The sequence below is a fragment of the Bartonella sp. AU55XJBT genome (assembly GCF_028618525.1).
The window spans coordinates 1-57,671 of record NZ_JAQITC010000010.1 but is presented as its reverse complement, the minus strand read 5'-3'; the positions used below and the strand labels follow the sequence as shown (position 1 = coordinate 57,671).

At 42.4% G+C, this 57,671-nt stretch carries 52 protein-coding genes and 2 pseudogenes (1 of these 54 running past the window's edge); 52 read left to right on the top strand and 2 right to left on the bottom strand.

Translation table 11 applies throughout. From position 1 onward, the window contains the following. Both PVV70_RS06390 and PVV70_RS06385 read left to right on the top strand, forming a co-directional pair. Positions 1-846: the 3' portion of a sulfite exporter TauE/SafE family protein gene (locus PVV70_RS06390; RefSeq protein ID WP_273758480.1), read on the top strand. The gene continues 81 nt to the left of window position 1, outside the view; 846 of the gene's 927 nt are visible here — the last part of the coding sequence; its start codon lies off the left edge, out of view; it ends in the stop codon at positions 844-846. Between the two features lie 2 nt (positions 847-848). Beyond that, positions 849-1,661, top strand: a complete 813-nt coding sequence (locus PVV70_RS06385) for a TIGR02186 family protein (protein WP_273758438.1) — start codon at positions 849-851, stop codon at positions 1,659-1,661. Between the two features lie 23 nt (positions 1,662-1,684). Here PVV70_RS06385 and PVV70_RS06380 read toward each other — a convergent pair whose 3' ends face one another. Then, entirely contained in the window at positions 1,685-1,966 is a 282-nt protein-coding gene (locus PVV70_RS06380; protein ID WP_273758437.1) for a DUF6460 domain-containing protein, read from the bottom strand. Positions 1,967-3,033: 1,067 nt separating this feature from the next. Between PVV70_RS06380 and PVV70_RS06375 the strand changes: the two genes are divergently transcribed. The 11 genes and pseudogenes from PVV70_RS06375 (at position 3,034) to PVV70_RS06325 (ending at position 20,626) form a co-directional block, all read left to right on the top strand. After that, positions 3,034-4,659 (top strand): ABC transporter substrate-binding protein, encoded by a 1,626-nt coding sequence (locus PVV70_RS06375; RefSeq protein ID WP_273758436.1) that lies wholly within the window; start codon positions 3,034-3,036, stop codon positions 4,657-4,659. Between the two features lie 706 nt (positions 4,660-5,365). Then, a complete protein-coding gene (locus PVV70_RS06370) occupies positions 5,366-6,997 on the top strand; it encodes an ABC transporter substrate-binding protein (protein WP_273758435.1) in 1,632 nt (543 codons plus the stop codon). Positions 6,998-7,913: 916 nt separating this feature from the next. Next, positions 7,914-9,545 (top strand): ABC transporter substrate-binding protein, encoded by a 1,632-nt coding sequence (locus PVV70_RS06365; RefSeq protein ID WP_273758434.1) that lies wholly within the window; start codon positions 7,914-7,916, stop codon positions 9,543-9,545. Between the two features lie 398 nt (positions 9,546-9,943). Then, positions 9,944-11,374 carry an exodeoxyribonuclease VII large subunit gene (gene xseA, locus PVV70_RS06360; RefSeq protein ID WP_273758432.1) on the top strand — a complete coding sequence of 477 codons (1,431 nt, stop codon included), beginning with the start codon at positions 9,944-9,946 and terminating at the stop codon, positions 11,372-11,374. Continuing rightward, positions 11,352-11,978 carry a DNA-3-methyladenine glycosylase I gene (locus PVV70_RS06355; RefSeq protein ID WP_273758431.1) on the top strand — a complete coding sequence of 209 codons (627 nt, stop codon included), beginning with the start codon at positions 11,352-11,354 and terminating at the stop codon, positions 11,976-11,978. Before xseA ends, PVV70_RS06355 begins: the two co-directional genes overlap by 23 nt. A 1,274-nt stretch (positions 11,979-13,252) precedes the next feature. Continuing rightward, entirely contained in the window at positions 13,253-14,878 is a 1,626-nt protein-coding gene (locus PVV70_RS06350; RefSeq protein WP_273758430.1) for an ABC transporter substrate-binding protein, read from the top strand. A 382-nt stretch (positions 14,879-15,260) separates the two neighbouring features. After that, positions 15,261-16,862 carry an ABC transporter substrate-binding protein gene (locus PVV70_RS06345; protein WP_273758429.1) on the top strand — a complete coding sequence of 534 codons (1,602 nt, stop codon included), beginning with the start codon at positions 15,261-15,263 and terminating at the stop codon, positions 16,860-16,862. A gap of 112 nt (positions 16,863-16,974) precedes the next feature. Further along, on the top strand, positions 16,975-18,048 hold the full coding sequence (locus PVV70_RS06340; protein ID WP_273758428.1) for an ABC transporter permease: 1,074 nt from the start codon (positions 16,975-16,977) through the stop codon (positions 18,046-18,048). A 2-nt stretch (positions 18,049-18,050) separates the two neighbouring features. Then, positions 18,051-18,980 carry an ABC transporter permease gene (locus PVV70_RS06335; RefSeq protein WP_273758427.1) on the top strand — a complete coding sequence of 310 codons (930 nt, stop codon included), beginning with the start codon at positions 18,051-18,053 and terminating at the stop codon, positions 18,978-18,980. Positions 18,981-19,059: 79 nt separating this feature from the next. Next, positions 19,060-19,857 (top strand): annotated as a pseudogene (locus PVV70_RS06330) (ABC transporter ATP-binding protein); the annotation flags it as partial. Further along, positions 19,844-20,626 (top strand): ABC transporter ATP-binding protein, encoded by a 783-nt coding sequence (locus PVV70_RS06325; protein ID WP_273758425.1) that lies wholly within the window; start codon positions 19,844-19,846, stop codon positions 20,624-20,626. The pseudogene PVV70_RS06330 and the gene PVV70_RS06325, both read left to right, overlap by 14 nt. A 463-nt stretch (positions 20,627-21,089) precedes the next feature. Here the strand turns inward: PVV70_RS06325 and PVV70_RS09735 are convergent. Continuing rightward, positions 21,090-24,859 (bottom strand): annotated as a pseudogene (locus tag PVV70_RS09735) (autotransporter outer membrane beta-barrel domain-containing protein). A 641-nt stretch (positions 24,860-25,500) separates the two neighbouring features. Here PVV70_RS09735 and PVV70_RS06305 point away from each other — a divergent pair. The 39 genes from PVV70_RS06305 to PVV70_RS06115 all read left to right on the top strand — a co-directional run. Next, positions 25,501-26,280, top strand: a complete 780-nt coding sequence (locus PVV70_RS06305) for a chromosome partitioning protein (RefSeq protein ID WP_273758479.1) — start codon at positions 25,501-25,503, stop codon at positions 26,278-26,280. After that, complete coding sequence (locus tag PVV70_RS06300; RefSeq protein ID WP_273758421.1) at positions 26,277-26,735, top strand: hypothetical protein; 459 nt, start codon at positions 26,277-26,279, stop codon at positions 26,733-26,735. Before PVV70_RS06305 ends, PVV70_RS06300 begins: the two co-directional genes overlap by 4 nt. After that, on the top strand, positions 26,732-28,711 hold the full coding sequence (locus PVV70_RS06295) for a transposase domain-containing protein (protein ID WP_273758420.1): 1,980 nt from the start codon (positions 26,732-26,734) through the stop codon (positions 28,709-28,711). Before PVV70_RS06300 ends, PVV70_RS06295 begins: the two co-directional genes overlap by 4 nt. Before the next feature lie 350 nt (positions 28,712-29,061). Then, a complete protein-coding gene (locus PVV70_RS06290) occupies positions 29,062-30,093 on the top strand; it encodes an AAA family ATPase (RefSeq protein ID WP_273758419.1) in 1,032 nt (343 codons plus the stop codon). Then, the gene (locus tag PVV70_RS06285) at positions 30,090-30,359 is read left to right on the top strand and encodes a hypothetical protein (protein ID WP_273722794.1); all 270 of its coding nucleotides are present in this window, start codon (positions 30,090-30,092) and stop codon (positions 30,357-30,359) included. Before PVV70_RS06290 ends, PVV70_RS06285 begins: the two co-directional genes overlap by 4 nt. Then, on the top strand, positions 30,356-30,607 hold the full coding sequence (locus PVV70_RS06280) for a hypothetical protein (RefSeq protein WP_273758418.1): 252 nt from the start codon (positions 30,356-30,358) through the stop codon (positions 30,605-30,607). The genes PVV70_RS06285 and PVV70_RS06280 overlap by 4 nt, the downstream gene beginning before the upstream one ends. 14 nt (positions 30,608-30,621) lie before the next feature. Continuing rightward, positions 30,622-31,245: a DUF3164 family protein gene (locus PVV70_RS06275; RefSeq protein ID WP_273758478.1), complete on the top strand. Its 624-nt coding sequence runs from the start codon at positions 30,622-30,624 to the stop codon at positions 31,243-31,245. A gap of 8 nt (positions 31,246-31,253) precedes the next feature. Further along, on the top strand, positions 31,254-31,871 hold the full coding sequence (locus PVV70_RS06270) for a regulatory protein GemA (protein ID WP_275064708.1): 618 nt from the start codon (positions 31,254-31,256) through the stop codon (positions 31,869-31,871). Between the two features lie 6 nt (positions 31,872-31,877). Further along, entirely contained in the window at positions 31,878-32,285 is a 408-nt protein-coding gene (locus PVV70_RS06265) for a helix-turn-helix domain-containing protein (protein ID WP_273758416.1), read from the top strand. Positions 32,286-32,372: 87 nt separating this feature from the next. Next, complete coding sequence (locus tag PVV70_RS06260; protein ID WP_273758415.1) at positions 32,373-32,954, top strand: peptidoglycan-binding protein; 582 nt, start codon at positions 32,373-32,375, stop codon at positions 32,952-32,954. After that, positions 32,951-33,238, top strand: a complete 288-nt coding sequence (locus PVV70_RS06255; RefSeq protein WP_273758414.1) for a hypothetical protein — start codon at positions 32,951-32,953, stop codon at positions 33,236-33,238. The genes PVV70_RS06260 and PVV70_RS06255 overlap by 4 nt, the downstream gene beginning before the upstream one ends. Further along, on the top strand, positions 33,231-33,569 hold the full coding sequence (locus tag PVV70_RS06250) for a hypothetical protein (RefSeq protein ID WP_273758413.1): 339 nt from the start codon (positions 33,231-33,233) through the stop codon (positions 33,567-33,569). The genes PVV70_RS06255 and PVV70_RS06250 overlap by 8 nt, the downstream gene beginning before the upstream one ends. A 46-nt stretch (positions 33,570-33,615) precedes the next feature. Further along, the gene (locus PVV70_RS06245; RefSeq protein WP_273758412.1) at positions 33,616-33,777 is read left to right on the top strand and encodes a hypothetical protein; all 162 of its coding nucleotides are present in this window, start codon (positions 33,616-33,618) and stop codon (positions 33,775-33,777) included. Continuing rightward, positions 33,774-34,088 (top strand): DUF2730 family protein, encoded by a 315-nt coding sequence (locus PVV70_RS06240; protein WP_273722809.1) that lies wholly within the window; start codon positions 33,774-33,776, stop codon positions 34,086-34,088. The genes PVV70_RS06245 and PVV70_RS06240 overlap by 4 nt, the downstream gene beginning before the upstream one ends. Continuing rightward, the gene (locus tag PVV70_RS06235; protein WP_273757093.1) at positions 34,085-34,441 is read left to right on the top strand and encodes a hypothetical protein; all 357 of its coding nucleotides are present in this window, start codon (positions 34,085-34,087) and stop codon (positions 34,439-34,441) included. Before PVV70_RS06240 ends, PVV70_RS06235 begins: the two co-directional genes overlap by 4 nt. After that, entirely contained in the window at positions 34,404-34,985 is a 582-nt protein-coding gene (locus PVV70_RS06230) for a phage protein Gp27 family protein (protein ID WP_273758411.1), read from the top strand. Before PVV70_RS06235 ends, PVV70_RS06230 begins: the two co-directional genes overlap by 38 nt. After that, the gene (locus PVV70_RS06225) at positions 34,978-36,600 is read left to right on the top strand and encodes a hypothetical protein (RefSeq protein ID WP_273758410.1); all 1,623 of its coding nucleotides are present in this window, start codon (positions 34,978-34,980) and stop codon (positions 36,598-36,600) included. Before PVV70_RS06230 ends, PVV70_RS06225 begins: the two co-directional genes overlap by 8 nt. A 12-nt stretch (positions 36,601-36,612) precedes the next feature. Further along, complete coding sequence (locus tag PVV70_RS06220) at positions 36,613-38,214, top strand: DUF935 domain-containing protein (RefSeq protein ID WP_273758409.1); 1,602 nt, start codon at positions 36,613-36,615, stop codon at positions 38,212-38,214. Beyond that, positions 38,207-39,412 carry a phage minor head protein gene (locus PVV70_RS06215; protein WP_273758408.1) on the top strand — a complete coding sequence of 402 codons (1,206 nt, stop codon included), beginning with the start codon at positions 38,207-38,209 and terminating at the stop codon, positions 39,410-39,412. Before PVV70_RS06220 ends, PVV70_RS06215 begins: the two co-directional genes overlap by 8 nt. A gap of 434 nt (positions 39,413-39,846) precedes the next feature. After that, complete coding sequence (locus tag PVV70_RS06210) at positions 39,847-40,875, top strand: phage protease (protein ID WP_273758407.1); 1,029 nt, start codon at positions 39,847-39,849, stop codon at positions 40,873-40,875. After that, positions 40,872-41,213 (top strand): hypothetical protein, encoded by a 342-nt coding sequence (locus PVV70_RS06205; RefSeq protein WP_273758406.1) that lies wholly within the window; start codon positions 40,872-40,874, stop codon positions 41,211-41,213. Before PVV70_RS06210 ends, PVV70_RS06205 begins: the two co-directional genes overlap by 4 nt. A 12-nt stretch (positions 41,214-41,225) precedes the next feature. Next, the gene (locus PVV70_RS06200; protein WP_273758405.1) at positions 41,226-42,191 is read left to right on the top strand and encodes a capsid protein; all 966 of its coding nucleotides are present in this window, start codon (positions 41,226-41,228) and stop codon (positions 42,189-42,191) included. Between the two features lie 15 nt (positions 42,192-42,206). Then, entirely contained in the window at positions 42,207-42,629 is a 423-nt protein-coding gene (locus PVV70_RS06195) for a gp436 family protein (protein ID WP_273758404.1), read from the top strand. Position 42,630: 1 nt separating this feature from the next. Next, positions 42,631-43,125: a phage virion morphogenesis protein gene (locus PVV70_RS06190; protein ID WP_273758402.1), complete on the top strand. Its 495-nt coding sequence runs from the start codon at positions 42,631-42,633 to the stop codon at positions 43,123-43,125. After that, the gene (locus tag PVV70_RS06185) at positions 43,122-43,649 is read left to right on the top strand and encodes a hypothetical protein (RefSeq protein WP_273758401.1); all 528 of its coding nucleotides are present in this window, start codon (positions 43,122-43,124) and stop codon (positions 43,647-43,649) included. Before PVV70_RS06190 ends, PVV70_RS06185 begins: the two co-directional genes overlap by 4 nt. Next, the gene (locus PVV70_RS06180) at positions 43,646-44,239 is read left to right on the top strand and encodes a baseplate assembly protein (protein WP_273758400.1); all 594 of its coding nucleotides are present in this window, start codon (positions 43,646-43,648) and stop codon (positions 44,237-44,239) included. The genes PVV70_RS06185 and PVV70_RS06180 overlap by 4 nt, the downstream gene beginning before the upstream one ends. A gap of 18 nt (positions 44,240-44,257) precedes the next feature. Further along, on the top strand, positions 44,258-44,458 hold the full coding sequence (locus PVV70_RS06175; protein ID WP_273758399.1) for a hypothetical protein: 201 nt from the start codon (positions 44,258-44,260) through the stop codon (positions 44,456-44,458). 3 nt (positions 44,459-44,461) lie between these two features. Next, positions 44,462-44,848, top strand: a complete 387-nt coding sequence (locus PVV70_RS06170; RefSeq protein ID WP_273758397.1) for a GPW/gp25 family protein — start codon at positions 44,462-44,464, stop codon at positions 44,846-44,848. Beyond that, the gene (locus PVV70_RS06165) at positions 44,835-45,701 is read left to right on the top strand and encodes a baseplate J/gp47 family protein (protein WP_273758396.1); all 867 of its coding nucleotides are present in this window, start codon (positions 44,835-44,837) and stop codon (positions 45,699-45,701) included. Before PVV70_RS06170 ends, PVV70_RS06165 begins: the two co-directional genes overlap by 14 nt. After that, complete coding sequence (locus PVV70_RS06160; protein ID WP_273758395.1) at positions 45,701-46,807, top strand: phage tail protein; 1,107 nt, start codon at positions 45,701-45,703, stop codon at positions 46,805-46,807. Before PVV70_RS06165 ends, PVV70_RS06160 begins: the two co-directional genes overlap by 1 nt. 1 nt (position 46,808) lies before the next feature. Continuing rightward, positions 46,809-49,952 carry a DUF4815 domain-containing protein gene (locus PVV70_RS06155; protein ID WP_273758394.1) on the top strand — a complete coding sequence of 1,048 codons (3,144 nt, stop codon included), beginning with the start codon at positions 46,809-46,811 and terminating at the stop codon, positions 49,950-49,952. A gap of 14 nt (positions 49,953-49,966) precedes the next feature. Beyond that, positions 49,967-51,328 carry a Bgr_08870 family protein gene (locus PVV70_RS06150; RefSeq protein WP_273758393.1) on the top strand — a complete coding sequence of 454 codons (1,362 nt, stop codon included), beginning with the start codon at positions 49,967-49,969 and terminating at the stop codon, positions 51,326-51,328. Between the two features lie 202 nt (positions 51,329-51,530). Further along, positions 51,531-52,820, top strand: a complete 1,290-nt coding sequence (locus PVV70_RS06145) for a phage tail sheath C-terminal domain-containing protein (RefSeq protein WP_273758477.1) — start codon at positions 51,531-51,533, stop codon at positions 52,818-52,820. Then, positions 52,817-53,335 (top strand): phage major tail tube protein, encoded by a 519-nt coding sequence (locus tag PVV70_RS06140; RefSeq protein WP_273758392.1) that lies wholly within the window; start codon positions 52,817-52,819, stop codon positions 53,333-53,335. Before PVV70_RS06145 ends, PVV70_RS06140 begins: the two co-directional genes overlap by 4 nt. Before the next feature lie 9 nt (positions 53,336-53,344). After that, positions 53,345-53,758 carry a hypothetical protein gene (locus tag PVV70_RS06135; RefSeq protein ID WP_273758391.1) on the top strand — a complete coding sequence of 138 codons (414 nt, stop codon included), beginning with the start codon at positions 53,345-53,347 and terminating at the stop codon, positions 53,756-53,758. A 131-nt stretch (positions 53,759-53,889) separates the two neighbouring features. Continuing rightward, entirely contained in the window at positions 53,890-56,232 is a 2,343-nt protein-coding gene (locus PVV70_RS06130) for a phage tail tape measure protein (RefSeq protein ID WP_273758390.1), read from the top strand. A gap of 13 nt (positions 56,233-56,245) precedes the next feature. Continuing rightward, complete coding sequence (locus PVV70_RS06125) at positions 56,246-56,698, top strand: phage tail protein (protein WP_273758389.1); 453 nt, start codon at positions 56,246-56,248, stop codon at positions 56,696-56,698. Positions 56,699-56,703: 5 nt separating this feature from the next. Beyond that, positions 56,704-56,958, top strand: a complete 255-nt coding sequence (locus PVV70_RS06120) for a tail protein X (RefSeq protein ID WP_273758388.1) — start codon at positions 56,704-56,706, stop codon at positions 56,956-56,958. Then, positions 56,958-57,671 (top strand): phage late control D family protein (locus PVV70_RS06115; RefSeq protein WP_273758476.1); only part of this gene is annotated, 714 nt, incomplete at its 3' end. The genes PVV70_RS06120 and PVV70_RS06115, both read left to right, overlap by 1 nt.

Below are 57,671 nucleotides of genomic sequence, written 5' to 3'. Positions count from 1 at the left end.
TCAGGACTTTTTGGCATTGGTGGTGGTTTCCTCATTACGCCTTTATTGATTTTTTATAATATTCCTCCTGCTATTGCTGTTGGAACAGGGGCCAACCAGATGATTGCATCATCTGTAACGGGGGCTATTACACATTTTAGACGACGGACTCTTGATATCAAGCTTGGCATTATTTTGGCCATGGGAGGAGGGGGTGGTTCATTAATTGGGATTCAGATTTTTTCTGTTTTGAAAAAGTTAGGTCAATTAGATCTTATGATTTCGCTTCTTTATGTGATTCTTCTTGGAAGTATAGGAAGCTTGATGATTGTTGAAAGCTGGTATGATATGAGGCGCAAGCGTAGGTTAGGAAAAGCCAATGTTCGTCTTGCAAGTCGACATCGACATAACTGGATTCATCGCTTACCGTTAAAAATGCGTTTCCGAGCTTCTATGATCTATGTCAGCATTATTCCAGTGTTAGGGATTGGTCTTATTGTTGGGTTGTTGTCTTCTATTATGGGAATTGGTGGGGGATTTTTTATGATCCCTGCATTGATTTACCTTCTGCGTGTTCCAACCAATGTTGTGATAGGGACTTCACTTTTTCAGATTACATTTGTGTCTTCTTTCACGACAGTTTTGCAAAGTATGACTCATCAGTCCGTTGATATTGTCTTGGCTTTTTTGTTAATGCTTGGAGGAAGTATTGGTGCACAATATGGAACACGGGCTGGACGGAAGTTAAAGGCTGAACAATTGCGTATGGCCCTTGCGTGTTTGGTGTTGATTGTGTGTATGCGTCTTGCTTTTCAATTATTTATACGCCCTGATAATCTTTTCTCTCTGGATATTCTTATGAGATAAAAATGGGTAGATTATTTTCTTTATGCATCATTGCAAGTTGCTTTTGTTTTGTTTCTTTTTCTACATGGTCACATGTGGGGACAACAGAAAAAACATTTATTGATCAAATTGATCACGAAACTGTCCAAATTATCGTCACAACGAATACGATTACGGTGGATACAAATTTTGCGGGTCGTGATCTTTATATTGCTGGTGTTTTGGAAAATATTGATCCATTATATTCTCAACAGAACCGTTATGATGTTGTTGTAAGCTTGGAAGGACAAACTCGGCCAATGATCATGCGGGAAAAAAAACGCAATGCCGGTGTATGGGTTAATACGGATTCCCTTATTTTTAAAAATGTTCCTCTTTTTTACTCTATGGTCACAACGCGTGAAATTGATGATATTACCAGCATCGAAGATTATAAACGTTTGGGGGTAGGGGTACTCTATTTACCATTACAGACAGATGAAAAGGATCAGAAAAAAGTACAAATTTTTCGTGATGAACTTATAAAACTGCAAAAAGCTAAAAGTCTTTATTATGAAGAAGTAGGCGGTGTTCGTTTTGGTTCTGATAAACTTTTCACAGCACATTTTCGTTTACCTGCCAATATTCCTGTTGGGCATTATAAGGCTCGTGCTTATCTTTTTCGTGATGGGCAGTTTATTGATAGTGCAACAACGACTCTTGAAATTGTTAAAGCACATATCGCTTATACAATTTTCTATGCGGCGCACAAGTATCGTTTCCTCTATGGTATTTTTGCGGTGATTATTGCTGTGACCACAGGATTTTTATGTCGTTTGATTTTTCGAAAAGATTAGCGAAAAAAAATGTTATAAGGCGTTTATTTTTTATGAAAAATGCGTAAGACAAGAAAAATAGGCACAACAATAATAGCGCCCGTCATGGTTATGTGGAAGAAGTTTTTAAGCGTTATAAATCCTGTTCCCCATAAAGAGTGAAGAAAATCTATTATTTTGTGTATGAGGTTGTGAGGTGTCCATCCAAAAAATTTCATTACAATACCAATGAAGAATGAAAGGATAAGTAATTTTAGACTGATACTGCTGAATATTTCTTTAAGAAATACATAAAAAGAATTTGTCAATTTTTTCTTTCGGCTCATTTAAATATACTTTCGAATCTCTAGTGTTTTTGTTATATTATTATCATAAAGGAAAAATATTTTCTTATTTTTTTATCACCTTTGTACTGGTGTAATATCGGTGCCGGTCGTTAAAATATACGCGTATTTTTATTATTTCTTGCGTTGTTTTCAGGGGACTTCTTTTATTAAATAAAAAATCCTTTTTTCTAAGGATTTGTAAGGGAATTTTTATAACGTTTTAATGTTTCGCATCAGAGTGAAAGTTCTCATCCGTTAAAGATTTTGTAACGGACTTATTATTATTTCGTGTATAGAAATAATATTTCCAAGCAATTTACTTAAAAAAGACTATCTATTCTGATAATGCTGTGCTTATATAGGAATTATATTTAGATATTTCAACCTTAGTGAATTGAAAAGATATTTTTTGCTGAAAAATACAGGCAATGAATTGAGTGTTATTAAAGGAGCAAAGGTATTAAAATAGGCTGTTGAAAAAATTTTTGTTCTGTACGGATGTGTGCGAAATATCAGGAGTTTATGGTGCTTATGCTCTTTTTGTTTTGAAATAAGATATTAAGATATAATGAGGAGCTTGTTATTGAGTGGGGAATTATGGAAAAATTCATTTTGCAGAAGGCGGAGAGGTGCTTGATATTGAAAAATGAGTGAATTTTTCTGTTTTGTTGAAAGATCAAATTATTGTTAAGGCTTTTTATTATTAAGGTGCTTGCACTAACAGGGGAGTGCTTTGATGGCGGAAAAAACGCTAGAAGAAAAAAGGAGAGATAAGCTTGCTCGACAAAAGAGAAAGAATTTCTGTCTTAATAGTCTTCAAGGGTAGACGCTGTGATATCATCAGTAGATTTTGATATCGGTTATACCATTTATTTATATTAAATTGTTTTTTGATGCATATTGAGGGTTAGCTTTATAAGTGTGGCAGGAGGAGTGGTTGGTAAGTGGTGTCGCTTGAAAGTTTTAATCACATTGTTTTTCAGAGCCTATGGTTTGTCTTATCTCATTATTTTGCACGTTCTTGTTGCGTGGGGAATTTATACAATAAACTTTAAAAGGAAAAGTCTATGAATTTGAACAGAAAAATATTGAAAAATAGCAGCTCTCTTGTTTCTGCTCTTATAGCAATGGGGATGTTTATACAACAGGCTTCAGCAAAAACGCCGGCGAATACCCTTGTGATGGCTTGGAATATGGATGCAATCAGTACGTTTGATCCCGCGCAACTCACAGATGTTTATGGAAGTGAAATTATTCGCAATGTTTGTGATAATTTGGTGAGTGGTGCTACAGATAATCCTGCTAAAATGGTTCCATCTTTAGCAACACATTGGGATGTTGCTGGGGATGATCACAGTACGGTAATCACCTTTCATTTGCGTGATGGTTTGAAGTTTAATGATGGGAGAGAAGCCAACGCCAATGATCTTATTTGGGGGATGAAGCGGGTTGTTAAATTGAAGATGGGGAATGCAGCAATTTTTAATGAATATGGCATTACAGAGCAAAATGTTGATGATGCTTTGCAAGCCCCTGATGAAAAAACAGTGGTGATGAAATTTGATAAGCCTTATCCAGCAGAACTTATTCTTAATAATATTGTGGCAAGTCCTGCGACAGCTTTGCTGGATCGTAAAACAATTATGAAGCATGAAAAAGATGGCGATCTGGGCAATCAGTATTTGAAAACGCATGCTGCTTGTGTTGGTCCTTATCGGTTAAAAAGTTGGCGCCCTGGAGAAGCTCTTTTGTTGCATGCAAGCTCTCATTATTGGGGAGAAGCTCCTAAACTGAAGCAGATTCTCATTCGTCATGTGGCAGAGCCTGGAACACAACGTTTATTGTTGCAAAAACATGATATCGACGTTGCCCGTAATTTGACCCCTGAAGATCTTGCAGATCTACAAAAAACCACAGATGTTAAAATCGAGGAAGTGTTAGAGCCATCGATGATGTATTGGGGCTTCAACATGACAAATCCCATTTTTGCGAAGGAAAAAGTACGCTTGGCGATGCGCTATCTCATAGACTATGAAGGTCTTGGTAAAAAGCTTCTAAAAGGCGTTGGTGTTCCACGGGCAAGTTTTATTCCTCTTGGCAACCTCGGGGCTTTGGATGAAAAAGAAGGGCAGCCTTTTAAGCTTGATATTCAAAAAGCCAAGAAACTTTTAGCAGAGGCTGGTTATCCGAACGGATTTGAGGCCAATTTCCTCGTTTCAAATGATCCTTATAGGCTGCTCCTTGCCCAATCTCTTCAAGATAGTGCAGAACAGGCGGGGGTGCATCTTAAAATTGAGCGTTTGGCAGGGACACAGTTGTTTTCCAAACTTTATGCACGGGCTTTTGATACGATTTTTGTTGGATGGAATAATGATTCTGCAGATCCCCATACAATGGCTTCACGTCTTATATATAATCCGGATAATCGGTTTGAGGCAAAAAATACAGCCTATCCTAGTTGGCAGCATGGGTATTTTGATACAAAGATGAATAAAAAAGTTGAAGAGGCTTTATTTCAAAAAGATCCACAAAAACGGGCCAAAATATATGCTGATTTACAACGTGAATTGATGCAAAAAGGACCTTATGCGTTTATCTTCCAGAAATATACTGTTATCGGGATGACACCTAATGTCAAAAAGTGGGTTTGGAATAGCGCACCACAAATTTTTTATAATAAAATTGAAAAATAAGTGGGTCTTTAATGCTGTCAAATAGATAAAAAGCATAGCCATAATATATTCGGCGTTTTGCATAAGTTTTTGAGCTTTACAATACGCCGAATTTATGGCTGAGGAGTGCGTGTGTTGTTGAAGATCTTTTCAAGACATTCTGTGAAGAGAGATTTTTTCTTCTCATTGAAGGTGTGTTCGTGTGAATGTTAAGATTGAACATATCAACTTCTCTGAATGGGAAAGAGGCAATTTCTTTGCTGAAAAAAAAACGTACAACCAATGTCGCATAATTTATTATTTCTAAAGGATAAAAGGCTTTGCAATATTGAAGCAAAAATTCTTTATGGAAGTATATTGAGAAGGCGAGGAATATCAGTTTTTTATGATCTCCGTGTTTTCTTTTGCTGTGAAAAATGATGAGATGCCAATTGGAAGGTGTTGTTTTTAAGGGAGTGAAGCAAAAACTTGAAGAAAGAGTAAAGGTCGTTGCATTGGCAAATTGACGAATTTTTCTGTTTTATCGATATTTCAAATTCTTATGAAGGTTCTTTGTTATTAAGGTACTTGAGCCAATAGGGGGAGCGCTTTGATGATATTAAAAGAGGTTTTGGAGTGAAGGTTTTAAAACTTTATCTCTTGGAGCCTATGGTTCATCCCATTTTATTATTTTGCGTATCTTTGTAGCATGGAAAATTTATCCAATAACCTTTAAAGGGAGAAATCTATGAATTTAAAAAGAAAAATATTAAAAGGGAGCAGTCCTTTTGTTTCTGCTCTTATGGCTCTGGGGATGGCTGTACAACCAGTTTCAGCAAAAACACCGGCCGATACCCTTGTAATGGCTTTGAATCTTGATTCAATCGAGACTTTTGATCCTGCGCAGATCAATGAACGCTATGGCAATGAAATCGTTGCTAATATTTGTGACAACCTCATTGATTCCGCTACAGATGATGCAGCTAAAATAGCGCCTTCTTTAGCAAAGAGTTGGGATGTTTCAAATGAAGGCGGGGGTACAGTCATTACTTTTCATTTGCGTGATGATTTGAAGTTTAATGATGGTCGTCCTGCTGGTGCTCATGATCTTGTTTGGGGGATGAGGCGGGTTGTCAAATTGAAGTTGTCGGCAGCGGCAATATTTAACGAATATGGCATTACAGAACAAAATGTTGATTCTACTCTTCAAGCACCCGATGAAAAGACAGTGGTGATGAAGTTTGACAAGCTTTATCCAGCAGAAATAATCCTTGGACATATTCTTACGACTCGTGTTGCGGCTTTACTTGATCGTGAAACAATCATGAAACACGAACAAGATGGTGATATGGGAAATCGCTATTTGGCAAGTCACGCTGCTTGTGTTGGTCCTTATCAATTAGTAAACTGGCGTTCTGGAGAGGCAATTTTGTTGCGTGCAAGTTCCCATTATTGGGGAGGGCCAGCAAAATTGAAGCAGATTCTCATTCGTCATATTGCTGAGCCTGGGACACAACGTTTATTGTTGGAAAAACACGATATTGATGTGGCGCGTAATTTGATGCCAGAAGATATAGCCGATCTTCAAGCAACAACAGATACTAAGATTGAAAAAGTGTTGGCTCCATCTGTGATCATGTGGGGATTCAATGTGACAAATCCTATTTTTGCTAATGAAAAAGTGCGTTTGGCAATGCGCTATCTTATCGATTATGATACTTTGGGAAAGACGCTTCTTAAAGATGTTGGTATTCCACGGGCAAGCTTTATTCCCATTGGCAATCTTGGAGCTTTGGATGAAAAAGAAGGGCAACCTTTTAAACTTGATCTTCAAAAAGCCAAGCAGCTTTTAACGGAGGCAGGGTATCCAAATGGTTTTGAGGCCAATATTTTTGCAGGAAAATCTCCTTATCCTTTTGCTTTGCCTATTGCTCAGTCTATCCAAGACAATGCAAAAAAAATAGGTGTGCACTTTAAAATTGAACATTTTATCGGTACGCAGTTGTTTTCAAAACTTTATGCACGGAGTTTTGATACAATTTTTATGGGATGGAATAACGATTCTGCAGATCCTTATACAATGGCTTCACGTCTTGTTTATAATCCGGATAATCGGTTTGAGGCTAAAAATACAGGCTATCCTAGTTGGTGCCATGGCTATTTGGATGAAGATATGAATAAAAAGGTTCAGGAAGCCTTATTTCAAAAAGATCCACAGAAACGGGCACAAATCTATGCTGCCTTACAGCGTGATTTTATGCAAAAAGGACCTTTTGCCTTTATCTATCAGACATATAGTATTATCGCTATGACACCTGATGTAAAAAAATGGGTGTGGAATAGTGCACCACGTATTTTTTATAATGCCATTGAAAAATAAGCATGTTTTCAATGTTGTAACATACAACGATGAATGTGATGATGATATCTTCGGTGTTTTGTACAAGGTTTAAAAGCTTTGCAAAATATCGAAGTTTATCGGTAAAATGGATTTAAAATACATTACAGAATAATTCTAACATACTCTTCTTGAAAGAAGGGCTATGCATTTTATAAAAATTCCTATATATAGGCATTAGGATTGGAGATTTCAATCTTAAGTGAAATAAAAAATTTATTTGTTTAAGAAATGGGCATACTGAATATAAGCAGAATTTAGTATTTTTTTTAGAAAAAGCGGGGACCTTAAAGTGTGCTATTGAGAAAAAATTGGGTTATATGTAGATGCGTTGGGGGAATATGAGATTATTGTGGAGCGAATGCTTCAAATTTATCGTCTTTCCTAAAAAATGATGAGAGGCTGGAGATTGTCCGGAGATTGTCCTTTGTATGGGGGCATCGAAATGCTCAAATTTCCTTTTGAGAAAGGAGAGGAGTGGGCATTGATGAAAACTATGCTTGTGAGGATTGTTAAAGTATCAAAGGGTGATTGAGGTTTTTAAAATAACCGAAGTTGGTGTTCTGAAGATTCTTTTTAGAAACTCGCAAAAAATTTTTAAAGCAGAAATTTTGTTTGGTGCGATAAAGAAGATCTTTAGTCTGTATGTTCAAAGTTACAGATGTTGTGACATCATCAACAGGCGCTGTCATTTGTGGTGCTCCTCATTGTTTATCAAATCATTTTTCGTTGTCTCTTTTGTTTTAGCTACTAATGTTGTCTAGGGGGGCTGCTTTTGCTGTTTAAAGGGTTTGATATTTTGTCTTTAGGAGGTGTGTTTTCTAAGCCTGATCTTTTTATTTTTGCACGTTCCTGTTGCAAGGGAAATTTACACAATAAACTTTAAAGGGATAAATCTATGAAGTTAAAAAGAAAGATATTCAAAAGGAGCAGTCCTTTTATTTCTGCTATTATTGTTTTGGGGATGTTTGCGCAACAAGTTGCAGCAAAAACACCGGCTGATACCCTCGTGATGGCTTGGGATCTCGATGCGATTAGTAATTTTGATCCTGCGCAGCTCAATGACCGTTATGGTGCTGAAATTGTTATCAACGTTTGTGATAATTTGGTTGATTCTGCTAAAAATGATGGAACTAAAATCGTTCCTTCTTTGGCAAAGAGTTGGGATGTTGTAAGCGATGACCAGAGTACAGCGATTACTTTTCATTTGCGCGATGGTTTGAAGTTTAATGATGGTCGTCCTGCTGGTGCTCGTGATCTTGTTTGGGGGATGAGGCGAGTTGTCAAACTGAAGCTGTCTAATGCAGCAACTTTTAATGAATATGGTATCACAGAACAAAATGTTGATGAGGCTTTTCAAGCACCCGATGAGAAGACCGTGGTGATGAAATTTGATAAACCTTATCCAGCAGAGCTTATTCTGAGCAATATTTCCACTAATCGTACTGTTGCTTTGCTTGATCGTGAGACCCTTATGAAACATGAACAAGATGGTGATATGGGAAATCGCTATTTGGCAAGTCATGCTGCTTGTGTTGGTCCTTATCGGTTAGAAAGTTGGCGTCCTGGAGAAGGGATTTTATTGCGGGCAAGTTCCCATTATTGGGGTGAGGCGCCCAAATTGAAGAAAATCTTAATTCGTCATATTGCAGAGCCTGGAACACAACGCTTGCTGTTGGAAAAACACGATATTGATGTGGCGCGTAATTTGACACCAGAAAATATAGCCGATCTTCAAGCAACAACAGATATTAAGGTTGAAAAAGTGTTGGCGCCATCTCTGATCGTATGGGGATTCAATGTGACAAATCCTATTTTTGCCAATGAAAAAGTGCGTTTGGCAATGCGCTATCTTATCGATTATGATACTTTGGGAAAAACGCTTCTTAAAGATGTTGGTATTCCACGGGCAAGCTTTATTCCTCTTGGTAATTTTGGGGCTTTGGATGAAAAAGAAGGGCAACCTTTTAAACTTGATCTTCAAAAAGCCAAGCAGCTTTTAACGGAGGCAGGGTATCCAAATGGCTTTGAGGCCAATATTTTTGCAGGAAAATCTCCTTATCCTTTTGCTTTGCCTATTGCTCAGTCCATTCAAGATAATGCAAAAAAGGTGGGTGTGCGCTTTAAGATTGAACATTTTATCGGTACGCAGTTGTTTTCAAAACTTTATGCACGCAGTTTTGATACCATTTTTATAGGATGGAATAATTCTTCTGCAGATCCTCATACAATGGCTTCACGTTTTATTTTAAACCCTGATAATCGGTTTGAGGCTAAAAACACAGGCTATCCTAGTTGGTGCCATGGCTATTTGGATGAAGATATGAATAAGAAGGTGAAAGATGCCCTCTTTCAAAGAGATCCACAGAAACGGGCACAAATGTATGCTGATTTACAGCGTGATTTTATGCAAAAAGGACCTTATGCTTTTATCTATCAGACATATAATACTGTCGCTATGACACCTGATGTAAAAAAATGGGTGTGGAATGGTGCACCACGTATTTTTTATGCTTCCGTTGAAAAATAAACCTGTTTTCAATGTTATAACTTATAAAAATACGATCACAATATCTTCGACGTTTTGCATAGGATTTAAAAATTTTGCAAAACGTTGAAGTTTATCGCTAACAAATCTATCCGTTGTATAGGAAAGATTTTCTCAAGATATAGCTCTTTTAGAAAGAGATTTTTTCTCATTAAATTTTTATGGATGTTGAGATTGAATATTTTCACTGTCGTTGATAAAACTTTGGACGAAATAATCAGTATATTTTAAACCTTGATGATTTTTGATCATCAGTTTGAGATTAAGGGTAGAGGTTGTTCCCTCATTGCTACCACGGGTATTGTGTGAAGCTATACGTTAAAAAATTAAAGATGCGTTGTTTTGAAAAGATCCACAAAATGGGCGTAAAGAGTTGAAAAATGGTAAGTTTGTTTGGTGAAAAGCCAGTTGCAACGAATATTGCGGAATTTACTGTTTCCGAAATAGCTGGTGCTTTAAAGCGTGTTGTTGAGGAAAAGTTTGGATATGTACGGGTACGTGGGGAGATCTCGGGTTACCGCGGTGCTCATGCTTCGGGACATGCTTATTTTGCCTTAAAAGATGATAAGGCGCGGTTGGAAGCTGTTATTTGGCGCGGGTTTATGGAAAAGCTCAAATTCCCTCCTGAAGAAGGAATGGAAGTTATTGCTGTCGGCAAGCTTACGACTTATCCAGGGTCATCGAAATATCAAATTGTCATTGAAGCTCTTGAACCAACAGGGGTTGGTGCTTTGATGACTCTTCTTGAAAATCGTAAGAAAAAATTTGCAGAAGAAGGCTTATTTGATGAAGCAAAGAAAAAGCCCTTGCCTTATATGCCTCGAATTATTGGTGTTGTAACATCACCAACGGGGGCTGTTATTCGCGATATTATTCATCGTATCTCTGATCGTTTTCCGTTGCATATTTTGGTTTGGCCTGTCCGTGTTCAGGGGGAAACAAGCGGGAGCGAAGTGGCTGCTGCTGTTGAAGGTTTTAATGCACTTGCTTCAGGAGGGCATATTCCAAAGCCTGATCTGCTTATTGTTGCACGAGGAGGGGGAAGTTTAGAAGATTTGTGGGGGTTTAATGACGAGGCTGTTGTTCGTGCTATTTATGCTTCTGACCTTCCCGTTATTTCCGCTGTTGGGCATGAAACAGACTGGACTTTGATTGATTATGTCGCTGATTGGCGTGCTCCAACCCCTACAGGAGCTGCAGAAAAGGCTGTTCCTGTTAAGCTTGATCTTGAAGTAAGTGTTGCGTCACTTGGGGCACGTTTGCGTAAAGGACTTGCACGTTCTTTTGATTTTCATCAACAAAAGTTGCGTGCAGCCAGACGAGGTCTTCCCACTGTCGACCAACTTTTTGCTCTACCGCGGCGTGGTTTTGATGAAATTTCAAGTCGGTTACAGCGTGCTCTTTGTGTGAGCTACGATAAAAAACGTTTTTCTTTTCATGCCCTTCACCTCCGTCTTTCGCCACGTTTGTTAAAGAGTGAAAAAGCACAACGCCACACAAAGGAATATACGGCACGCCTTCATCGTGCTTTTATGCGCAGTGTAGAAAAACAACGCGCGGCGTTAGAGTTGGTATGTAGGCTTTTAAAAAGCACTTCTTATCAGAATATTTTAGAGCGTGGTTTTGTTTTGGCTTTGGGGCAAGATCATAAACCTATTAAACGGTTGGTACAGTTTCCGGAAAGTGGACCAATAAATTTGCGCTTTTTTGACGGAGATATCTGTGTTGTAACACAAGAGCCTGTTTCTCCGACACGTTCAAAACATAGGAAGATAAAGTCGCCAAGCGATGATCAAGGAACACTCTTTTAATATGGTAAAGATTATGCTTGCCGATGGTCTTCTTAAGGGAGTGGATGGAAAAGTTCGTTGCGCATGGGCAGGAACGGATCCACTTTATTGCGCTTATCATGATAACGAATGGGGAAAACCTGTTTTTGAGGATATTCCTCTGTTTGAAAAAATTTGTCTTGAAGGTTTCCAAGCGGGGCTTTCTTGGTTTACGATTTTAAAAAAACGCTCTTCTTTTCGCATTGCATTTGATGATTTTCACTTTGAAAAGATTGCTCATTACGATGCGCTAAAGGTGCAAATGTTGATGCAGAATAAAGGCATTGTTCGTCATCAAGGAAAAATTCGTTCAGTGCTTAATAATGCCTTGAGAGCACAGGAAATTATAACCGAGTGGGGGAGTTTGTCCCACTATTTTTGGTCTTTTCAGCCACCACAATCGGAGCGTTATGAAAAGATAGATTTTCAAACATTGTTAGCAAATCCCATCACTCCAGCTTCTATACGTCTTTCTCAAGATTTAAAGAGGCGCGGCTGGACGTTTGTTGGTCCCACGATTTGTTATGCTTTTATGCAGTCTGTAGGGATTGTCAATGATCATCTTGAAGGGTGTTTTTGTCGATAAACTGGTAAAGTTTTTGTCATAAGCGCAGTGACCAACAGGAAAGTCATTGAATTTTTTCATCAATATGCAGATGATATAACTCACTTGTATAAGATAATTGAAGTATACAGAGGATACGTATAGTGATATTTTCTTATTGTTGTTAGCCTTCAAAATGACAAAGGTATACTTTTGAGAATGAAAAAACAAATACAAAAAAGCGTAATATCTTAACTATCCTGTACCTGGAGTTAGATAAGGATGATATTTTATATATAAAGCAAGATACCATTGGGGTGCTAATTCATGTGCTTTCCTAAAAAACATTTCGCTCCTAAACTCATTTTCAACGGTGCTGGTGAATGGTATAAGAGTGAAGCTATTGAGCATCACTATCTTACGCTTATGAAGGAATGAGCCTGTACTATTACACACACTTTGCCAGTCTTAAAATATTATGTACAGTGCTTGGCATTTGAAATGGTTTAGAAGAGGTGTTTTTATCTCGGTTAATGCCATGGACATTATTATACGTAATGAATATTTTATTCATGTTTATTGATAAATGCAAAATGGTTTTTAGATAGGGCTGGTGTTGTATTATTATATTTTGCTTGGGTTGTATAATCGGTGGTTTATTTGTGGGGTGGTCGATCGTTCAAGACCTTTCTAAGTGATACAAAATAAAATGCTGCGATGAAAAATTGACGTTAAATAACTCAAGCTGCTTGTGTTAGTTTTTTTTATCTGATAACTTTCTACCATTAAGACAGGGGTGTTGCTGCGTGTGAGTTCCAGTTTTGGGGAGGATATTTAAGCTTAGACCGACGGGTATTCACTCCATTGCTTCGTTAAATCTCTGTATGTTGCTGTTTGGAACTAAACGTTTTTGTTACAGCATGTTGTTTGTTATTTTATTTTTATAGCAGCAAAGCAATGATGCAAATTAAAGTTTAGAAGGATTTATATTCGTTATGTCTTTGGGGAAAATTGTATAATGAATTTTGTTTTGATGATTAATTAGAGGCTGATAGAGTCTATTGTTGTGTGCGAAGAAATATTATGAAAAGTATGTGATATTGGTTGGTAAACATATATTCCATGTTCACTATGGTTTGATTAAGACTATCAATTAATGAATTTATAAAGTGTATGGAATTTAAAAGGAGATGACTCTGTATAAGTGATGAGAACGTATTTTCTCAATCTTTATAATTATAAAGATGCCCTTTATGATTATAAATTTGCATGTCACTTCAGTGTCATTCATTGATAAAAAATAAAGGGGAACGTCTATGAGCTTGAAGAAAAAAATATTGAAAAGGAGCAGCTCTCTTGTGTCTGCTCTTATGGTCCTTGGAGTGGTTGCACAACAAGTTGCAGCAAAAACGCCGGCGAATACTCTTGTGATGGCTTGGAATATGGATGCAATCAGTACGTTTGATCCAGCTCAAAGTAATGATGTTTATGCAAGTGAAATTATTGAAAATATTTGTGATAATTTGGTGAGTACAGCGGCAGATGATCCAACAAAAATAGTTCCATCTTTAGCAACACATTGGGATGTTGCTGGGGATGATCACAGTACAGTGATTACCTTTCATTTGCGTGATAGTTTGAAGTTTAATGATGGGAGAGAAGCCAACGCCAATGATCTTATTTGGGGGATGAAGCGGGTTGTTAAATTAAAAATGGCCGATGCGGCAACTTTTAATGAATATGGCATTACAGAACAAAATGTTGATGATGCTTTGCAAGCCCCTGATGAGAAAACGGTGGTAATAAAATTTGAAAAGCCTTATCCAGCAGAACTTATTCTTAATAATGTTATTGCAAATCATGTAACTGCTTTGCTTGATCGTGAGACAATTATGAAGCATGAAAAAGATGGCGATCTGGGCAATCAGTATTTGAAAACGCATGCTGCTTGTGTTGGTCCTTATCAGTTAAAAAGTTGGCGCCCTGGAGAAGCTCTTTTGTTGCATGCAAGCTCTCATTATTGGGGAGAAGCTCCTAAACTGAAGCAGATTCTCATTCGTCATGTGGCAGAGCCTGGAACACAACGTTTATTGTTGCAAAAGCACGATATTGATGTTGCGCGTAATTTGACCCCTGAAGATCTTGCAGATCTACAGAAAACAACAGATGTTAAAGTGGAAAAGGTGTTGGTGCCAAGCATGATGTATTGGGGATTTAATACGACAAATCCCATTTTTGCGAAGGAAAAAGTGCGCCTAGCGATGCGCTATCTCATAGACTATGAAGGTTTTGGCAAAAAGCTTCTAAAAGGAATTGGTATTCCACGGGCAAGTTTTATTCCTCTTGGCAACTTTGGGGCTTTAGATGAAAAAGAAGGGCAACCCTTTAAGCTTGATATTCAAAAAGCCAAGGAACTTTTAGCAGAGGCTGGTTATCCAAATGGATTTGAGGCAAATTTTCTTGTTTCAAATGCTCCTTATACTTTAGCTCTTGCCCAGTCACTCCAAGATAGTGCAGCACAGGCGGGGGTGCGTCTTAAAATTGAACGTGTCGCAGGGACACAGTTGTTTTCAAAGGTGGATGCCCGAGCTTTTGATACGACTTTTATCGGATGGAATAGCGGATCTACGGATCCTCATACAATGGCTTCACGTCTTGTTTATAATCCTGATAATCGGTTTGAGGCAAAGAATACAGCCTATCCTAGTTGGCAACATGGGTATTTTGATACAGAGATGAATCAAAAGGTTGAAGAGGCTTTGTTTCAAAAGGATTCACAAAAACGAGCACAACTCTATGCGGATTTACAACGTGAATTGATGCAAAGGGGACCTTATGCGTTTATTTTTCAGAAATATAATGTGATAGCGATGACACCTGATGTCAAAAAATGGGTTTGGAGTAGTGCGCCGCGTGTTTTTTATAGTGAAATTGAAAAATAAGCGTGTCTTTTCGTGTCGTCAAAGATAAAAGGAGTTTGATGCGTCATTACATGACGAAAATATTCTCCTAAGTAAGAGCCCTTCAGTTTTTAAAGAGGATGAAATTGCTGAGGATTGTGTCGTATATGATTGACGTCAGTTATAGGGAGAGATGAATATGGGAAGTTATATTGGAAAATTTTTGGTTTATGGTCATACAGATTCTCAGCGTCCTAAATAATAGTTTGATGTATGAGAGAATTATTTTATAGATGCTTGGTTCGATTAAATGAAGTTGATGTTTGATACCATGCTGTTTAAAAGGTGAAAGACCAAAATCATAATCACTTTGTGTGAAAAGGTACAAAAATACAATAGGAAGAGATAAAATGGGGAAAAAAGAATGTTGAAAAGAATTTGTGTTTTATTAAGCACAATAGTTTTTTTTAATGGGGTTGTAACATCAGCATTCAGTGCCTCATCTAAGGACATATTGGTGATGGCATGGAATATCGATTCAATGAGTAGTTTTGATCCAGCACAAACTGTTGAAGTTGTGACGAGTGAGTTGTTGACGAATATTTGCAGCGCGCTTGTGCAATATGATGAGCATGATCCTACAAAAATTCGTCCTGCTATGGCAAAATCTTGGGACGTTTTAGATCATGGCAAAAGAATAGTTTTTCATCTTCGTGATGATTTAAAGTTTGATGATGGAAGAACGGCAACGGCATATGATCTCGTATGGTCAATGCGACGGATTATTAAATTAGGCTTGAGTTATGCTCAATCTTTAATGGACTATGGATTTACCAAAGATAATGTTGAAACAAATATTCAGGCTCTTGATGATAAGACTTTACAATTAAAATTAGATAAATCCTATCCTATTCAGCTCATATTGACGGTTATTGGGCAATCTTATGCTTCTGCTTTGCTTGATCGGAAAACAATTGAAGCGCAGAGTATTAACGGTGATATGGGGAATAAATATTTAGCGACACATTCGGCTTGTGTTGGACCTTATAAATTGGCAAGTTGGTCTCCAGGGGATAAAGTTGTATTAAAAGCTACGCAGCATTATTGGGGGGATGTGCCTAAAATTAAGCAGATTGTTGTACGACATGTAGCGGATTCAGCTAGTCAAAGGCTTCTTTTAGAAAAAGGCGATGTGGATATAGCGCGAGATCTCTCCTCAGAGGATATTTTAGACCTTGAAAAAAAGGGGGGAGCAGTCAAAATTAGTCGTGTTTTGCGTCCGCAGATTATTTATCTATCGTTAAATAATAAGAATGCAATTTTTGCGAACGAAAAGGTCAGATTGGCACTTCGTTATTTGATTGATTATGAAGGTCTTGGAAAAACTGTTTTGAAGGGGATTGCTATTCCGCGGGCAACTTATATGTCTTTAGGTGTTCCGGGTGCTTTGGATGAAAAAGAAGGTCTGCCTTTTAAGTTAGATTTGAAAAAAGCAAAACAGTTAATTACTGAAGCTGGGTATCCTAACGGCTTTAAAGCTAATCTTTTAGTAGGTAGCCTTAGTTATATGTCGTCTGTTGCACAGTCTATTCAAGCGAATGCACACAAAATTGGTGTTGAGCTTACCATTGAAAAAATGGCTCAAAATCAATTATTGAGTCGTGTACGTGGTGGAAATTATGATACGGCCCTTATGGGGTGGGGGAGTGCTGATCCTGATGGACATCCTGCTTCATTGAATCATGTGTTTAATCCTGATCCAACATTTACGAAAAAGCATAATATGTATTTGGCTTGGCGCGCTGGATATTATGATGAAAATATTAATAAAATGGTGATGGATGCTTTGTTTGAACAAGACCCTAAGAAGCGTATTATGCAATATCGTACTTTACAGCATTATGTGCTAGAGCATGGTCCTATGGTTTATTTATTTCAGACATATTATACCGTTGGTATGGGAACTGATGTTAAAAAATGGGTTTGGAATAGTTACAGACTTTACTACAATGAAGCAGAAAAATAAAAAGAAGCATGTTATAGAGAAGAATTGCAGAACATGCTTAATAAGAAATTGTTCCATTCTATAAAAAAAGGTATTCACTTTATGTTTTGTCGCTACAGAGGGGATTTTTATAATGGTTTTGCCACTTTCAGAGACTGAAAGAGCTGTATCAGAAAAGCAGAAAAAATTATTTTTATGGGATTTTTTGTTCAAGGGATTAAAACTTCTTATTTCAGTTTTTATCACATTGCTTGGGTTGGTGACGATTACTTTTTTTCTTGGTCATCTTCTCCCCCTCGATCCTGTTCTATCTATTCTTGGTGATAATATTAGTCAGGAAGCTTATGATGCCATGTATTATAAGCTGGGTCTTGATAAGCCGTTGATTGTTCAATATTGGAAGTATCTTCATAATGTATTTTTGTTTGACTTTGGCGATGCTTTAACGTCTGGGCGTCCTGTTTTAGAAGATATTATGCGCGTATTTCCTGCAACATTAGAGCTTGCAACGGTCGCTATTGTCATTGGCACAACTCTTGGAATTCCCTTTGGTGTTTTTGCAGCAATGTATCGCGATTCATTTATTGATTATGTTGTCCGTGTTTTTACACTTTTGAGTTATTCTACGCCGACATTTTGGCTTGGGCTTATGGCATTGTTTATCTTTTATGCTAAACTTAGCTGGGTTGGTGGTCCAGGACGACTTGATTTTCTTTATGAATATTCTTTTGAACCCAAAACAGGATTTTTTCTTTGGGATACTGCGAGCCAAGGACAATGGGAGGCTTTTGGGAATGTCTTTAGTCACATTATTACGCCTGCTTTGATTTTGGCTTTCGGAGCTATGGCTTATATTAGTCGTATGACTCGTGGGTTTATGATTGAGCAACTCAATCAGGAATATATCATTACGGCACGTGTAAAGGGATTATCGTGGGCGCGAACGGTTTGGGGGCATGCTTTTCGGAATGCTGCTGTTCAAGTTATTACCGTTGTTGCACTTTCTTATGCTTTTTTATTAGAAGGAGCAGTTTTGACGGAAACAGTTTTTGCTTGGCCTGGTTTTGGACATTATTTGACAAATGCTCTTCTCGCTGGAGATATGAATGCAGTTGTAGGATGTACTTTACTTGTAGGATTTATCTTTGTCGCCATTAATTTATTTTCTGATTTGCTTTATCGCATTTTTGATCCAAGGACACGTTGAATATGACAGTCAGTAATCATCATCAATCGCAATCATCATCTTCTTTGAGCTCTTGGTTAAATGACCCTGTTCCACGGTCCATAATTCAAGCAAACATACAAAGAATTTATCACGCACTGGTTAAGTTTTTTCATAACTTTTCGGCTGTATTCGGTTTGCTTATTATTTGTATTATTATCATATGTGCATTTTTTGCTCCTTGGATTGCTACGCATGATTTTCTTAGCAATGATCTGGGGCATCGGTTGCAGCCACCTTCTATAGCGCATTATTTTGGGACAGATGAATTAGGACGTGACATTTTTAGTCGCCTTGTTTTTGGTTCCCGTATTACTCTTTATGTTGTCTTTCTTACAACCATTATTGTCGGTCCAATAGGCCTTATCGTTGGGACCGTCTCTGGTTATATGGGGGGATGGGTTGATACTGTGCTCATGCGTATTGTCGATATTTTTCTTGCTTTTCCAGGTTTGATTTTAGCTCTTGCCTTTTCAGCTGCATTGGGACCAGGGATAGAAAATGCTTCTATTGCAATTTCAATTGCAGCATGGCCACCAATTGCACGTTTAGCACGTGCTGAGACTTTAACGATACGTTCTTCTGATTATGTTTCTGTGGTTCGCTTGCAGGGTGCTTCTGCTTGGCGGATAATTTTGTTTCATGTTGCACCCATGTGTATTCCTTCAGTGATTGTCCGATTAACTTTAGATATGTCTGGGATTATTTTAACGGCTGCTGGCCTCGGATTTTTAGGGTTGGGAGCTCAACTTCCAAGTCCTGAATGGGGGGCAATGCTTTCCTCAGGGCGGGAATTTATGATGACAAATTGGTGGTTGGCGGCAATACCAGGCTGCGCAATATTATTTGCAAGCCTTGCTTTCAATCTTTTAGGTGACGGTCTTCGTGATGTATTGGATCCACGCAATGGATAATAAATTATTAGAAGTAGAAGATTTACGTATTTCTTTTCCTACAACGCGCGGCATTTCAGAAGTTGTGCGCGGCGTTAGCTTTTCTGTCGGAAAAGAAAAAATTGGAATTGTTGGTGAATCTGGGTCTGGAAAATCGATGACTGGACGGGCAATACTAAAGCTGAGTCCAAAATCAGCCATTGTTAAAGCTAAAAAAATGCGCTTTGAGGATGTTGATTTATTGACTGCAAGTGAACCTCAGATGCGAAAAATCCGCGGTAAGCGTATTTCAATGATTTTACAGGACCCCAAATATTCACTTAATCCACTCATACGGATTGGGGAGCAGATTATGGAGGCTTACCGTATTCATTACCGTGTTTCAAAAGTTGAAGCGCGGGAGAGAACCATATCTATGTTAGAATCTGTCCATATTCGTGATCCTGAACATGTGATGCGTCTCTTTCCTCATGAAATATCTGGAGGGATGGGGCAGCGTGTGATGATTGCAATGATGCTCATTCCGAAACCTGATTTAATTATTGCTGATGAACCAACATCTGCTCTTGATATTACGGTTAGACGACAAGTTTTATCCGTATTAGATGAACTTGTGACAAAGTCTGGAACGGGGCTTATTTTCATTAGTCATGATTTGAATATGATTGCCGATTTTTGTGATCGTATTTTGGTGATGTATGCGGGACGTGTGCTAGAAGAGTTGCCTGCTTCTGATTTGTCTCACGCTTGTCATCCTTATACAAAGGCTTTGCTAGCAAGTTTACCACGGCTTGATAATCCTGTTGATGTTTTGGCTGTTCCTGAGCGTGATCCTGATTGGTTGTATAATCCTACGATTGTTAATGGTGTTGAGGAGGTTCCTCATGGCAAATTGTGAGAATATTATTGATGTTTCTAATTTATCTGTAACGTTTGGGCATAGGCACAAGGCTGTAACCGTTGTTAAAAATGTTAATTTTCATATTAAGCGTGGTGAAGCTTACGGTTTGATTGGTGAATCAGGATGTGGAAAATCGACTATTTTGAATACACTGGTTGGGCTTATTCCAGAATATAGTGGAAAATTTCTTTTTGATGGAGAAGAGGTCGCAAAAAAAAGAGACAAGAGTTTTCTGCGTCGTATTCAAATGGTTTTTCAGGATCCTTATGCATCCCTTCATCCAAGAAAAATGGTTCATACGGTTCTTTCTGAATCGCTCAAAATCCATGGCATGGATAATCAAAGAGAAAGGGTAGAGGATGCTTTAGATTCCGTTGGCTTAAATTCTTCGTTTCTTTATCGTTATCCTCATGAATTATCTGGAGGGCAGCGTCAGCGTATTGCGCTTGCTCGTGCTTTAATTATCGAGCCAGAGGTTTTGTTGCTTGATGAGCCAACATCTGCATTGGATGTATCGGTACAGGCTGAAATTTTAAACTTATTGAAATCGTTACGTGCGAGAAAAAAGCTTACTTATTTGATGGTATCCCATGATCTTGCTGTTGTTGCCCATATTTGTGAACGAGTTGGAATTATGCATAAAGGGATTATTCTTGAAGAGCTTAGCAATGATGAATTGCGTAATTTACATGCACAACATGATTATACAAAGGTGTTTTTTGAAGCCAGTATTGAGCCTATTGTTCATAGAGAACAAAGAGCGTGATCGTTTTTTGTTTTGAAGTTTTTGAAGATGTTTGGCGGCATTGTTTAAAGGGAAGGGAGGATAATAGGATTTTTTTTAGTCATGAATTTGCTGGATAGTGTTTGAGCTATAATATTAAAAATCCTATTAGAACCTTGGTTGTAAAATATACAAGTGACTTTAACATAAATTCTTCGTTTGACAGTGTTGCCCTGTTTTTTGTTTATCATTTTATGTTTAGTTGTTCTCTTTTTTAGAGCTTTGGGCATTATTCATTGGAAAATGCTAAGCTTTATTCTTTATAAAAGAAGAGTTTTTTGTAAAAAATTTCCAATGATCAATGATAGTCTTCAAATATTTTGCTGTTTTCTGTTTTAAAAATCACTTAAAAAACAAATCGTCATAAACCAAAAAGGCAGCACAATATGCTGCCTTTTTTTCGTTAAATAGAATAGAATGAATAGGCTATTTTTCTCATTTTGATTTAAAACTGATAGCGTATTCTGCCTGAAAAACTTGCTCCCGATATACCCGTTTTCTGCAGCTTTTGTTGATAACTCACATCACCATGAAGGGAGAGGTTCGTGGACAATTGTGCATTGATGCAACACCGCCTTCAATTGCAGGTCCCATAGGATCAAGTTTATAATCCTTATCAATATGGAGCGCTCGATCATCCCCAAAGGTTTTGATCAAGTTGATTTTTCCATAGAAAGACATAGGATGATTGTTTTCAGTGGCAATGGTTTTGGTCAAACGTCCGCCAATACGGATCATCCATTGATGAGGATTTTGCATGTCAATGGTCAGATTATTAGCATCTAAAATTGTATCAAACATCAAATGTTGATAGGCAAATTGTGCGTGAGGTTCGAATATTATGCCTTCCATTCCGGTGGCAAATTGTTTGCCAACAGTTGTGGAGATTGTGAACATCTTGGCATTTTTCAATTTTGCGGTTTTGCCAACGAGAGCATTGGCGATTTCTCCTTTTAGGATGCCATGGGATAAAGTGTATCAAGATAGAAACCATTGTTATGTTGTAGGGTGCCATAGGCTGTGAGTGACCACTTATCAATGGTGCTCTTCACTGCGTTTTTCATATCCTTTGGAGTGAAAGAAAGCTGTCCGTAGGTTCCGACAAGACTGAAATGTGGTTGTGGTATTATGCCCTTCCAGCGCTGTGAAGTTGACACCTCCTTGAAGAGCGGCATAGCGAAGATCAGCACCATACCCATATTTAAGAGGCCCCCCCCCGCGCGGATGATAATGTTCCTGTGCTTCCATAGGTGTATAAGAAGAAGCCATTCTGTTTTCCTTGTTGTTTTCTCAACACAGATGTTCTGAGATTAGCTAACAATGCGCTTTGCTCAGACATATCGGTCAATCCACTATAAAAGAGAGCATTTGGCATAATCAAATACTTTGTATTTATGGCACGACAGTTTTTACTTTTGAGTTATTATCAAGAAGTACTGGCTGTAAGCGAAAATCCCAAAACTTTTTATTTTCTCCTGAAAGATTTTGTTTACCATTGTTTTTACTATGGTTTGACATTGTTTCATAAGCTTTCAGTATATATTTATAAGGTGAACCACTTATTGTGATATAGCCATTTGCTAGTTTAAAAGAGTTCAGATTTGCTTTTCCAAAAACTTGAATCAGTGAAAAATCGTGCATATTGCTAGGAGTAGAATTATTTTCTTCAATATTGTTCTTTTTTAAATGTCCAGTGACATAAACCAATGTAGTACCTGAAACATCACCATGAATCAGAAGACGATCTGTTTTTTGCTCTGTTATTGGCTTGCTATCATTCCACAAAGTATTGAAAGAAATCTGTGCATTGCCTGTTGCATTATAGACGGCTTTAGTCTCTGGTTTTCCAGAACCTATATGCAATGTGTGGTAATGTCCTTCTATTGGTTCTGCAAAAACAATAGAGCTGTTATTGAGATTAAGAACAGAAACATCAGAACGTGCTCTTTGAGCAATATCGAGCAGCTTGCCATCAGCATCTTTTTCTTGTGTACTGGTTTTCAATGTCCATTTTGTATTGTTTTGCAGATCAAAAACTGTTTTGAAATTTTTTTCAAAGTCTACTCTACCCTTTAAAACAGAATGATCGGCATTGAGTGTAAAGGCAGAATTATTTTTTTTAGCTGAAGCTTTGGTTATCAATAAAACATCAGCATGGATTTCTGAATTTCTGAGATTCACTTTACCAGTTGATTCATTTGCATTCATTCCAGTACCATTTTTGATACGAAGTTTTGTATTGGTCAAATTAACTTCTGCTGTTTTATTGTTGTTAGATTTTTCAAAAGCTATCCCCCTGTTTTCTGCTGTTGCAGAAACATCTCTCACATCAATATGTCCATTATTACTTACAACAAATGCATCTTTTTTCGCAATGACTGTTCCTCCTATCATGGTGATGGTGGATTTTGAGTCTTTTGCATAGAGCCCACTGTTATCAGATGATGTAATTTGAGCATTGTCAGTTAAAGTAATAGTGCTGCCTTTTAGGGCATATATTGCTGCACCTTTTGCGCTAAATGATCCTCCAGAAACGGTTATTTGAGAATCATTATTTGAAACTATGCTATTGTTTGTTTGCTTAACCGTTACATTTTCTAAAGTAATCTTACTTCTTCTTGCAATTATTCCATTGATCAGTAGTGCATTGTCCTTACTATTTAGTATTGTTACATCTTTCAGTTTATTATTGCTCTTATTTTTTAAAAGGTGAACGCCAGCTTCGGAACTCTTAATGGTTCCTCCGATCATTTTGATTGTGCTATCGTTTTGCGCATCAATTCCGATTTTAACATTACTAATTGTTGTATTTCCAAGCAATTCAATCACACTGTTAGAGCCAGAGGCAGCTGCACCAGCAGCTACACCGCTGCCATCATTCGTTGCTTTTAGAGTAACATTTGTGACCGTAATATGGCCACCTCTGTCTGCTTCTAAGGCCGTAGATTTTCCTGTCACGCTTCCTGTTGTCATTGTGATCTTGGATCCAGCACCTTCTGCATAGAGGCCTCCTTCATCATGGGATGTAATTTGAGCATTATCGGTTAAGATGATGCTGCTGCCATTTTGAGCACATATTGTTGCATAGCTTGAATCAAGTGATCCTCCAGAGACTGTTATCTTAGAATGATTATTTGCAATTATGCTGTTGCCTGTTTGAGTCACTTTTACATTTTTTAAAGTAATCCTACTTTCTTTTTCTAGAAATATCCCTTTGCCTGAATTTTTCTCTTTACCGGTCGATATTGTTACATTTTCCAGCTTATTTTCATCGCTTTTACTATTCACAAAGCCAATGCCAGTTGCGGAAGCCATAATGGTTCCTCCAACCATTTTAATTCTGCCACCATTAATTGCCACAAGCCCAACTTCAGTATTTTTAATCGTTGTGTTTCCATACAATTCAATCATACTATCAGAGATAACGGCTGCTGCACCGACCCCATGGCCATTTGTTGTTAGAGAAACATCGGTGACCTTAATGTATCCACCGTTTTCTGCAAGTAATGCTTCTTCTCCGGATACTTTTCCACCCGTCATTGTGATGGTAGAATGTAAACCATTTGTATAGATTCCTTTGCCATTTGATGATGACGTAATTTGGGGAGCGCTTTCTTTACTGTTGATTAAAGTAATTTTGCTGCCGTTTTCAGCATATATCCCTACGTCTTTTCCCTCAAATGATCCTCCAGAGATCATTATTTGAGATTGATTATATGCAACTATGCCGTGTTTTGCTTGTGTAACGGTTACATTTTCTAAAGTGACATTACTTTCTTTGTCAGTAGCTATTCCTGTAATAAGAGTTTTTTTATTTTTACTGCTTGATATTTTCACATTTCTTAGCTCGTTTTTATCACTCTTGCTGTTCGAGAAGTTAGCGCCTATGCGAGAAACTGTAACGATTCCCCCGATCATTTTCAGCGTAGCACCCTCTTTTACTTCAAGACCAAATAAAATGTCAGAAGCAGTTCCTTTAATTGTTGTGCCATCTAGCAATTCAATTGCAGTGTTAGAGCCTTCAGCTATTATAGCGTATGCATCGTTTGAGTGTGTTACTGTTAAATGCTTACCGATGATTTTACTGCCATTTTTTGCATGAAGTGCATCATAGGTATTTCCATGTATTGTTACGGTTTTTCCATCAAAAACTTTAAGAGATTTAGCATGTGCACTCAATTGAACATTAAACAGTATAATTGCTGCTGTTGCCATAGATGACAGAAGGGATTTTTTACACACAAATACTTTCCTTTTGAAGCCCCTAATATTCACTTCCCCGCAGTCTTCAAAAGAAGAATAGAAGATAGATATTGATTTTAATAATGCATAAATTTGATAGTTTATTTTGCTTTTTTTGTCAAAATTAAAGTTTAATTTATTTTTGAATCTGCAATATTTAATTTAGCAAATAATGTATTTTTATTGATAGCGAGATATACTTTGGTATCAATATTTGGTTTATGATTAAAGAAATACAGAAATAGAAAAGACATTAGAAAAGAGCAGTATTTTAAAAGTTGTATATTTTCTAAAAATGGAAGAGCTTCTATCGTTTTAAAGTCAATAAAGAATAATTTTTTTGTGTGTAGTTTGACTTGATGTTTTATACTGGGTGGAAAAAGATGTGATTAAGGTGGAATCTGTGATGACTAATTGTTCTTATCTCCATTTTTCATTAGGTAAGCTATGTATCAAACGAGTCTTTGAAAGCAAAAGTGAGAGAAGGCTTTGAAAGGTCTTTGAAAACCCTGTGAAGATTTTAAAAAAGTCTGTGAAAGCCCAGAAAACCGCCTTTGAAGACCCTTTGAAAAAAATCCGATAAAATGTGAAGCGCATTGCAAAATCAGCCAAAAATAACCAAAAAAGCAAAAAAGATACGCGCCTGTGTTTTTCCTTTTAAAAATGCTGCGCTTTTAGAGGTTGCAGAGAATTTGTTTCGCAATGAATTGTCAGTGATTGACCGTGCGCTTTTTGTGCAGACGTATCGCGAATTGTGGGAAAAGAAGTACGGAGAGATTCAACGTGGTGGTGACCATGGTAATCAATATACAAAGGACAAAGTGGCAAAGGTGCAAGTTGCACCTTTGCCAAAAGATGGTTCTGTAGAGCACAATGAAACTGGGTGTGAAGGGGACAGAAAATCAAAGGTGCAAGTTGCACCTTTGATCGGTGGTGAGACAGATTTTGAGCAATTGGTGCAACTTGCACCTATTGCTCAAATAGAGGGAAAGGATGGCAAAGGGACAGTTTTATCTTTTGCTAAACATGTGGCGGACCGCATTGGTTTTTCTCAAGATGTTGTAAAACGTCTTAACAGCATTGCACGGCATTTACAGCCGGAGTTGCGGTCTGTTTTGCGGGGGACCGCCTTAGCAGATAATCAAGCGCAGTTGTTGAAATTAGCAAAGATGGAGCCGGTTTCGCAACGGCGGGTGGCGATTGCTTTACAACAGGTTGAGGGGGATTTACGGCGGGCTGTTGATTTGGTCAATGGGATTAATACGCCTCCGCAAATTAATGAGCAGGAACGGATTTTTGCTCAATTGTTGAGTGTGTGGCAGAGAGCAGATGCACAGACACGGGCGCGGTTTTATGATTATTTGAACAAACAATCGGGGGAGGGGCAGGCATGAAGACGCGTGGTTCTCATCAACTTGATTTTTTTCAAAAGCCGGTTTTTCCTTGCCGTGAACCCGTTGCGCAGATTGATTTAGTGCGGTTTCGCTCACGCATTAAGCGGGCGATGGCACGCGCTTTAAGAGAATGTCGGGTTGAGCGCAGTGTGATTGCAGAGCGTATGGCGCATTATTTAGGCATTGGTTGTTTGAGTAAGGCGAGTTTGGATGCTTATGTTGCGGAAAGAAAGCAGGTGGATATTTCCCTACCACGGTTTAAGGCATTTGTGCGGGCGACAGAGGCATTTTGGCTCTGGGATGAGGTGGTGAGTGAAGATGGTTTGCTGTTGTTGCAAGGGGATGAAGCGCGTTTGGCAGAAATTGCGCGCCTCCAGCAGGAACAGCGGGAGATTGCTGTGCGCTTGAAAGCCATGCGTGCAACACCAGTGCGCATTAAAAGGGGGCAGCCATGAAAGAATGGTTTAGTATTGCTGAATTGGCTGAAGCGGCTTTGCCAGGATTGCCGAAAACAAAGATCGGTCTCAACAATCTTGCGCTTAAGAAATGGCGTTTGAATACACAATTGTTTCGCCAAACATTAGGCAAAACCAAGCCGGTTTGGGAGTATCACATTTCTTTATTGCCGGAGGGGGCGCAGGCGGCATTGTTGGTGCGGTTTGGAGTGGGTGTTGATGTGAAACAAACGCAAGGGGAGCAAAAGACAAGTATTTGGGTGCGTTATGAGGGGCTTTCAAAGGCGCATAAAAGGCGCTGTGAAGAGCGTTTGAAGGCGCTTTGTTTTTGGGAAGATTTGCTCCATGGCGGTATGGGTGTGCATGATGCGGCAAGTTTGAGTGCGGTGCAATTTGGGGTTAGCCGGATGTCGCTTTTTAATTGGCGGCAGATGGTTGAAGGGTATGAGAGGTGTGATTGGTTGGCAGCGCTGGCGCCTTGTTATGGTGAGGAGACTGTTTCGCAATTTGCGCCGTGTCATGAGGGGGCGTGGGAGGTTTTATGTTCGGATTATTTGCGTTCCTCTCGCCCTGCTTTTTCGGCATGTTATCGGCGGATGGTTTCGGTTGCGCAGGAGAAAGGTTGGGCGCCCATTCCTTCTGAGCGGGCTTTGCGGCGTCGTTTTAAGGCGCAAGTTTCCAAAGCGGTTGTGGTTTTAGCGCGTGAGGGAGAGGAGACGGCAAAGAAGCTTTATCCCGCCCAACGGCGTGATCGCTCGAGCCTGCATGCACTGCAAGCAGTGAATATGGATGGACATAAGCTGGATGTTTTTGTGAATGTTCCTTGGACAGAAAAGCCTGTGCGGCTTTATCTGATTGCCATTCAAGATCTTTATTCGGGCAAGATTTTATCGTGGCGCTTATCAGATGCTGAGACTTGGGAAATCGTGCGTTTGGTGATTGGGGATATGGTGGAGGCTTATGGAATACCAGAGCGTATGACCTTGGATAATGGGCGTGCCTTTACCAGCAAGTGGATTTCTGGAGGTGTGCAAAACCGCTTTCGTTTTAAGATTAAGGCGGATGAACCGCAGGGTCTTTTGACCAGTTTGGGCATTCAATTGCAATGGACCACACCTTATAGCGGACAGTCTAAACCGATTGAGCGGGCATGGCGTGATCTGGCAGAAGCGATTTCTAAACATCCCTTTTGTGCGGGGGCTTATACGGGCAATAAACCGGATGCCAAGCCGGAAGATTATGGCAAGCGTGCGATAGGATTTGAAGAATTCAAAGCCCATGTTGGTGCGCAAATTTGTGCACACAATGCGCAAGCGGGGCGTAAGGCGGTTAATTGTGCGGGGCGCAGTTTTGATGAGACCTTTACTGAGAGCTTGCAAGCCGAGGGGACGATAGTTCGGCAAGCGAGCGCAGCACAGAGGGCTTTATGGCTTTTAACCTCTGAGGCATTGCGTGCGCAAAAGGGGACGGGCGAGATCCATTTTTATGGCAATCGTTATTGGGCGCGGGCGTTGAATGAGCATGCGGGGAAGAAGGTTATTGTACGCTTTGATCCGGATAATTTGCATCAAGATTTACGGGTTTATGATTTGAACAATCGGTTGCTTTGTTTGGCACCATGCCTTTGTGATGTAGGTTTTTATGACCAGCATGCGGCGCGCTTGAATGGGCGTTTGCGTAAAGAATATGTGAAGGCTGTTAAAGCAGAAAAACAGCTAGCAGCAAAGCTTGCGCCTGATCACTTGGCCGATGTTTATGGGCGCTTTGAGAAAAAGGATGAAGCGTTGAAATCCAAGGCTCCGATAAAGCCGAAGGTGAGCCGCTTGATGCCAAACCATGTGGGGAATTTAGCTTTGACAGCAGACGATGATGAGGTTTTGGGGGAGGAAGAATTTAGCACGCACTTGCATAAAGCTTTAAGAAAGTTTTCCGCCTCTGATGAGGGGCGTGAAGTGATTAAGTTTCCTAAACGATAGGAAAGGAAAGAGGGGGGATTTGCAAGAATTCTCAAAAGGAAGCTGGTTTTGTATCGCGTACCAGCTTGAAGCGTTAACAAAGAAAGGGGGGGGAGAAGTCTTAATCCTTTAAAAGTTTTAATCAATACAATTAAATTTTTAGGCAAATCTTCAGATGCCTTTATCTGACTAGGTGAGGAACATGGAGTGATTCAACTTTCCCAAAAGACGAAGGAGAAGGGGATTTTATAAGGTTAGCCGTTTTAGTATCGCGTACGGCTTTAAATGTTCATTGAAGACCAAAGATAAGGGGCTGGTTGGAGCCCTTCCCCTTATCAGTAGTCTAAAATCAATACGAAAGGGGAATATACATGAAAAACGCGATAAATGCAACGGTCGATAAAAATCCTTGGGCGCGACCTAAAATCCAGCCTAATGGAACAGCACAAAACCGCAACAGTGATGATATTGCTTTATGGGATGCGCTTGTGGATTCAGTGCGCGCTTTAGGACGGACGAATGGCTGGACTAAAGCAGAAGTGGCGCGGCGCATAGGTATGCCGGATGGCACCTTTTCGCAGTGGTATGCGGGTAGTTATGCGGGGCAATTGGGCAAGCAAAATGCCAAAGTGCAACAATGGGTTGAAGCGTTAAAAGAAACGGCAGGGCTTTTGGAGATGATCCCAGAAAAGCCTGCGTTTCAAAAGAACCGTATAGCTTGTGAAATCATTGACACGCTAACACTGGCACAAAGTACGGGGGATATGGTGATGATTACGCTTGATGCGGGTAGTGGCAAGACGGAAACCTGCCGCTATTACCGCTCTACCCGCCCGCATGTTTATCTGGTGACAGCCAGCCCGCATACGCGCAGTGTTCATGGTATTTTGAATGATATGGCAGCAGAATTGGAAGTGGTGGAATATAATCCCACCCGCTTAACGCGTGCCATTGGCAAGAGATTAGAGCGTGTGGGGGGTGGAACATTGTTGATCGTTGATGAGGCGCAAAATTTAACGGATGAGGCGATTAATCAGTTGCGTCACTTTGTTGATATCAATGGTACGGGGCTCGCTTTGGTTGGGAATGATGAGATCTCGGGGCGGTTGGTTCACCGTCAAAATGGTCCCTCTTATGCGCAAATTAAAAGCCGATTGGCAATGCATCTGAAGCGCCGCAAACCCTATAGTGAGGATATTGCAGCGCGTATTCATGATTGGGGAATTGAAGATGTTGGGGCGATAAAGTTTTTGACAGGGATAGGCTTAAAGGCTGGAGCTTTGCGGCAAATTGATAAAACCATGATGTTGGCACGTATGGCAGCGCTTGGAGATGGGTGTGAGGTGACCCTGAAACATGTCAAAGCGGCATGGAAAAACCGTGACGTGGAGGAATTGGCATGATCCCTTTATGCGACAAAGAATTATCCGATACGCTTGTTGGTCTTTATGACGATTATCAATGTGGTTTTGATATTGGAGAAAAGCTTAAATTGTGTGTTGATTTGGCGTTATTGCTTGAATTGGAATTGAGTGTTCACCGTTTGGGGGAAGCGGATGCGGTTTTGGAAGCTGAAGTTGCAGAAGTTTTGGCTGAGTGTGAAGGCTCTGATCGAGATGAAGATAAGACCAATCGTGTGATTTATATGGATTTTGGAGGCGGAAAATGATGGAACGGAACCCTTATATGGTGAGCGATTGCTTGGTTGCTTTGCGCTCTGCCTTATTAAAACATGAAGTGAATGGGATTTTTTTGCATGGACAAGATGTTCGAGAATTAAATGAGTATTTGCGCCGCCTAGCGGGCTATAACCACATTTTAGGTCATGAGCTTATGCGGTGTCGTTGGCAATTGAAAGCGGGATGTGCGCCTTCTTCAGGGGATGTTGTGCCGTTTCGTCGTTTTCAAAAAACATAAGGAGGAAGTTGGTGATGAATCCACAAATTGAACTTGAAGGCACACGTTATATGAAGGATGCAAAAGGGGCTTTGGTGCCGGTAAGCCTGATCCGCCCTGCGGATTTATTAGAGGATGAAACGGTGCGCAAAATTATGGGTTTTGCGAAAGAGTTATCGGCAAGGATTGCACGTTTTAACAACCATACGATTGCGGATTTGAGTGATTTTGATAGTTTGCTTGCGCAAGAATATGGTGTAGAGCGGCGTGGCAAAAAGGGCAATTGTACTTACACAAGCTTTGATGGTTTGCAACGCATTAAGGTGCAAGTACAGGAAAGTGTTGATTTTGGACCGCAATTGCAAATTGCCAAAAGCCTTCTTGATGAGTGTTTGAATGAATGGTCTGCGGATGCGCGCCCTGAAATCCGTGCGATTATTACGCGTGCTTTTAATACGGATAAGGAAGGCAAGGTGAATCGGGGCGAAATTTTTATGCTGTTGCGCTTGGATATCAGTGATCCCCGCTGGAGAGAAGCAATGCGGGCAATCCGTGAAGCTATTCGTGTGACGACCTCTAAGGAATATGTGCGTTTTTATGAACGAGACACATTAGAAAGCTCTTGGCGTGCGGTGACCCTTGATATGGCGAAGACGTGAGGGAAACCATGTCTTTAGCGGCTATTCATATGGGAAGGCGTGCTTTAGCGCTTGATGATGAAACCTATCGGGCGATGCTTTATCGCCTGACAGGCAAGTACTCGGCAAAAGATTTGAGTGTTTTAGAAAGGCGTTTAGTCGTCGATGAGATGCGCGCGTGTGGTTTTCAACCAAAAGCTAAGCTTTTAGAGGGCAAATATGCCAAAAAGCTTCAAGCTTTATGGATTGCAGGGTGGAATCTTGGCATCATTCGTGATCGTTCAGATCAAGCCTTGGTGCGTTTTGTCAAAAGACAGACAGGGATTGATCATATTCGCTTTTTACGCGATAGCGATGATGCGTGTAGAGCTATTGAGGCGTTGAAAGGTTGGTTGCAACGTGAGGGTGGGGTTGACTGGAAAGGGAAAAAGCTTCAAGATTCATGGCAGAAAATGCCAGGATATTTGATTTTGTGTGCCCAATGGAAGCGTTTAAATCCCGATGCTGTGTTTGATATGGAATCTTTTCATCAAAGTGTTATGGCGTTAAGTGGTAAAGCTTTGGGCGAGATGGATGGGGGCGATTTTAGAGAAGTGATGAATGTTTGGGGGCGGAAAATCCGAAAAGGTGTTAAAAGCGAGGGGTAAGCATGCATGCAAGAGGAAATCTATAGCGATTTTCCTGCCTTATTGCGTGAAATAGCTGATGTTGCGGGCAGTGAAGCGGCATGGAATATGATGCGTGCTTTTGGCGGACGAGAAGTTTATATACCGGGGCGTCTTGAGAATGCGGATTGGTTGATTGAAATTGTTGGGTTTGAAGAGGCCGAGCTACTCATCAACCATTTTTGTTTTAATGGTTCTGGTGTGCGCCTTCTTATCCCCCTTGGTAGAGATGCTGAACGGCGGCAAAAAATGATGCAAGCGCTGCAAAAGGGCTGGTCGGTAGATGCTGCTGCAGCTGTTTCTGGTATGCATGTGCGTACAGCCTATCGCTTGAAGAAGAGAATTTCTTCAAAAGAGCCACAAGGTTTATTATTTCCAGAGTTTTATGAGTATTGAGAGTTTTGACTGACAGTGTCAGGCTTATCTTGGGGGAGTGAGACCCGATAAACTGCGAATGGATTTTTATTCATTGAGTGGTTTGTTATGATTTCAATAGATGCCTCTTTTCTTCATCGCCTTGCGCCTAAACTGACGCATCATGCGCGCCAAGATTTTATTATTGTTGAAATGGCACGGGTTCTGCCTGAAGCTTTGTCTTATGGGGCGATCACGACACATTTACGTGTTGCGCATTTTTTAAGCCAATGTGCCCATGAGAGTGATGGGTTTTTTACTGTTTGTGAATATGCCTCTGGGCATGCTTATGAGGGACGCAAAGATTTAGGCAATGTTAAGCCAGGGGATGGTGTGCATTTTAAGGGGCGTGGTTTGATCCAATTAACGGGGCGGAATAATTATCGTCGTTTTACGAATTTTTGGCGCTTAGTCGATGAACAAGCGGTTGATTGTGAAGCATTTCCAGAAGTGGTGGAAAGATTTCCAGCAGCGCTTTGGTCTGCCATTTGGTTTTGGCAGATGAAAGGTTTGAATAGGTTTGCTGACCAAGATGATGTCGTGAGGATTACTAAGGCGATTAATGGGGGCAAGAATGGACTTGTGCAACGTTTGACGTATCTTAATCGCGCTAAAAAGCTTTTGGGGCTGTCATGCGAGGTGAAGGCATGAAACCGTCTTATCGTGGTTCTCGACGTTATTTATGGTGGTCCTTTTGGTTTGCTTGGGGGGTTATTTTTTTGCTCATTTCTGGTGGCTTGTGGGGGGCACCGCATATTGTTGATATGGCCGGCATTTCTATTCCTTCGATGGTTGCGATTATTGTTGGCAATTTGGGTGTGCACCGCGGTTTTGGTTCTGTGGATTTTTCTAATAGGAAACATTCCCATAAGCGGCATAGCAGCTCCTATGATGGGGTGGAGATAACGGGGTGGGGGGATAAGCGCAATGTTTAATTCTGTTTCAAAACTGTCTTTTGGTTTGTTGTTTTTGGCAAGTGTGATGTTTACGGCTTTTGGCTTTATGAAAGCGCGAGTTTTAAAAGCGGAAAAGGCGCGTGATTTGTATTGGCAGTTGGAGATTGCCAAGGTTTCAGCACGTGCACAGCTTGAAATGGAGCGACAAAGGCAAGCCGCGTTTGAAGCCGAGCATCAAGCGCAAGGGGTGATTTCGGCTTTGGAACAAAAGCTAGTGAAAATGGAGAAGGTCAATGCAGTATTGCCAACTACTGGCTGTGGTATTGGGCTTGAGCGTGTGCGCTTGCTCAACACCCAAGCCAAGGGATAGTTTTGCGTATCAGTTTTTATCGGTTGAATTGCCGCCTGTTGTTCGCATGGCGTGTGCTCGCCCAGCTTTATTGCCAGAGCGTGCTTTGAATGGGCGCGAAGTGGTGCATTATTGGAGCCGTGATCGCGCTGCTTTATTGATCTGCGAACAGCGCAGAAAAGCAGCGGAGAGAGCGCTTTTAGGCAAGAGGGAGGGGGCTTTCAAGTGAATTTAGATATTAGTGTGGCCAATGGTTGGTTGTCTTTGCTTTTATCGGTTATTGCGATTTGTGGGGTTTTGAGAGCCTATTTTTCTTCTGGTGCGCGGGAAATGCTGAAAGACATGACAGTGCTTAAAGAGCGTGTGCAAAAGTTAGAGACGGAGATGGACTTTTTGCCAGATCGTGATGCGCTGCAAAGGTTGGAAGTAAATATGGAACGTTTAGATGGTCGTCTCAATACGCTTTCTGCACAGTTACAAACGGTGGGGGCGATTGGTGAGCGCTTGCAAGAGTTTTTACTGGAGAATGCCAAGAAATGAAAGCAGATATGGATAAAATCATCCGTGAAGAAGCGCGGCTGATTATTTTAAAAGGGCTTGCTTGTGAGCGCAGTGAAACTTTATCGAGTGCGATGATTGAGCGGCTTTTATACAGTTATGGTATCCGGCGCGATCGCGATTTTGTGCATAATGAACTGGCTTTTATGGAAGATCAAGGTGCTGTCACATTAAAACAGGCAGGTTCGGTTTTTCTTGCGGCTTTAACAGAACGGGGAGCGCGTCATTTAGACCGAAGCTTTTCCATTGAGGGGATTAAGCGGCCTAAACGTTCATCAATAAAAGACGAGGTAAAAGATGCGCAAGGTCGGGCGTGGACGTTTAACGGCGATTGATTTATTGCCGCAAGCTTGTGATCAAATCATTGCTGCAGCTGCTGAGGCTTTAAATGGGCGTGAGAAGACACAAATGGCTATTTATAGTGAGTTTAAAGTGGCTTTGAAGGCTTTACAAAAGGAAACGGGTTTAAGCTTTTCTATACCCTCTTTTTCGAGTTTTAATCGTTATTCTTTGCGTTTAGCGGTGATGTCACGGCGTCTAGAACAGACAAGAGAAATTGCAGCAAGCCTTTCAAAACGTTTTGATGCCAAAGCTTCTGATAATATTACTCTGTTGACGGCAGCGGCGATTAAAGAACTGATTTTTTCCACGTTAAGCAGTGGCAAAAACCTTTCACCAAAAGCGGCACAAGAATTGGCCAATGCGCTCAAAGGGGTTTTGGCTGCTGAACATTTGTCGACCACGAGGCGGCAAAAGTTGGAAAAGGATTTTGCCTCCAAAGCAAGCAAAGCGGTTGAGGTGGCAGCAGTCGCAGCGGGGCTCTCTAAAGAGCGCGCGCGGGCTATTCGTGCGCAAGTGTTGGGGGTTAAAAATGACTGAAAGGCTTCCCTTAAAAAGTTATGTCTTTGATCATCAAAGTGGTTTTGATATTTGGCAGGCGAGTACTTTTCCAAAAGAGCAAGATCCTTTAGCGGAAGGGATTTTGATGGCGCATCAACGCGCATGGATTGAAGATAAGTCCCCATTAAAATTGGTTGAAAAGGGGCGGCGGACCGGCATTACTTTTGCGGAAGCTTTGGATGATACCCTTATTGCTGCAGCAACGCGTGAAGCTGGTGGCGATAATGTTTTTTATATTGGAGACACCAAAGAAAAGGGACGTGAATTTATTGGTTATGTGAGCAATTTTGCTTCAGCACTTACCAGAAATAGTGGGGATGTGGAGGAATTTTTATTCTCTGATCAAAGGGGGGATGGGTCAACAAAATATATCTCTGCTTATCGGGTGCGTTTTGCTTCAGGTTTTCGGATTGAGGCGCTTTCGAGCCGCCCTGAAAATATCCGTGGGTTACAAGGTATTGTGGTGATTGACGAGGCGGCGTTTCATCAAGATGTGCGCTCTGTTTTGGATGCGGTTAATGCTTTGTTGATTTGGGGAGGCAAAATCCGTGTGATCTCCACCCATAACGGTGTTTTAAACCCTTTCAATGAATTGATCCGTGAGGCGCGCGCAGGCAAAGTGCCTTTTTCGGTGCATTGTTACCCCTTTGGTGAAGCTGTTAAAAATGGCTTGTTTAAACGGGTTTGTGCCATGAAGGGGAAGGTGTGGAGTTTAGCATCTGAGCAACAATGGGAAAAGCAAATCCGTGCCTCTTATGGGGTGCGTTTGGCTGCTATGCGCCAAGAATTAGATGCGATACCGGCCGATCAAGAAGGGGCGGCTTTAACACGCTTACAGATTGAAAATTGTTGTGCGCCTGATATTGCGGTGTTGCGTTTTGCTTGTGTGGATGATTTTAAAAATCAATCGGATGATCAACGAAGTCAAGCTGCTCTTCATTGGTGTGAGGGGCACCTAAAGCCTCTTCATATTGAGCTTGACCGGCGGCGCCAACATGTTTTTGGCGTTGATTTTGCGCGGAGTGGCGATGCAACGTCGATTGTGGTGATGGAAATTGGGCAAGATTTGGTGCGCCGTGTTCGTTTTATGGTGGAATTGCGCAATACGCCGTTTGACCAACAAAGAGAGATTTTATTTTATGTGGTGAATGGTTTGCCGCGTTTGTTGGGGGGCGCTTTGGATGCACGGGGCAATGGGGCTTATTTAGCCGAAAAAGCGGCGCAGCGTTATGGGGGGCTGGTGCGGGAAGTGCAATTGTCGCAAAGTTGGTATGGCAAAGAAATGCCGGCTTATTTGGAAGCTTTTGGGGATGGGTCCATTGTTTTGCCGCGCGATAGTGACATTGTTGCGGATCATCAAGCGCTTGCTTATGTCAATGGCATTGTGAAAATTCCAGACAATCATCGTTTTAAAGGCAGTGATGGTTTTATGCGCCATGGTGATAGCGCCATTGCTTGTGCTTTGGCTTATTTTGCTAGCCGGCAGACGCCTGAAATTTATGATTATACACCTGTGAGAGAGGCTTATGGTTTTGATGAAAGCTCACTCTTTTCAACGCCTTTTTTTTCAACAATGCGATCAAAGATTTATTGATGGGATAATGAGATGGTAAAACTTTTAGATCAGTGGGGTAGGGCGCTTCATATCAAAGGGTTGGAGAGAGAAGTCGCAAGCCCTACCATTAATGGTGTTCGTGATGTGTGGTCACAAACCATTGTGAGTGGTCTTACCCCTATGCAACTTGCTGATATTTTGCAACAAGCAGCACGGGGTTATCCAGAACAGTTTTTCCAACTTGCCGATGATATGGAAGAGCGTGATTTGCATTATCGTGCTGTGCTTGGCATGCGTAAAAATGCTTTGACAGGTGTGGAGCCTGGGGTGATTGCGGCAAGCAACAGTGCACAGGATAAAAGAATAGCCGATGCGGTGCGCGAAGTGATTAGCGCGCCTACTTTTGTTGATGATTATGTGGCGGATTTGTTAGATGCCTTGGGCAAAGGCTATGCGGTTGTTGAAACCTTGTGGGATAAGAGTGCCAAAGAATGGTGGCCGGTTGCATGGAGGTGGCGTGATCAGCGGTTTTTTCAATTGGATAGGCGAGACGGTTTTCATTTGCGTTTAAAAGAAGAGGGATCTTTGCACGGAAGTGAACTGCCTGCTTATAAATTTTCCATTCACAGACCAAAGTTAAAAAGTGGATTGCCAATCCGCTCTGGGCTTGCCAGACTTGCGGCTTGGGCATTTTTGTTTAAGTCTTATACCTTGAAAGATTGGATGGCTTTCTTAGAAGTTTATGGCATGCCTTTGCGTGTAGGTAAATATGGTGCGAGCTCTTCTGAAGCAGAGCGGCGGGTTCTTATTCAAGCGGTACGTGATTTATCCAGTGATGCGGCCGCCGTTATTCCCAAAGAGATGGAGATTGAGTTTATTGAAGCGGCAGGAGGCAGTGGCAATGCGGTTTTTGCCGCAAAGGCGGAATATTTAGATCGACAGATCTCTAAAGGGGTGTTGGGGCAAACGATGACGACGGATGATGGGGCGTCTTTTTCGCAAGCCCGCATCCATGAAAATGTGCGCCATGATATTGCCAGAGCTGATGCACGGCAATTGGCTTTGACAGCTAATCGTGATTTGATTGTACCGTTTGTTGAGATTAATTTTGGGCGCCAAGAGCGCTACCCCCTTGTCTATTGGCCGATTTCGGAAAATGAAGATATTAAAGCGATTAGTGATGCGCTGGAAAAACTCGTGCCTTTAGGTTTGCGTGTTGGGGCGCAAGAAGTACGCAATAAGATTGGCTTTTCGCAACCAAAAAAGGAAGAAGATGTTTTAAAGTCTCCTGATAATGCGCTTGATGATGAGAGGGGACAAGAGGATGATGCGGGGCAACAAAAAGCTCATGTTTGTGCTGATTGTGGGGGTGCTGTTGATGTTTCTGTGACAAGAGAGGGCAAGGGTGGAAAAAAGCAGGGTGGAAAACATCATGACGAATTGGATCGGCTTTCGAGTGAGGCTTTAAGTGACTGGGAAGAGGATTTAGAACCCCTTTTAGAGCCTTTTAAAAAGCTTGTGAGAGAGGCTAAAAGTTATGAGGATATCCTCAAAGGCTTAGATGAATTGTTGGGCGAGATGGATCATCATGCCTTGGCAGCACGCTTGGCAAAGGTGCAAATGATTGCGCGGGGACTGGGGTATCATGGATGAGGAACTTTTTAAAACAGCACCCAAAGAGGTCACCCGTTATTTTGCCGCCAAAAATATTGTTCCAAGCTTTGATTGGCGGGATATAGCACCAGAAGAGCATGCCTTTTCCTTTACGGTGGCAAAATCAGTAGGCTATGACATTTTAGAGGATTTTAAACAAGCGGTTGGAGACGCTATCAAGCATCAAGTTCCTTTCCAAGAGTTTCAAAAAAATTTGATGCCGATTTTACAGGAAAAGGGCTGGTGGGGGAAAAAGACCAGCATTGACCCGAAAACGGGTGAAAAAAGTGTGGTACAGTTGGGCAGCCCGCGGCGTTTAGAAACGGTCTATTGGGCCAATACCATGAGTGCCCATGCGGCAGGTGAATGGGAACGTACACAAAATAATAAAGAGTTTTTGCCTTATCTGACCTATGCGTTGTCGAGTTCAGAACATAAGCGTTTAGAACATGAAAGTTGGGTGGGTTTTACGGCACCGGTTGATGATCCCATTTGGGATTGGCTTTATCCCCCCAATGGCTGGCGATGTAAATGCAGTGTGCGGCAGGTAAGCCGTTATGAGGCAGACAATTTAGGCTATGAAGAGGGGGCAGCGCCACCCCATGTGGAGGAGCGGGCTTGGCGCAATAAGCGGACGGGGCTTGTTGAAAAGATACCCGTAGGCATTGATCCTGGATGGCATTCTAACCCCGGGAAACATCGCGCGCAAAATTTAAGCAATTTTTTAAGTGATAAAATTTCCCTAATGGGGGACAATCGCAAACGCATTGCTATTGAAGATATTGTGGGCTCACCACTTTTGGAAGCGATGTTTGAAGGACATATGCCGCGTGGATTTATTCCCATTGCACCTATACCACAAAAGGTGCGTGACGCTTTTACAACAGAAAGTTCTCTTATTCGTTTATCTTCAGACAGTGTGAAACATATTTTATTAGAGCATCAAGCACGTGCTCTTCACTTGGAGGATTTTCGTGGTGCCATTCAAACCTTCATAAAGCCCTACGGCGTTATCAGACGCAAAGATGCACAGAGTGTTGTGTTTTTGGGTGAAAGTGGTGGGGCGTGGTGGCGCTTTGTGGTCAAATGGGTAGCAAGCAAACAAGAATGGTGGCTGACCTCCATGCATAAAAAGAGCTTTCGCGAAATTCAACGTTTGTTACATGCTGCTGAAAAGAAGGGCGAGAGGTTGTTATAAAGAGAACAACAGGAAGAAAGTCCTATGATTTTAACGGAAAAGAGGCGAGGAAAATGAGAAGGCGTGGAGGGCGGTCAACTCCTCGCAGGTCCGGTAAAACCGTCCTGGTATAACTGGCTCACGCCTCGCGGGTAATCTAACAGTTTAAACATTCAAAAGCAATCTTTAAAAAAAACGCGTTTTGAGAGAGGCTTTTTGTATGGAGTGATAATTTGTACCTCTCACTTCACAATGGCGCTCTATCGCCTTTGAAGTGCCTTTGAAAACGATTTTATGAGAGGGTTTGGTATTGGGGTTTCTCTTACAGGCTATAAGAGGGAAAAAAAGTGCTTTTTTTAAGAAGTGCTCTTTTGACTGACACTGTCAGGCTTATGAGTTGAAGGGGATTTCGTGCATTGTATTGCCAATGATAATTGTAAAGCAATAGGCAATGTATGGAGCAAGAATTTTACGAAGATCAAAAAGAAGGGCAGGCTGAGATATGTCATGACGAGACATTTCATGGCAAGTTTATTGATCTTTGCCCAGACGTTTTATGCCAAGATATCACCGTTAGCCAAGCACCGGAATGGGTCGAGTTGTTGCCCAAAGCGCCCCATGTGAAGGCGCGTGATGGACGGGAATGGCATTATGACCCACAAAGGATTTTAAAGGCTTTTGCAGCCAATAAAGGACCGCTTGTGATTGATTATGAGCATGGGCAACATCACCGTGCGAGAAATGGCTTAGAAGCGCCTGCAAGTGGCTGGATTGAAGAATTGGCAGAGCGGGATGGTGCGATTTGGGGACGCGTTAAATGGACTGATATGGCTACCAAAAAAATTATTGCCCGAGAATATCGCTATCTTTCGCCTGAGTTTCGCCATTCCAAGAAAGGTGAAATTTTGAATTTAGCCGGTGCTGGTTTGGTGAACCGTCCAGCCCTTGTCATGACGGCTTTAAGCCGTGAACAGCCTTCCCCTATAACTTTGACGGAGAAAATGATGGATTTGACAGCCATTGCCAGTGCACTATCGCTGGCAGAAGATGCTAAAGCAGATGAGGTTTTAGCAACGCTTAAAGCGCGCGAAAAGGAACGCGTGGAATTAAATGCCCAATTAACAAAAGCGCAAGAAGATTTAGCGCTTTTGCAAGAAGAGCAAAAAAACAGTGCCATTGAGAGTCTTTTAGACAAGGCAATTGAAGAGGGTAAGATTTTGCCGGCTGCGCGCGAGGAATATCGTGCGCTGTGTAGCCTTAAAGGGGGCATCGAGCATTTTAAAAGTTTGGTCGAGAAGTTGCCGGCGCTTGCCTCAACAAGTCCTTTAGAGGCGTGTGCTTTGGTGCAAGAACAAAAGCTTGCTCCAGAAGAGGTTGCTCTTGCAGCACGCCATTATCAAGAAGAGCAGAAGAAAAAAGGCTTCGACATCACCATTAGCCAAGCGGTTGATTATATTTGCGAACAAAAGGAGCGCCAATCATGAGTACGATGATTTTGATTAAATCTTTTCGCGCCACCGATGTAATCTCACCTTATTGCATTGTTGCGGCGCGCACCGATGGTTCGGTGGCAACGGCTTCTGGTAAGGGTGATAAATTATTAGGGACTGCTGGCTCTCTTGGCGCAAAGGCTGGTGAGATGATTGATGTTGGCCAATGTGGTTGGAGCGAAGTGGTTTGTGGGGGCAATGTTTCCTTTGGTGATTTTTTGACCTCTGACCCAAAGGGGCACGCCATTAAGGCAGAAGCAGCAGATCGCACCATTGGCATTGCCATGAGTGATGGCTCTGCTGGTGATGTTATTCCTTTTAAAATGAATTAATCGAGGCTTAAAATGAACAGACCTTTTCCCATTGATCCAACACTCACTGCTATTGCTATTGGTTATCGTAATCCAGCAGGTTCTCTTATTGGCGATAAAGTTTTGCCCCGCGTTTCTGTTTTAAGTGAGGTGTTTAAATATAGTGAATTTCCTCTAGCGGAAAGTTTTACGGTTCCTGAACTTGAAATTGGGCGGAAAGGACGCCCGAATGTGGTGGAATTTTCTGCCTTTGAACGGGAAGCTAGTGTGAGAGATTACGGGCTTGATGACCTTATTCCCAATTCAGATATTGAAGCAGCAGCTCGCGCACGGGCAGAAAAGCGCTCTCGTTATAATCCCGAAAAAACAGCTGTAGAGGGACTTGCCAATTTGCTGGAATTGGGGCGTGAAGTACGTGTTGCAGCTCTTGTACAAAGAAGTGAAAATTACGCACCAGAGCGGGTGATAACGCTCAAAGGTGAAAATAAATTTAGTGATTATGAAAAATCTGACCCTTATGCCACTTTAGATGAGGCGATGGATAAAGCTCTCGTCTATACGCCCAACACCATTGTGATGGGCAAAGTTGTTTGGTCAAAACTCAAACGCCATCCTAAAATCATTAAAGCCGTTAAAGGAGGTGGCACTGCTGATGGTTTTGTCACCAAGGCGCAATTTGCTGATCTGATGGAAATACACCCTGAACGTTTACTCATTGGTGAATCGCAAGTGAATTTGGCCCGCAAAGGGCGTTCAGCACAATTGGCACGTGTTTGGGGCAATAAGATTGCACTGCTTTATATTGACCCCACCAAACAACAGGCGGATGGATCGGTCATCAGTTGGGGTTTTAGCGCCCAATTGGGTGAACGTTTATCAGGGGTGATCCAAGATCCAGATATCGGCTTGTCAGGCGGTAAACGGGTGCGTGTGGGGGAACGTGTGTGCGAATTGGTGGCAGCAAAAGATGCCGGCGTTTTATTGCAAGAAGTTGTCTAAGGGAAACTTTGAAACATGGCTTATGCAAGCAAAACATTGATTGAAGAGCTCTGGGGTGATGACTTCTTGGATGACTTATGTGGAATGGATGAGAATTCTGATCCAGTTTTTTCAGAGCAAGCCATTGCCCGCGCTCTAAACCAAGCAAGCGGTGAGATTGATGTGCATTTGTCTCATCGCTACTTGGTCCCGATTGCTGGACAGCCGGCGGCTCTGGGCATGATTTGTGTCAATATTGCTGTTTATAATTTAGCCATACGCCATACGGCACTGACCACAACCATTGAAGATCGTTACAAACAGGCGGTTGAACTTTTGAAACGCATTGCGGAAGGCAAAGCGGGTTTAGGGGTCGATGAACCTAAAATTATGAGCGAAGATGGCCCCGTGCGTGATGGGGCTTTTTTTCATGCTAAGCCGCGTTTGATGGGTAGGTAACATGTCTGTTTCAACCCATATTGAGATTAAAGAGACAGGGCTTGAAGCGGCTTTATCCTTTTTACAAAAGGGCGCTGATAGCTCGATGGGGACTTTGGCACAAGGGGTTGGGCGTCTTATCCAAGAGAGCACAAGGCGGCGGATTCAAAGCGAAAAAACCTCCCCCCAAGGAGAGAAGTGGAAAAACAATCATGCTCGCACCTCCATTCTTTATGCCAGTGGGGCGCTTTCACGCTCCATTGATATGAAAGCCTCACCAGAACAGGTGATTGTGGGCTCTGGGTTGGTTTATGCGCGGATTCATCAATTGGGTGGGGTTATTCGCCCGAAAAATGGCAAAACCCTACGCTTTTTCTTGAGAAGCAGCAAGGCACAGCGCTTTGTTTGTGTGCCTCAAGTGACCATGCCGGCGCGCCCCTATTTAGGGCTTTCAGAACACAATAAAGTGGAAATTATCAAAGCGGCAGAAGATTGGCTGGGAAGGGTCTTTTCATGAGTCAAACAGTCACACAAGCAGGGCGTATTAATGCGTTTCGTGAGGCGGTGATAAGGAGCCTTAAAAGCGCTCTGCCGGATGTGCGCGATTGTGCCTGCCAATTTGGGCGTTTTAACTTGGAAGAACTTGAAACACAAATGCTTGTTGCGCCAGCAATACGTGTTGCAGTGTTAGAAAGCCGCTTAAGTTCTGTTGCTTCTGGTCAGATCAGTGCAGAGCTTCATTTAGGGGCATTTATTATCACCACGGGCAAGGAACGGGATGTTTCCAGTTGGCTTTTGGCAGAAGCGATAGGGGTTTTATGCCATAGCGGACAATTGTGGGGGTTAACGCATGTAAGCGCCCCGCAGGATGTGTCAATTGACCCCATTATTTCTGCGGCGATTAAGCAGCGCGGTGTATCGATTAGTGTGGTGGAATGGCATCAAGATTTGCATCATTTAGGACAAGATATTTTTGCGGGTGAAGACAAACGACAACTTAAAGCCGGATTGATCTCATGTGATGATGAGGTGGGGGCATGAATGATGCACATCTCTTAAGCGATACCTTTCGGCAAATCATGAAGCGCCTTGATGCGCTTGAACGCTGTCTTGCCAACCAGCACATGATTGGGCGGGTTGCAGAAGTTGATGGCCATAGGGTGCGGGTAAAACTTTCCGAACAGGGTTCCAATGGACAAGCGGTTTTATCGCCTTGGCTACAAGCGCAAGAAGCTTCTGGTGCTGTTTCAAGCAATATGCCCCTCCATGTTGGTGATCCGGTGCGCTTGTTAAATCCCCATGGCGAAATTGGTTCTGCCTCTCTGGTTGTACGCGATAGCTATAGTGAGGATGCACCTAATCCCGCACGCTCACTGCGAGAGCTTGCTCTGTGTTATGCGGGTGGTGCTTTGCGTATCACGAAGGATGAGCTTATTCTCTCTCATGGGGAAAACCAAATCCGTTTGAGCGCACAAGGGCTGGTGCTTTGTCATCAATCAACCCGTGTTGAATTGACAGGCAGCGTGCAGATTCAAGCAGAAGATTTACAGCACAATCAAAAATCTGTTGGCGCAAGCCACAAACACGGTGGGGTCAACATGGGTCCCTCCACAACCTCTAGTCCTCTTTGAGATGAAGGAGTTTTTATCATGCGTGAGAATACTTATGTTATTTTAACCAATGCCGATTTTGTTGCAGGTCAGCGTTCACCGGGCAGAGGTGAAGAAATTTGTTTAAGTGAGGAAGCGGCAAAATATCCGTTGTTGCTTGGTCAGATTGCTGAAAAACCAGCACCTGTTGTTTCTGCCCCCCCAACGGTTTCTACCACAAAGACAACAAAGGGTGCTTAAAGCATGCGGTGCGGGATGAGCGAAAAGGATGGCTCTCTCTTATATGGTTGGGATCATTGCCAACAATCCATTCATAAATGTTTAATGACAAGGGTGGGAACACGGGTTTTGCGTCGTCATTATGGGTGTGATGTTAGAGAATTCCAAGATGCCAATGCTGATCCTGCGACGATGATGCAGCTTTATCAAGCAATTGTTGAAGCTTTGGATGATCCAGAGTGTGGAGAGCCTGGGTTTTCGCTACAGAGGATTGATCTGACAAAAGCAACGCGTGAAGGCACATTCCATTTTGTTTTAACCGGTGTTTTTTATCCCGATGGGCATTTGGGGGATTGGTCACACAAAGAGCCCATGAGCATCAATTTAGAGGTTGGTGATGACAGAGTTTGAACCTTTACCACTCCCACAACTCCCTTTGCCACAAATTATTGAAGAGCTTTCTGTTGAAGCAATTTTAGAGCAAAAGATCATGCGTTTGACTGAGCTTTTTGCAGCGCATCATATCCCTTATAATGTGGAAAAGACGGCTTATGATCCGGTAGTCATTCAATTGCAAGCGGCCGCTTATGAAGAGTTGCTTTTGCGCCAGCGGATGAATGAAGTGGCGCGCGATAATTTACTCACATTTGCCCGTGGAACAAGTTTAGATTATTTGGGGGATTTTCATGGAGTCACGCGCCTTTTGGATGAAGATGATGCGCGTTTGCGCCGCCGTATTCGCTTAAATAGACAAGGACATTCCACAGGCGGCACAGCACCACGGTATCAATATTTTGCCCTCTCAAGTGATATCCATGTCAAAGATGCTTTTGTTTATCGTGAGGGTAAAAGCCCGCTTATTCATGTTGCGCTTTTTAGTGACGCCCCTTCAGGGATGGCTGATGAGGCTTTAGTTGCAAAGGTGCAAGCAGCCCTTGATGAGCCTCATGTTAAAATGACCAATGACCAGATCCTTGTGAAAAGCGCGGTGCAGCGGATGATCGATATTTCTGCTGATTTTTGGTTGTTACCGGATGAAGGCACCTTTGTTTTGGAAAAAGCGGAACAGAATTTAAGAGTAGAATGGGCGCGTGCGCAAAGGCTTGGGCGTGATCTCTCAATAAGTTGGATCCTAAGCCGCTTGATGGTTGAGGGTGTTCACCATGTGAACATAACACAACCTTATGAGGATATTTTTGTCGCACCGGATGAAGCGGTCGCTTTGGGGGATATTGTCTTGTCTGAACGGGGGCGTGCTTATTGATGCTTTCCTCACTTTTGCCCCCAAATTCGAGCTTGTTTGAACGCTGTTTGGCAGAAGCAATGGCTTTTGAGCCTCACGTTAAAACGGCACTCGAAGAAATACCCCGTGCAAAATTTATTACGCGTCCGCCTTCTTGGTTGCCCTTTTTAATTGATGAATATGGTCTACAAGAATTAAGCCCTTATTTCTCTAACCTTTATGATTTGATTGATTCTGGTCTTGCATGGCAAAATATTCGCGGTTCTCTTGCGGCAATAGAGTTGGGGCTTGAATGGCTCCAGATTACAGCACGCTTTCAACCTGCATGGACGGGGCGTGCATGGTGGAACGCCTTTCAACTCTACTTTGATCAGTTGCCTGAACGGAAAAGCCTTGAAGCCATTGAAGCAATTACCGACCTTTCCAAAAGTTTGCGCTCTGATTTTCGCCGTGGTGTCATGGGTTATGATGTGCAAGCTGTTGAATGCAATATGTCACGGCTTGATGACAGCATGTTGGAGTATGAGAGCGGTGTGCGCTTAACAGCTGGGAATACGTTGTTTTCCTTTGGGCGCACGACAGAGATAGAGCGCGTTCTCACAAGAGAAGAAGGCAAGCTTATTGGCAATTGGATAGATGATGGGGATGAGGAATTAAGCTGGGATCAAATCGATTATCCATGGGATATGGCAAATTTTCCGTGGTGTTCGGTTAAAAAACATGAACGCGCCATACTCATGGCAGAGTGGTTTCATGGCCGCACGCTTTATCTCGTGTTAAGAGACCCCCAAGATGACGTGATTGGGTTTCGCAGATGCTATGCTGTACAGCCTGTCGAACAGGCTTTGGATGGTGTTTATAACCATTCAAGCGGCAGATTCCAGCCATCCCCGATGGGCACGGCGCTTTTTCTAGCAGCACGCACAGATTTTCACGATGTTGACGGGAGACAAGCAGCATTTGTTTCAATTTTGGTTCACGCTACCCCCGCAGAAAACATAGCGGTTGGCAAGCTTTGGTGTGAGCCTGATGAACTGAATGGCGGTGTGGAGATACTCAAAACGCCTGTCACTATTCCTTTGCGTGCCGATGTTCGCGAACAATTCAAGATTTTATTGAGGTTTTAATATGAAGCATGAAAGTGGTTTGCCCTTTGCAATTGACAGATCTCGTGGCAAAGAGGAACAACAAAGCGTTGTCTTTTATGGCACGCGTCCTTTTATTCAAAGTGGTGAACTCAATGAAGTTCAAACCATCATAAGGGGACGCCATAACCGTTTGGGGCGTCTTGTGGCCAAAGAAGGAGACCGCGTTGAACGTGCTGATGCTTTTGTCAATAAAGACATGAGGACCGTCACTTTAACGGATGGCAAGATTTATATCGCAGGCGATATCTTTCCAGTCTCTGAAGCTGTACTCAACAATGTTTCCATGATCGGACGCTTGGAAATTGGTGTAAAGCTGCAAAAAAAATGGATAACACACGAAGATGATCCGGAGCTCTTGGGGCAAGTCCCTGGCACCTTGGCAGAAGGAGAGCCTGGTGCCGCACGCGAAACAGCAAAGCTTGTTTGGGCACTGAAAGAAGATACACAGCAAGGCACTTTCTTTCCGGTTTATATCTTACAAGATGGTGTTCTGATTGATCAAAAATCCCCATCACTGCTTGAACCCGCCATGCAAGCCATTGCGACATATGACAGAGCCCATGGACATTATATCGTGAGTGGCTGCCGTGTGAGCGCATTGGGACAAAACAACGGCTGCCAAGTGTTTAGTATTCAAGAAGGAGAAGCCAATATTAATGGCTTTAAACGCAAGCGCCTTGCCGCCTTGCGCCATGAAGAGATGCAAGATTTTTCTACAAGCGTTGTTCCAAGCGAAACACATATTTTTGCGCCTCAAAAGGGCAAGACAAGCTTTACCTTTAAAACCTATTATGCTCCCATTGCCGATATTCATTCTCTTTTGCTTACAAAAGAAAAAACTGTCACACTAACCCGTGGTGCAGTTGCTTCAGGGCGTGATGGTGTTCCTGATAAAAGCATCACCGCGTTTATCAAAGTTGTTCAAGGAAGCAAGGAATTTAAAGAAGGCACAGATTTTAAAAAAACAGGAGACACCATTGATTGGGCACCCGTGGGAGATGAGCCGCTCCCCGGAAGTAGCTACACGGTCACGTACCGTTATCGCGCTAGCATAAAAGCAGATAAAGTCACAGCACAGGAAATTACAGTATCAGGTGGTGCTGATGGTGGTGATATTATCGTCAGTTATACTTACAAATTACCGCGCATTGACCGTATAGGTCTCAACACACAAGGCAATGTGGTTTACATCAAAGGGGTTTCATCAGACCAACCCATGGCACCAAGTGTCCCTGATGATGTGTTGTCCCTTGCAACTATCACCAACAATTGGCTTGAAACGCCGGTAGTTGTCAATGATGGCACACGTGTTGCCCCCTATGATGAGATGTGGCGCTATTTTCAACGGGTGCTCTCTCTTGACCGGTTGATGCAATTAGAGCGCATTAAAAGCAATGTGGACTCTAAAGAGCCTGTCGCTAAAAAAGGCATGTTTGCTGACCCTTTTCTAGATGACTCTTACAGAGATGAAGGCTTTCAGCAAACAGGCGCTGTAGGCAGTGGCATTTTACAGCTCGCCATTGATCCAACATTTTACACTGCTCCTTTAAAAGCGCCTGTCACCCTTGACTGGACAAATGAAGTGATCATTGCACAAGAATTGACAACGGCTTGCGAAAAAATCAATCCCTATCAAAATTTTGCACCCCTGCCTGGTACAGTAACTGTTGACCCCGCAACAGATTTTTGGCACGAACAGCGCACCGATTGGCTCTCTGGTGTCACCAATCAGATCATCATGGGCAGGAACCGTGGCAGAACTATCCGTAACACAGAAGTGCATGATGATCTCATCAATGAGACCCAAAAACAAATCGATTTCTTAAGACAAATTACCCTTCACTTTAAAATTGAAGGTTTTGGCAGTAGCGAAATCTTGGAAAGTCTTACCTTTGATGGTGTGAATGTTTTGCCAAAAACAAAGCTTGTTGCTAACACCAAAGGCACCCTTGAAGGGAGTTTCAAGATTCCTCCAAACATTCCCGCCGGTACAAAAAATGTTATAGCACGAGGGAAAGGTGGAACAACAGCAACGGGGCTTTTTACCGGTCAAGGGGTGATTGATGTAAAGGTGATGCGGCGTACCACCACAGTGAAAATATGGACACAAGTAGACCCGCAAGCCCAAGTCTTTACCCCCGATGAAACACGGCAAATCACAGGGATTGACTTTCATCTTTGCAAAATTGGCAATCAGAACCATGATCTGGTGATTGATTTGGTCACCACTGAAAATGGCTATCCGACCGCCGATATTCAAGCACAAAGCTTTTATTCTATGAAGGGCGCAAAGCTAGGTTGGGCAGAGGCACGCTATGATGTACCACTCCTTGTGATGGATGACCGCTTAACAGCTTTTGTCATTAAAACTGATGATGCTGATCATTCCCTCTCACTCGCCAAACTTGGAGATTTTGATGCAGAACACCAGAGATACGTCTCGAGTCACCCTTACGTGACGGGTCCACGCTTTTCTTCAGTTAACGCGCAAAGCTGGACCGCCCATCAAAATGAAGCACTGGCGTTTCGTGTGTTGGCGGCCCGCTACACACAAACAGAAAAAACCATTGATCTTGGCACATTTGATCTTGTGGACTGCTCTGATTTACAAATACGCGCAGCCATTGAATTGCCTTCAAGCGACTGTTCTGTCATCTTTGAAATTGAAAGAACCAACGGCACGGTTTATCAATTGCTTCCCTTTCAATTGCTAAGCCTTACCGAATATATCAGTGAAAAGGTAAAGCTTCGCGCCATTCTCAAAGGGACAGAGAAGCTTTCACCGGTCTTATTTGCTCCTGTTCAATTGATTGCGGGAAAGATCCATAAGGAAGCCACTTATGTCACGAGGGCTTTTGCCTTTGGGGAAAAGGCAAGGTTAACGAGCTATATCAAAACCTTTTTACCGGGCGGTGCAACCTTCTCACTCGAGATGCAACTGGATGATAGTGCTTTCACCCCTCTCACATTAGACGAAACAGAGCAGTTATCTGAACCGCTTTGGACAGAGCGAAAATTTGTGAGCAGCGACAAAACAGCCAAACAAGCGCGCCTCAAACTCACCCTTACCGGTGGACCAGCAGCGCGTTCCATGGTGTGTGATTTTGGTGCCGGCATATTGTGATGGGAGAATGAGAGATGACAAAAACCAAAAAACTCGACATGGACTTGCCCAAAGAAGGGCGCTTTATCAGTTCTGAATTCCCAATCTTGCGGGAAAACTTGACGAAAATTGATCAAGCCATTGTTGATATTGAGGACAAGCTAGACGAAAAAGCCCCTTTAAAACATACGCATACAATAAGTGATGTCATAGATCTTGAAGCAACCCTTAAGGCCAAGATGGCAGCGGATAAAACCTTCACTTTTGCTGATTTAAGCGATATCGAGGGCGCTAAGGATGCAGCAAATAATTATGTTCTCTATAAATCAAGCAATAATAACTTCACCTTTGGCAGTGCTGTCTCCCTGTTAGGTGCACACCAACATAAAACCGAAGATATTGTGGGGCTTGATGATTTTAGAGCCAAGATCAATCAAGATCTGACAAGTTATGGACGTCTAGCAAGTCCAAATGAATGGCAAAGTTATAATAAATTTACCAGCAAAATCACCATGAGTGGTGGCTTAGAACTGTTGGGCAACGCATCATTGAACCTTATCCATAATGGTGAAGTGATAACAAATTTAAGTGCGAGTGGTAGCTTGCTTAAAGGACCACTAACCGTTGATGGTAACAAGGTTTATACTAAGAGCGAAGTGGATGCAGCTATCTTGACACAAATAAAGAGTCTTAAAAAAGATTTGACTGATAAAATCACGAATTGGACTGCCCTTGCTGATGCTGAATTGCTCTATACACAGGATGGGAAAATTCAATGGCCCGATTGGGTAACGGATAAAACCAAAGTAGAAATCCAAGCTTGGGGTGGTGGTGGCAGTGGAGGTGGAGCTGATACTCCATGTTTGGGTGGTGGAGGTGGTGGAGGTGGTTGTAGCGTGTGGTATGGCTATAAAGCAAGTTTAAACGGTCATGAGGATATCACAATTGGTTTAGGAGGAGCTCGTGTTGCATCACGCGGTGCAACAGGCAATTCTGGAGGAGCAACAGTCATTGGAAAAAATTTTATTACCGCCGCGGGAGGACGTGGCGGCAGTGGTGCCTATTATCGCAATGACTCCAACTATTCTACAGGATATGGTGGAGCTGGAGGGATTGGTGGAAACTTCGGCTTGGCAACGGACGAACACTTAGGGCTTGCCAAAGGGGGGAATGGCTATGCTGGGACTGGTGGAGGCTATGGAGGTAAAAGTGGGAATGGAGGTGATGCTGGGGGTGATACATCAAGGGGTGGTTCTGGAGGAATAGGGCAAGGTTCCTATACTTCAGGAAAAGGAGGGCGTGGTTTTGGTGGTGGCGGTGCCGGTGCTCACTCTGATTCTTCTCAAAGCGGTGCTGGAGCCGATGGCGCTGTCCTTATAAGATTATGGAAAGAATGAATGGATGCACGACTAACCAAAGAGATAGCACAAGTCAAATTGATGCTTGTTGTATCATGGCTTAAGGTTGTAATAGTCTTTTTTTAAGTCCCTTTTATCGCTCTTTTAAAGCCCTTTTAAAGGGCTTTTTTTGACTGACAGTGTCAGGCTTATGGAGCATGGTGATGGTTGTTATAGTCTCTTCATTGATTTGGAGAGCAAGATGGCAACAGAATTTAATCATGGGATTCGCATTGTAGAGGCTGGTGAGGATTCCCGTCCCTTAGCAACATTTGATCAAACCGCTATTGGTGCGGTTGTCACAGCTCCTGATGCTGACAACCAAATTTTTCCCCTCAACGAACCTGTCCTTCTCTTTACGCATGAGGTGGAGAAAATCCAAAAGCTTGGGACAAGAGGCACAGCTCTTGATGTGATTAATGCTGTGTGTGCACAAGGGATCGAGGCACAAATTATCCTTGTGCGCGTGGAAGAAAAATCAACCATTGCTGAGACACAAACTGAGATGGTGGGGTCCAATACGGCTTTGACTGGTGTGCATGCCTTATCGCATGCTAGAGGTCATTTAGGGGTAGAGCCTGGGATTTTACTGGCACCAGCTTATAGTGTAGGGCGCCTTGATAATGGCAAAAACCCCGTAGCAGATGCGCTTGAACAGGTTGCCGAAAAGCTACAAGCGATTGCGGTTTTTGATACGGGTGGTAAAAACACGGAAGAAAGCCTTGCCTATCGTGCGGATTTTTCCTCACGCTTTTGTTATTTGATTGACCCTTTTGTACGGGTGGCAAATAGTGAGGGTGGTTGGAGTATTAAACCGGCAAGCCCTTTTGCGGCGGCGATGTTTATCAAGCGTGATAAGCAAAGGGGTGGTGTTTTTTGGTCTCCTTCCAACCAAGATGTTAAAGGCATTTTAGGCACGGCGCGCCCGATTAGCTATTTTGATGGCGAAATCGATCATGAGGCTAATCGCCTCAATCAAGCCGATATTGCTACCTTTATTCCAGCACGGCTTAGCCAAAATGCCCATGGGCAAATGGCTGCCAATGGACGCATTTTATGGGGCAACCATACCACCTCTAGCGATCCACTCTGGCGTTTTGTCAATGTGGTGCGCACCCGTGCAGCATTGGAAAAAACCATCATTAACAATTTCCGCCCTTGGGCGAATGATGAGAATCTGACCGGTCAACATGTTATTGCCATCACCCGCTCTTTGACCAGCTTTCTTGATGATATGATTGCCCGTGGTGCATTGCTTGGTGGGCGGGTTTGGTTTGATCGTGATTTAAATTCCAACAGCACTTTACAGCTTGGAAAGTTACGGGTGGAATTTGATGCAGAAGAAGTGCCACCTTTAGAAGATTTGAGTTTCGGCAGCCGGCGCAATAGCGCTTATTTTGACCGGTTGGCGCAAGATATCCAAAAGAAAATGACCTATCAATTTGGCGATACGCTTGAAACTTATCGCAAAGCAGCAAGGAGTGAAGCATGACTTTACGCATTGTACGCGGTTTTACGCTAATTGTTGATGATGATGTGAATCTTCATCTCGATCTTGAAACGCTTAAATTGCCCACGCTGGAAGAAATCACAGAAACCTATCAACCAGGCGGTTCTGATATGCAAATTGATGTGAGCGGTCTTGGTGTGAAAGCTCTCGGTTTGCAAATGAAAATCCGCAGCCACACCCCAGAAATTATCGGCATCTTTGGAGGTCCTCCTGGTCTTCGTCATAAATTTACCGGCAAAAAACATGTGGTGTCTGAAGAAGATGGGCGCGAGCATGAACATTCCATTGATGTCACGGGGCGCTTGGTCAAAGTTGATAGCGAAAGCTTAACGGCTGGAAAAGCGACAGGCTATGATTGCGAGATCAAAAATATTTGGGACTATACAGAATTTTGGGATGGTTCTGTTTTGCATCGCTTTTCCTTTAAACGGGGCGGTTGGCTTGTCCGCAATGGGCAAGAGATCGGTTCTCGCCGCCGCTCTATTCTCAATTTATAGGAATTGATCATGACAAGTTTACAAACAAGCATTGAGGTGGAATTAGCTGTTCCGCTTCTTTATCAAGATAAAGGTGGCAAAGAAACTCTCTGCAAGAAATTGACCTTTTATCGCCCCACTTTCAAACAAGCTAAGCAATTAGCCGTGTTGATTGGACCACAGCTTGCGAAGTCACTTTTGCCCGCTGTAGAAAAAGATAAAACATCCTTGAGCAATGATGTTCTTTTTGCCAAGCTTTGTGAGGCTTTATTGACCCATGAGGCTATGGAAGGAATAGCTGTGCTTTTAGCCGATATGTCTCATGAATCCGTTGAATTGATTGATCGTCTTGATGTTGTTGACATTATGGCCGTGTTTAAGGCTTTTTTTTCTTTTTTTACGCAACGCCAATCCTCTCTGCCGGACAATTTGGAGCAGAACTAGCGCTTTATTATCACTGGTCTCCTTCAGAGATAAACCAGATGGATTGGCTGGATGTGATTGCCTATCGAGAAGAATTAGCACGCCTGAAACAACAAGAATATGAAAGCCATCAGTTAGGATAAGAGACGATCATGGATGTTTCCCTTGTTGTGCGTTTTGTTAATCATCTGCAAGAAGGGATAGCCTCTGCTAAGCGTGATCTTGCAGCCTTTAGTTCAGATGTTGCCCATTTCCAAAACAAGACACGGCAGCACTTTAAAAATTGGTTTGATCCTGAGCACTTGAGGGAAGCAACAGCAAATGCGGAAAATGCTTTCAACCATGCGCGTGGACGCATGGTGGGTGCACTTGCGCAAACAGCAACCTTGATTGCACCCCTCTATAAAGCCATGCAATTCGACCAATCGATGAAAGGCTTGGAAAAAGTTCTCGATGCTCCCCTTCATCGCTTAAAGGAATTGCGCCGCTTTGCTTTGGAAACCTCCACCAAGATTCCGCTAGCGGCGCGTGAAGTTTTGGAACTGATGACCAGTGCCAGCCAAGCTGGGATTGGCGAACAAGATCTAGAAGCTTTTAGCATTTACGCTGCCAAAGCAGCTGTCGCTTTTGATATGACGGGGGATGAGATTGGTGAGCGTTTTGCCAAATTGCGCAATGTCTTTAAGCTTAATCAAGCAGGCATTGAAGATTTAGGCGATGCCATCAATCATCTCTCTAACCACATGGCCGCCAAGGCAAGCGAAGTATCTGACTTTACCAATCGTGCGACCGGTGCGGCAACCATGTTTAAGCTCACTGCCCGTGAAACCGCGGCTTTTGGTACGGCAATGATTTCTGCTGGTATTGTGCCTGAGAGTGCAGCGCGTGGTTTCAATGCGATGAGTGCGCGCATTCAGGCGGGGGGCAAGCATATTGAAGATGCTTTTGCCAATATCGGGCTTTCTCGCGAAAAGTTCATGCAAGATCTGGACAAAGATGCCACCGGTACCTTGGTGCGCTTTTTTGATGTTTTAGCCAAATCAGAACAGGGGATGCGTTCCCTGATTGCCATTGCTGGGCGCGATTTTACTGGTGATTTTGCCAAATTGGTGGGTAACCCCGAATTGTTAGGGCAAGCTTTAGATTATGTGAAAGACCCAAAAGTCTTTAAAGGCTCGGTAGAGCAAGAAGCAGACAAACAAGCAACCGGTGCGATCAGGCAATTTGAACTCTTACAAAACCGTATCGTGGCTTTGGGGATTACCATTGGTGAAGTGCTTCTGCCCCCTGTCAACAGTTTGATGGAAAGTGTTGGCAATTTTACCAATGTTCTTATGGCGTGGGCGAATGCCCATCCCACTTTAACAAGCGCCATCATCAAAACCATAGCTGCCCTGATGGCTTTTAACATTGCTCTGCGTGTGTTGCGCTTTGCCTTCGCTGGGACACGCCTTGGCTTGCTACAGTTGATAGGCTCTTTTATCAAACTTGTTGGTGTGAGCGGCAAGCTTAAAACAAGCTGGCGAGGCTTAGCAGCTTCAGGGCGTTCCTTGAAGCTATTGATGGCAGGGCTTGGGGCAAGTTCACTCAAACTTTTGCGACCAATGACTTTATTGGTGGCTGCGTTTCGGGGGATCGCGGTTTCAGGTGTGGCATTGGTGAGTACTTTTGGTTGGGTAGGGACAGCGATAGAAGTGGTTGGGGCGGCTATTTCCTCTGTGGTTGGTGCTGTTTTTACCCCGATAGGGGCTCTGATTGCGGCTGTTGTGGCGGTCATCATGGCCAGCTGTTTTGCTTTGTGGAAATATTGGGATCGTTTCTCTTCTTTTGTCAAAGGCTTTGCACGGGGAATAGCACACGCTCTTGGACGTGCCTTTGAAGCCGTCATGCGCTTTTTTGGTGCTGATACCGCAACGATCACTAAATGGAAAAATATAATCGCCAATGCTTTTGATTTCTCTGAACATTGGCAAAAGTTCAAACAGGGTCTTGGCGCTGTTTCTCAAGGGTTTGGCAATGTGTGGGAGGGTTTTAAGCAAAGTCTCTCCAACTTTTGGGGCTGGTTAGGAAGCTTTTTTGCCCGCGAAACGCTCTCTGATGATGCCAAAGCCGGTATGGAACAAGCGGGAGAAGACTTGGCCAATTGGATTGTTGATGGCTTTATGGCACCCATCACAAAGTTGAGTGATTTTTTTAAATCTTTACCAAGCCGCATCAGAGAATGGATTGGCAGCGTTGATTTATCCGACCTGTTTCATTTACCAAGTTGGCTTGGGGGCAAAACAGCTATTCAACCGATTGCACAATTTGCGGGGGCTGGTCATGCCAATCAATCTCGTAGAGAGCAAAAAGAAAAAGATCTTTCCACCACCACGCACAATCAAAATGTCACAGTGCATGTCAATGGCGCCCGTGATCCTGTTGCTACCGGTCGTGCGGTTGCTCACGCCATTCAACGCGCACGTGCCAATGCTCTGCATGGAGGAACAGAATGAGGGGAGGGAGCCTATGAGAGATCCTTTGATGATGTTAGGTCCGCATCAATTTTATGTGGACTGGCTGAATTTCCAATCCTTTGAAGAAGAGTTTTCCGCTTCATGGGTTTGCCTAGAGCGTTTTGGCAGGTCCCCCAGTTTGCAATTTACTGGCTATGGCAATGATCCCAAAACCATTCATGGTGTGTTGTTTCCAGAAGAATTTGGTGATCGTATAGCGATAGACGCCATCAGCAGCACCATTCGCAGAGCCAAGCCTGTCCAGATGCTTCGTTGGATCAATGATACGACCTATAGTGTCCTTCTCCATGGACCTGTGGTGATCACCAGTGTCAATAAAGACCACGACTATATCAGTCGCTCTGGTCAATCACAACGTATCCGCTATTCCATTACGCTCTTGCCCTTTTTTAATGGGGGAAAACCACAAGGACAATATCAGGTAGGACAATACCAAGAGGGATAAACTCCATGAAGATACCAGCAAAGCATGTTGTTGTAGAGTTAGAGGATATGAGTCTTGATCTGATCTGTTTTCACCATGCCATGGCTGTTTTAGGAGACCGTTCTCAAGCTGGTTTACTCAACGGCTATTTAGAAGCCACCTTGGAAGCCAATCCAGAGATTGCAAAATATGGTGTGCTTTTACCGCGAGGCATAACGGTCATTCTGCCTGAATTTGTTCTTGTTAATCCCAAAAGCACGGTGAAGCGGCTATGGGATTAATGCGTACACACCCCTTTATTGTGGTCAAGGTGGGAGACAAACCTGTTCATGAGGTTTTTTACCAGCGTCTTTTAACCGCAACCATTACCGATCATGCCGGTAATGAAGCCGATACATTTGAAGCAGAATTTGATGATGGTGGCAATTACTTAGAGGTTCCACAAACGGGCAACGCTCTGCAGGTGATCTTTGGCTATGAGAACAGCATCAGTGCTTTTATGGGGCGTTTTGTTGTCGAATCCGTTGTGAGTTCAGGTAGCAGTGATGGGGAAATTTTACGCCTTTGTGGCAAAAGCGCTTCGATGCGTAAAGAACTCAAAGAACAGGCGAGTGAGCATTTTGATCACAAAACTGTTGGGGAGATTGTTGAGACACTCGCCAAACGCCATGGCTATCAAGCAAAGGTAAGTCCACAGTTTAGCAAACAAACTTTGCCTTATGTGATTCGTACGGATCAATCGGCTGTTGATTTTTTAACTCGCCTTGCTGATCGCATGCAGGCACGTTTTTTGATCAAGGACAATAAGTTTTTATTTTTAAGCGGAGATAACTTACCAGCCCTCGACATTCATAAATATGACTGCTCCAGCTGGGAATTTACCCTTGAGCCACGCACGCAATATGGCACCATTGAAGCCTCTTATTTTGATCGCTCAAAAGGGCAACAATGCCAAGTCAAGCATCAGACAGGGTTCAGCGGTCCCGTGCGCTGT

Excerpts from the sequence above, each read along its gene's own strand:
- PVV70_RS06385 (WP_273758438.1), top strand. The coding sequence starts at position 849 with ATGGGTAGATTATTTTCTTTATGCATCATTGCAAGTTGCTTTTGTTTT.
- PVV70_RS06380 (WP_273758437.1), bottom strand. The coding sequence starts at position 1,966 with ATGAGCCGAAAGAAAAAATTGACAAATTCTTTTTATGTATTTCTTAAA.
- PVV70_RS06375 (WP_273758436.1), top strand. The coding sequence starts at position 3,034 with ATGAATTTGAACAGAAAAATATTGAAAAATAGCAGCTCTCTTGTTTCT.
- PVV70_RS06370 (WP_273758435.1), top strand. The coding sequence starts at position 5,366 with ATGAATTTAAAAAGAAAAATATTAAAAGGGAGCAGTCCTTTTGTTTCT.
- PVV70_RS06365 (WP_273758434.1), top strand. The coding sequence starts at position 7,914 with ATGAAGTTAAAAAGAAAGATATTCAAAAGGAGCAGTCCTTTTATTTCT.
- xseA (WP_273758432.1), top strand. The coding sequence starts at position 9,944 with ATGGTAAGTTTGTTTGGTGAAAAGCCAGTTGCAACGAATATTGCGGAA.
- PVV70_RS06355 (WP_273758431.1), top strand. The coding sequence starts at position 11,352 with ATGATCAAGGAACACTCTTTTAATATGGTAAAGATTATGCTTGCCGAT.
- PVV70_RS06350 (WP_273758430.1), top strand. The coding sequence starts at position 13,253 with ATGAGCTTGAAGAAAAAAATATTGAAAAGGAGCAGCTCTCTTGTGTCT.
- PVV70_RS06345 (WP_273758429.1), top strand. The coding sequence starts at position 15,261 with ATGTTGAAAAGAATTTGTGTTTTATTAAGCACAATAGTTTTTTTTAAT.
- PVV70_RS06340 (WP_273758428.1), top strand. The coding sequence starts at position 16,975 with ATGGTTTTGCCACTTTCAGAGACTGAAAGAGCTGTATCAGAAAAGCAG.
- PVV70_RS06335 (WP_273758427.1), top strand. The coding sequence starts at position 18,051 with ATGACAGTCAGTAATCATCATCAATCGCAATCATCATCTTCTTTGAGC.
- PVV70_RS06325 (WP_273758425.1), top strand. The coding sequence starts at position 19,844 with ATGGCAAATTGTGAGAATATTATTGATGTTTCTAATTTATCTGTAACG.
- PVV70_RS06300 (WP_273758421.1), top strand. The coding sequence starts at position 26,277 with ATGAAGACGCGTGGTTCTCATCAACTTGATTTTTTTCAAAAGCCGGTT.
- PVV70_RS06295 (WP_273758420.1), top strand. The coding sequence starts at position 26,732 with ATGAAAGAATGGTTTAGTATTGCTGAATTGGCTGAAGCGGCTTTGCCA.
- PVV70_RS06290 (WP_273758419.1), top strand. The coding sequence starts at position 29,062 with ATGAAAAACGCGATAAATGCAACGGTCGATAAAAATCCTTGGGCGCGA.
- PVV70_RS06285 (WP_273722794.1), top strand. The coding sequence starts at position 30,090 with ATGATCCCTTTATGCGACAAAGAATTATCCGATACGCTTGTTGGTCTT.
- PVV70_RS06280 (WP_273758418.1), top strand. The coding sequence starts at position 30,356 with ATGATGGAACGGAACCCTTATATGGTGAGCGATTGCTTGGTTGCTTTG.
- PVV70_RS06275 (WP_273758478.1), top strand. The coding sequence starts at position 30,622 with ATGAATCCACAAATTGAACTTGAAGGCACACGTTATATGAAGGATGCA.
- PVV70_RS06270 (WP_275064708.1), top strand. The coding sequence starts at position 31,254 with ATGTCTTTAGCGGCTATTCATATGGGAAGGCGTGCTTTAGCGCTTGAT.
- PVV70_RS06265 (WP_273758416.1), top strand. The coding sequence starts at position 31,878 with ATGCAAGAGGAAATCTATAGCGATTTTCCTGCCTTATTGCGTGAAATA.
- PVV70_RS06260 (WP_273758415.1), top strand. The coding sequence starts at position 32,373 with ATGATTTCAATAGATGCCTCTTTTCTTCATCGCCTTGCGCCTAAACTG.
- PVV70_RS06255 (WP_273758414.1), top strand. The coding sequence starts at position 32,951 with ATGAAACCGTCTTATCGTGGTTCTCGACGTTATTTATGGTGGTCCTTT.
- PVV70_RS06250 (WP_273758413.1), top strand. The coding sequence starts at position 33,231 with ATGTTTAATTCTGTTTCAAAACTGTCTTTTGGTTTGTTGTTTTTGGCA.
- PVV70_RS06245 (WP_273758412.1), top strand. The coding sequence starts at position 33,616 with ATGGCGTGTGCTCGCCCAGCTTTATTGCCAGAGCGTGCTTTGAATGGG.
- PVV70_RS06235 (WP_273757093.1), top strand. The coding sequence starts at position 34,085 with ATGAAAGCAGATATGGATAAAATCATCCGTGAAGAAGCGCGGCTGATT.
- PVV70_RS06230 (WP_273758411.1), top strand. The coding sequence starts at position 34,404 with ATGCGCAAGGTCGGGCGTGGACGTTTAACGGCGATTGATTTATTGCCG.
- PVV70_RS06225 (WP_273758410.1), top strand. The coding sequence starts at position 34,978 with ATGACTGAAAGGCTTCCCTTAAAAAGTTATGTCTTTGATCATCAAAGT.
- PVV70_RS06220 (WP_273758409.1), top strand. The coding sequence starts at position 36,613 with ATGGTAAAACTTTTAGATCAGTGGGGTAGGGCGCTTCATATCAAAGGG.
- PVV70_RS06215 (WP_273758408.1), top strand. The coding sequence starts at position 38,207 with ATGGATGAGGAACTTTTTAAAACAGCACCCAAAGAGGTCACCCGTTAT.
- PVV70_RS06210 (WP_273758407.1), top strand. The coding sequence starts at position 39,847 with ATGGAGCAAGAATTTTACGAAGATCAAAAAGAAGGGCAGGCTGAGATA.
- PVV70_RS06205 (WP_273758406.1), top strand. The coding sequence starts at position 40,872 with ATGAGTACGATGATTTTGATTAAATCTTTTCGCGCCACCGATGTAATC.
- PVV70_RS06200 (WP_273758405.1), top strand. The coding sequence starts at position 41,226 with ATGAACAGACCTTTTCCCATTGATCCAACACTCACTGCTATTGCTATT.
- PVV70_RS06195 (WP_273758404.1), top strand. The coding sequence starts at position 42,207 with ATGGCTTATGCAAGCAAAACATTGATTGAAGAGCTCTGGGGTGATGAC.
- PVV70_RS06190 (WP_273758402.1), top strand. The coding sequence starts at position 42,631 with ATGTCTGTTTCAACCCATATTGAGATTAAAGAGACAGGGCTTGAAGCG.
- PVV70_RS06185 (WP_273758401.1), top strand. The coding sequence starts at position 43,122 with ATGAGTCAAACAGTCACACAAGCAGGGCGTATTAATGCGTTTCGTGAG.
- PVV70_RS06180 (WP_273758400.1), top strand. The coding sequence starts at position 43,646 with ATGAATGATGCACATCTCTTAAGCGATACCTTTCGGCAAATCATGAAG.
- PVV70_RS06175 (WP_273758399.1), top strand. The coding sequence starts at position 44,258 with ATGCGTGAGAATACTTATGTTATTTTAACCAATGCCGATTTTGTTGCA.
- PVV70_RS06170 (WP_273758397.1), top strand. The coding sequence starts at position 44,462 with ATGCGGTGCGGGATGAGCGAAAAGGATGGCTCTCTCTTATATGGTTGG.
- PVV70_RS06165 (WP_273758396.1), top strand. The coding sequence starts at position 44,835 with ATGACAGAGTTTGAACCTTTACCACTCCCACAACTCCCTTTGCCACAA.
- PVV70_RS06160 (WP_273758395.1), top strand. The coding sequence starts at position 45,701 with ATGCTTTCCTCACTTTTGCCCCCAAATTCGAGCTTGTTTGAACGCTGT.
- PVV70_RS06155 (WP_273758394.1), top strand. The coding sequence starts at position 46,809 with ATGAAGCATGAAAGTGGTTTGCCCTTTGCAATTGACAGATCTCGTGGC.
- PVV70_RS06150 (WP_273758393.1), top strand. The coding sequence starts at position 49,967 with ATGACAAAAACCAAAAAACTCGACATGGACTTGCCCAAAGAAGGGCGC.
- PVV70_RS06145 (WP_273758477.1), top strand. The coding sequence starts at position 51,531 with ATGGCAACAGAATTTAATCATGGGATTCGCATTGTAGAGGCTGGTGAG.
- PVV70_RS06140 (WP_273758392.1), top strand. The coding sequence starts at position 52,817 with ATGACTTTACGCATTGTACGCGGTTTTACGCTAATTGTTGATGATGAT.
- PVV70_RS06135 (WP_273758391.1), top strand. The coding sequence starts at position 53,345 with ATGACAAGTTTACAAACAAGCATTGAGGTGGAATTAGCTGTTCCGCTT.
- PVV70_RS06130 (WP_273758390.1), top strand. The coding sequence starts at position 53,890 with ATGGATGTTTCCCTTGTTGTGCGTTTTGTTAATCATCTGCAAGAAGGG.
- PVV70_RS06125 (WP_273758389.1), top strand. The coding sequence starts at position 56,246 with ATGAGAGATCCTTTGATGATGTTAGGTCCGCATCAATTTTATGTGGAC.
- PVV70_RS06120 (WP_273758388.1), top strand. The coding sequence starts at position 56,704 with ATGAAGATACCAGCAAAGCATGTTGTTGTAGAGTTAGAGGATATGAGT.